This is a genomic window from Rhizobium sp. NFR12, assembly GCF_900108545.1.
Classification (GTDB): domain Bacteria; phylum Pseudomonadota; class Alphaproteobacteria; order Rhizobiales; family Rhizobiaceae; genus Neorhizobium; species Neorhizobium soli.
Window position 1 is genome coordinate 846266 of record NZ_FNWM01000001.1, and the last position, 56793, is coordinate 903058.

Sequence of the window (56793 nt, forward strand, 5' to 3'; positions counted from 1 at the left end):
CATGCGCTGCCGTCAGAAGACCGCCCATCAGGGTCAGCGCGAAGCCGACGATCTGCAGCCAGGAGACTTTCATGCGGAACAGCACGAAGTTTAACAGGAAGATCAGCACCGGAATGAGCGTCTGCTCGACGGTGACGTTGATCGCGCTCGTGTAATTGACGGCTGTGTAGAGCGCTGCGTTGAAGGTGACGTAGCCGACCAGTCCGAGAAAGGCGAGAAGCGGCAGGTTTTTCCGGATCACCGGCCAGTCGCGGCGAAGATGAGGAACCGAGATCGCGAAAATGATGGCGGTTGCGAAAACCCATCGCCAGAAGGTGAGAAGCATCGGGCTGATATGACCGATGGCAAGCTTGCCCGCCACCGCGTTGCCGCCCCAGCACAGCGTCGCGATGATCAGGAACAGATAGGCTTTGCGGTACACGATGATTTCCTCCGCGTGCCGTATCGACGGCCCGTCCATGTCTCATCTTCTATCGTCGTCGCCGGCCTCGGTCAGGGACGCTTGTCCTGGGCCTTAGCGTGGGAAATTGCAAATTGTCACGCAAAATCCATCAGACATTCACAAACAGGTCGCTTTCCTCGGGCCAAGGCATTATAGATGCGCGCGTTTGCAGGGGCGGGTCCGGCGCGGTTTCGGACGAGCGCCCTTGTGGGAGAGAACTCTATCTGGCGCTCGCAACGCCGCTGTCTCAGAGCAGCGGTGCTGTCGCGGCGCCGTGGCGTGCTTGAAGGGCAGGCCCGAAACGCAGGAAAGCAAAGATGACGAATGTAGTCGTGGTTGGTTCGCAGTGGGGTGACGAGGGCAAGGGCAAGATCGTCGACTGGCTCTCTGAACGGGCGGATATTGTCGTTCGGTTCCAGGGCGGCCACAATGCCGGCCATACGCTCGTCATCGACGGTGTCAGCTACAAGCTGTCGCTGCTGCCCTCCGGTATCGTCCGCGGCAAGCTTTCGGTTATCGGCAACGGCGTCGTCGTCGATCCGCACGCGCTGGTCGCTGAAATCGCAAAGCTCGACGGGCAGGGCGTCAAGGTCACCCCGGACGTGCTGCGCATCGCCGACAACGCGACGCTGATCCTGTCGCTGCACCGCGAGCTTGACGGCCTGCGCGAAGATGCGGCATCCAACACCGGCACCAAGATCGGCACCACCCGCCGCGGCATCGGCCCGGCCTATGAAGACAAGGTCGGCCGTCGTGCGATCCGCGTCATGGATCTTGCCGACCTCGATACGCTGTCGGCCAAGGTCGATCGCATCCTCACCCATCACAACGCGCTGCGCCGCGGTCTGGGCGAGCAGGAAGTCAGCCATGAGACGATCATGCAGGAACTGACGTCCGTCGCCGAACAGGTTCTGCCGTTCCGCGAAACCGTCTGGGAACTGCTGGACAAGGAGCGCCGCAAGGGTTCGCGCATCCTGTTTGAAGGCGCGCAGGGCTCGCTGCTCGACATCGACCACGGCACCTATCCGTTCGTGACGTCGTCGAACACGGTTGCCGGCCAGGCTGCTGCCGGTTCCGGCATGGGCCCGGGCTCGCTGGGCTACATCCTCGGCATCACCAAGGCCTACACGACGCGCGTCGGTGAAGGCCCGTTCCCGACCGAACTCCATGACGAAATTGGTCAGTTCCTCGGTGAAAAGGGCCATGAGTTCGGCACCGTCACGGGTCGCAAGCGTCGCTGTGGCTGGTTCGACGCGGCGCTGGTTCGCCAGTCGGTCGCGACCAACGGCATCACCGGGATCGCGCTGACGAAACTCGACGTTCTCGACGGTCTGGAAGAACTGAAGATCTGCGTCGGCTACATGCTCGACGGCCAGCGGATCGACCATCTTCCCGCAAGCCAGGCGGCGCAGGCTCGGGTCGAGCCGATCTACGTGACGCTGGAAGGCTGGAAGGAATCCACCGTTGGTGCAAGGTCCTGGGCGGACCTGCCGGCACAGGCGATCAAATACGTTCGTCAGGTTGAGGAATTGATTGGCGCGCCAGTTGCGCTACTTTCCACAAGTCCGGAACGCGACGACACCATACTTGTGACGGACCCGTTTGAAGATTAATGTCAACTATTGATTATCCATTCAGCCGGCTTGAGCCCGGCGACAATGAGAAGTGCTGATGGCAGATTTTGTAGCGGTGATCCGCCGCGCTGTTGATGGTCTGGCGACAAACTCGCCTGAAGCCCGCGCGAAAGTATATGAAAAAGCGCGTGGTGCCGTTCAACGGCAGCTCGAGAACATGAAGCCGCGGCCGCCGGAAGAAATGCTTCGGCGGCAGATGGACAAGCTCGAAACGGCGATCGTCGAAGTCGAGAGCGAGCACGCGGAGGCGCTGGCGCCGTTCGAGAACGAGGCTGGTTTTGCCGACGACGAATTTGCCGCTGGCCAGCCTGCGCCCGCTGAAGAGACGGTGTTGCCGGCTCCAGCGGAGCCCGAGCAGGAACCGGCACCCGCTCCGGGCGAAGAGCCCGAACAGGCAGCACCGCTCGCCGCTACCGAGCCGGCTGGCTATTCGTATGACGAGCCTCCGCTCTATGAGGAACGGCACGAGCCTTTTGCTCCTGTTGCAGCCGAAGAACGCGAACCTGACGTTGCCCATTACGAACCGGCTGTAGAGCCGGAGACGTATGAGGCACGCACGGCCTACGAAGAGCGTCCGCTTTACGAAGAGCCTGTGCCGTCCGAGGAGCAGGACACTGTTCATCAAGGTGGATGGCCGGTCGGTGATGTCGCTGCCGTCGGTGAACGCGATGAGCAGGTCCACAACGAACCTGTGGCCGATGACGGCCGGGCACATTCCGTCGAAGCGCCGATCGAGCAGTATCCCGGGACTGTCGACGAGCCTGTTGCAAACGAGCGGGATGATGATCTTCCCTACTCGGCTGCCCGTCAGGACGATGACGTCGCCCACGTCCAGTGGCCACCGCAGACCAGTGCGGAGCCAGCGCGCACGGAACATGCGCCGCTCTTCGAAGAGCCCACCTGGCATGAGCCGGCGCATTCCGAAAACACCGCCGCAGCCGCCTGGGACGACGTTCCGGAACTGGTGCCGGCCGGTCCCGTCGAGCCGGTCCATCAGCACCAGCCGCAGGCCGATCTTCACAGTGGTGATCGCGTCGATGCGCATTTCGACCAGGAAACCCATGTTTCTGCCGATGCAGTTCGCATGCCATCAGTCGCTGAGCTCCCAAGTTTCGGCCAGACCGGGACGGAGACCGGGCGCAAAGACGACAGCGACGATTTTTTCGCAGGCTACCAGCTTGACGCAAAAGCGGATGAGCAGGCACAAAAGGCTGCCGGCAAGGATCACGAGAAGGATCCCTGGAGCGATCTGGATGACCTGATCGGGTACAGCAAGGGCGCGGCAATTGCCGGCGCCGGCGCTGCCGCCTCGAACCCGAGACAGGCCCAGTCGGATGACAATCTCGAAGACCTGATGCCGACCCCGGCTAAGCCATACCGGGTGACGACGACGCGCAAGCGCAATTACGGTGGCCTCGCACTCGGACTGGTCGGCCTTCTGCTGCTGGGTGGCGCTGGTTATGCCGCCTGGATGAACCGCGACGCGCTGAGCGAGATGGTCGAAGGCTTCATGCCGTCTTCCTCGACGGACACGGCGGTCTCGACCGCTGAAACGCCCGCGACCTCGCAACCGGCCTCCGGGAACGCAACTACGGCTCCGGCAACAGCGCCGGCCAACCCGACGCCTTCGACGCAGGCAAATGGCCAGCCCGCCGGTCAGACGAGCCCGCCGCCAGCCGCGGACGGTTCGACCGCCAGCCCGAAATTCACCCAGCGTCTGATGCCGGATGGCACAGAGGTGGATGAAGGTCCGGGTTCGGCCGGAAGCCTTGCCCAGAACGCCGAAGGGCAGTCGGTGGCGCAGCTCAACGCCCCGCCGACCACGCCGCCTGCGGCGCCTGGTGCTGCCGCGACGGCTGCAACCGCGCCGGGCGCACCTGCAGCGCCTGCCCCCGACGCCAATCCGGCAGCGACCCCTGCTGTCTCCGGCGAAAAGATGTTCCTCTATGAAGAACGTCTTGGCCAGACCGCGCCGACCGCGATCGACGGGAGCGTTTCCTGGTCTCTGCAGCGCGAGCCGGGTTCCAACGGCGGTCCGCCTCAGGCTGAAGTCCAGGCCCGCATCACCATACCCGGTCGTGGTCTGACCGCGCTTGTGACGTTCAAGCGCAACTCGGATCCGTCGCTGCCCGCGAGCCATCTGATCGAGATCGTCTTTGCCGTCCCGCCAGACTTCGAGGGCGGTGCCATCGACAGCGTCCAGCGCATTGCGATGAAGACATCCGAGCAGGATCGCGGCAACGCCCTGATCGCGGTTCCGGCCAAGATCACCGACGACTTCCACATGATCGCGCTCAACGACTTCCCGGATGCCCGCAACACCAATATGGAGCTGCTGCGCACCCGCAACTGGATCGACATCCCGGTCGCCTATCGCAACGGACGCCGCGCGCTGTTCACGCTCCAGAAGGGGCCTGAAGGCGAGAAGGCGTTCAACGAGGCCATCCGCGAATGGGGCCAGGCCGGCGGCCAGACGGGCCAGTAATCGATCGGTCGCAGGACATAGGTCATACGAGAAGGGTCGCGAGAGCGGCCCTTTTCCATTTCCAGCCTCCCGTTGCGAACTCCCATGGCTCCGGCTAAAGAAAAAGGCCGCAAAATGCGGCCTTCGATCTGCGGATACTGGTGTGTCCCGTTACGCGTCGACGACGCGCAATGCCTGGGCCTGGGCGAGGGCCTCCTTGCGCACCGCATCCTGCACCTTTTCGAATGCGCGGACCTCGATCTGGCGGACGCGTTCGCGGCTGATATCGAACTCGGTGGACAGTTCTTCGAGCGTCACCGGGTCTTCCGACAGACGGCGGGCTTCGAAGATGCGGCGCTCGCGTTCGTTCAGCACGGCAAGTGCCTTGCCGAGCATGCGGCGGCGCGTGTCGAGCTCGTCCTGCTGGATCAGAACCGCTTCCTGGCTCTCATGATCGTCGACCAGCCAATCCTGCCACTGGCCGGCTTCGCCTTCAGCCGCCCGGATCGGGGCGTTGAGCGAAGCGTCGCCGGAGAGGCGGCGGTTCATCGAGATCACTTCTTCCTCGGATACGTTCAGCTTGGTGGCGATCTCGGTGACCTGGTGCGGCTTCAGATCGCCGTCCTCGATCGCCTGGATCTTGCCCTTGAGGCGGCGCAGGTTAAAGAACAGCCGCTTCTGGTTGGCGGTCGTGCCCATCTTGACCAGCGACCAGGAGCGCAGGATGTACTCCTGGATCGAGGCCTTGATCCACCACATTGCATAGGTCGCCAGACGGAAGCCGCGTTCCGGGTCGAATTTCTTGACGGCCTGCATCAGACCGACATTGCCTTCCGACACGACTTCGCCGATCGGCAGGCCGTAGCCGCGATAGCCCATGGCGATCTTTGCGACGAGACGCAGGTGGCTCGTCACCATCTTGTGTGCGGCAGCGCGGTCGCCATGCTCAGCGTAACGCTTCGCGAGCATGTATTCCTGCTGCGGCTCCAGCATCGGGAATTTGCGGATTTCATCGAGATAGCGATTGAGACCGGCTTCGCCGGCGGTAATCGAAGGCAGATTGTTACGGGCCATGAAGCACCCCTTTCCGATCGTTGTCGGTTCCCGGCAGATTTCATCTGCCCTTACGGCGAACCGATTATGGCGCGGATCGTTCCCGACCCCGCACCAATGCAAGTGTCAGATAAGTGTGGCGGAACAGCGATTCAAGCGTTCACACCAACGTTATGACATTACAATTGCGTAATGATCGGCCGGACTTCCGGCGACGGTCAGGCCGTCATTGCCGCAGGGCTTCGATCAACTGTTCCAGGTCGTCGGGGATCGGAGCCTCGAATTCCATCACCTCGCCGGTGCGGGGATGTTCGAACACAAGCAGATAGGCGTGCAGCGCCTGGCGCGGGAAGGCGCTGACGACGGTGCGGGCGGGCTCGGGGATCTTGTTGACCTTGGTCTTGAAGCCACCGGCATAATCGAGGTCGCCGATCAGCGGATGGCCGATATGAGCCATGTGGACTCGGATCTGGTGCGTGCGGCCGGTTTCCAGACGGCATTCGATCAGGGCCGCCAGCGAGGTTGCCTCGGGCGTCTCGTGAAAACGCTCGATCACCTCATAATGGGTCACCGCCTCGCGCGCGTCCACGGCATTCTCGCGGGTGACGGCGCGCTTGGTGCGGTCGCCACCGGCGCGGCCGAGCGGTGCGTCGATCGTGCCCTTCAAACCTTTCGGGCGGCCCCAGACGACGGCCATATAGGCGCGTTCCAGCGGACCGGAACGGCCATGGTCGGCAAACTGGTCGGCGAGGTGGCGATGCGCCAGATCGTTCTTGGCGGCAACCATCACGCCCGACGTATCCTTGTCGAGCCTGTGCACGATACCCGGCCGCTTGACGCCACCGATGCCGGAAAGAGTGTCGCCGCAATGGTGGATCAGCGCGTTGACGAGGGTCCCGGTCCAGTTGCCGGCGCCCGGATGCACGACGAGACCCGGTGGCTTGGCGATGACTATCAGGTCCTCGTCCTCATAGAGAACATCGAGCGGAATATCCTCGCCCTTGGGTTCGGGATCCTCCGGTTCCGGCAATGTGATCTCGATTTGATCGCCGGGGGACACTTTCTTCTTCGGCTCGGTGCAGGCCTTGCCGTTCAGCAGTACGACACCCTGTTCGATCAGCGCCTTGATGCGGTTTCTGGAGAATTCGCCGTCCAGAACCTGTGTCAGCCACGCATCCAACCGCCCTTCTGCTGCCTCATCGGCAGTCAGGACTTTCCTCGGGGCTTCGGCTTGTTTAAAGGGGTCGTTCATTCCGGTTTCCGTCAATTCGCAATCTTGCACGCATAAGGACAATTCATGCCCCAACCAGAAGTCGAGGAAAAGGAAGAGCCGCTTGATCCGGCGATGGAGAGAATCCGCCGGAAGATGGTGCTTCTGCAGCTCGTTTCGGGCGGGATCCTGTTTGTCTGCTTTATGGCGGTCCTCGCCGCGATTGTCTACAAGATCTCCCAGCGGCCCGCAGACGGCCCGGCAACGGTCGCCACGTCGGGAAGTTTCACCGTCCCGTCCGACCAGCCGCTGAAGGCCACCGCCGCACTGCCGACCGGTTTCCAAATCGACAATGTGTCGATGTCCGGCAGCCAGCTCGTCTTCCTCGGCCAGCTGAACGGCGCCCGCAAGGTGTTCGTGTTCGATATCGTGCTCGGCCGCATCGTCGCCGATGTGACGATCGCCACCGGTCCGTGATGGAGCCTATCCGCATCGAGGATGCGGACGACCCGCGGATCGCCGAATTTCAGGCGGTCCGCGATCGCGACCTGACGGGCAGGGGCGGGCGGTTTATCGCCGAGGGCACTGTCGTGCTGCGCATGCTGGCGCAGGCACACCGGGCCAAGTCCGGCTTCGTCGCGGAGAAGCTTCTGCTTCTGGAAAATCGGGTGTCCGGGCTGGAAGACATCCTTGGCCGTTTCCCTGACGATGTCCCGGTCTATGTCGCATCCTCTGCCGTTCTCGACCGGATTGTCGGCTTCCACCTCCACCGCGGCGTGCTGGCGATCGGTCGCAGGGCTGAGGAGCCGTCGATTGCGGACCTCCTGCAGAACCTGCCGGAAAAGGCATTGGTCGTTGCGGCCTTCGGCATTTCCAACCACGACAATATCGGCTCGATCTTCCGCAATGCGGCCGCGTTCGGCGCCGATGCGGTGCTGCTGGACGCCGCCTGCTGCGATCCGCTCTATCGAAAGTCGCTGCGGGTTTCTGTCGGCTCCGTGCTCTCGGTGCCCTATGCCCGCACCGGGACGATGACGGAGCTTCTGGACGCGCTGATGCTGCGCGACTTCGCGATCTGGGGCTTGTCGCCTGCCGGACACGTCGAAATTCGCGAAGTGTCGCCGCATCCGCAGATGGCGCTGATCACCGGGACCGAGGGCGAGGGGCTTCCAGCGCATATCCTCTCCGCAGTCAAGACCGCGCGCATTGCCCAGATGCCGGGACTGGACAGTCTCAACGCCGCAACCGCGACCGGCATCGCGCTCTACGAGATCGCCATGCGGCAGGGCCGGCTCTAGGGATTTCAGGTGTCGTTCAGGACGACGACTGCTCGTTCAGTTTCGCCATGGCCTTCTTGGCCTTGGCAGCCAGGCTTTCGCGATCGCTGTTGCCGGATTTTCCAGACAGGATCGTGTTGATCGGCGAGGCTTTGCCTTCGCGCGCGGCCGTGAGCGCCACAAGACTTGCAGCGATGGTTGCAAGCTCCTGCCGAAGTGCTGCATCGTTAGCGCCATCGCGACTCTTTAAAAGCCGTTCCGACACCGCGGTCGCCCGGTTGCGGGCATCGTCTGCGAGATCGATCATGGCCGGCGTCATCATCGCAGCTGTCATCATGGTGGGCTCTGGGTCCATGCCCGTCGGGCGGGCGACGGCTAACACACCCTCCTCGAGGAGATGCGCCGCCTGGATGTCTTCGGGACCGGGCGTGTTGATCTTGCCTGAATTCGACTTCGCTTTTGATCCGGCTGGCGCCCCGGTTTTGCGCAGGGCGCGGCTCGCGTCGCGGGCTTCCGCATTGGCCGTTTTCAGTTTTTCGCGCAGCCGTTCGATTTCCTGCTGACGGCGGTCCAGCGCCTCGGCCCTGTCGGCACCGTCGGCGATCTCCCGGTCCAGCCTTTCCTGCAACACTATCCGGCGTTGCTCTTCCAGCTTGACCTTGCTCTCGGCTTCCTTGGCGCGGGTGGTCATGTCGCGGATTTCCGTGCGCAGCGTCTCGCGTTCGTCGCGAAGATTGCCGATCCGGGCCTTGAGGCCTTCCATCTCGGCGGCATGAGACGAGAGGTCGATGCGGAAATTGTCCGTATCGGCAATCAGGCGGGCAACGTGCTGCTGGCGTTCGCCTATCTCGACATCGCGCATCCGCAGGTCGTCGTGGGACTGTTCCAGCGCCACCTTCAGCTCCTGGATATAGCTGTCTTCCTGGCGAAGACGCGAGCGGGTGGCGGCGGCCTCCACATCCAGCGTGTCGGCCTGCATCTTCAGGTCCTGCCGGTCGTCTTCAAGAGTACGGATGGTCGCGTTCAGCGCCTCGATATCGAGCATCAGGCGGGTGTTTTTCTCGCGCGCCTGGAGCAGTTCCTGAGAGGTCCGGGCGTTTTCCGCCGCATAGACGGCACGTGCCATATCACGCTGGGCACGCACTTCCTCAGGGCTGATCGGCAGTGTCGCGCGGATGCGGTTTTCCGTGTAGCGCACGATCCGCCTGTGGATCGCCGGCGAAATCAGGATGGCAAGCAGCGCCGCGCTGAGGAAACCCAGGCCAAACAGGAGTGCGTATTGGATCACGGAAAGCCGTTCTTTGTGTCTGGAGCGGACGGGCTCTTTTTAAGCACGGGCGCCTGCACCCGGCAAGTGGGCACGCCCGGTGGAGGCGTCTGCCTGCCGCTCAGAAGGGGTTCCAGGTGGCTTCGCGGGTCATCTTCAGATAGCCGACATTGATGCCGAGACGGGCGCCAAGGCCGGTGCGGATAGGCACCAGGATCACGTTGTTGTTGCGCAGCACCGTCATGCCGACGCCGGCGACAACGAAGGCCGAGCCGGAAACGCCGCCGAAGCGGGCATAGAGCGAATCGACCGTCGGCAGGTCATAGACCAGCATCATGGCGCGGGTGCCCTGGCCGCCGTAATCGATGCCGAGCGAGGGGCCCTGCCAGTAGGTCGGATGCTGTCCGGCGTTTTTCGTGTATAGCTGGCCTTCGCCATAGGTCAGGCCGGCGATGAAGGCGCCGGAGCCTTCCTGGCCGAGAATGTAACCGTTGGGCAGGCCGTATTTCGAGAAAGCGTTTTCCACCACCTTGGCGAGACCGCCGCTGGTGGAGCCGAAAAAGCCGTGGCCGGCATCGACAATTTCCTGCATCGAATACTGCGAAGCATTCTGCTGGGCGGATGCCCTTTCGATTGTGACACAGAAAGCGGTTGCCATGACCACGAAAGCGGTGGCAAAGCGAGCGAAGGCGGAAAGGTTCTGGCGGCGCATATTGAAGTCCGTTTGTTAAATCTTCCGTTATCAAGCGTCATGCTTAAGCCGCCTCTATCTTGGCGGCATGACGTTAACAATCGGTTTACCACAAATGGTGTCATTATGGCGGCACCTATACACATTGACTGTCGACAATCCCCGCGCAATGTTGCTGTGGCACATGCGCGAGGGAATATTTTCATCCAGCCGGAGACACGCATGCCTAAAAATCCCAATCTAACCCTCGGCGGTCCGGATCTGGCAGCTCTCCTCTGCAGCCGGGTCTGCCACGATATCATCTCGCCGGTCGGAGCCATCAACAATGGCCTGGAGCTTCTCGATGAGGGAGCCGCCGACGCGGATGCGCTCGACCTGATCCGTACATCGGCCATGAACGCCTCGGTGCGTCTGAAATTCGCGCGGCTTGCTTTCGGCGCCTCCGGCTCTGTTGGTGCCTCGATCGATACGGGCGAGGCCGAAAAGGCTGCCAAGGAGTTCGCGGTCGCCGAAAAGAAGACGGAAGTCTCCTGGAACGGCCCGCGCGCCATCATCCCGAAGAACCGGGTCAAGCTGCTCCTCAACCTCTTCACTGTCGCTTACGGCGGCATTCCGCGCGGCGGCTCTCTCGATGTGACACTCGAAAACCCGGAATTCGACGCGAAGTTCATCATCACCATCAAAGGCCGGATGATGCGCGTGCCGGCGAAATTCGTCGAAGTGCTGTCGGGTGCCATGGAAGAGGCGGTCGATGCCCACACGATCCAGCCCTATTACACGGTTCTGCTGGCCGACGAATGCGGCATGGATTTGAAATACGTGGTGTCTGAAGACAAGATCACCTTCATCGCGGAAACCGTCCCTGCCGAAGTGCCGGCCGTTTCCGAAGAGGTCTGAGACCCGATCAAGCGCTCTGACATGTGAAAAGCGCGGGTTGCCTTGAGGCGGCCCGCGCTTTTCGCGCTGCGCCTGACGCGTAACTCTTTCTTAGCTTCATTCGGGTCATGGTGGATGTTGCCCAGGGACGGGCACAGCATCAGGGGAAACACGATGCAGCGAATGATGATTGCAGACAGTTCGGACATCGTGCGCAAAGTGGGCAAGCGCATTCTCTCGGAGATCGGCTTTCTGGTTTCCGAAGCGGGCACTGCGCAGGAAGCACTGACCGGCTGCCGTGCAACCTTGCCGAACTTCCTGATCGTCGATGCAGGCCTCGACGACGCGCTCGGTCTGATCGCCTCTGTCCGGGCAATGGATCGCGGCAAGGACGTCAAGATCTTCTACTGCGTCATCGAGACGGACCTGAAGAAGATGATGGCCGGCAAACGCGCCGGCGCCAGCGATTTTCTCCTCAAACCTTTCGACCGCAAGATCCTGACATCGGTGTTCGGCGGCTTCGCTGTTGCGGCTTGATAGTTTCAGCGTTTGCGGCGTGCGCTGAGTGAAGCCGCGTCTCGGAGGTGTCCTGTGAGCGAAGACAACTTCTCGTTCTCTACCCCGTACCCAGTCTCATCGCGACGCTACTTCAAAGCGAGAGAGCGAAGGGGAGCCCTCTGACGGAAGACGAGGTCCTCGAAATCACCGACACGTGTGAGGTCCTCGCAGTTTCCCGTGATGTTGCTCAGAAAATGGACGAGCAGCGCGGCTATCTCGACATCGATCCTGAGAACTGCTGGGACGAGTGGCACCAAGCTCGAACCGTGTTTATGGAAACTTGATCCGGACACCGCACTGAATTCGTCAATCCTCAGCGCTTTCACCTCGGCAATCTCAAACGCAAAAACACCCGCTTGCGCGGGTGCTCTTCAATCCGGGATAGGGAAAAGTTTTCAGGCTCAGGCGGTTTCTGCGAGCTCGACATTGTCAGGTTCGCGCAGCACGTAGCCACGGCCCCAGACAGTCTCGATGTAGTTCGCGCCACCGGCCGCATTTGCGAGCTTCTTGCGCAGCTTGCAGATGAAGACGTCGATGATCTTCAGTTCCGGCTCGTCCATACCGCCATAAAGGTGGTTGAGGAACATTTCCTTGGTGAGCGTGGTCCCCTTGCGGAGCGAAAGAAGCTCCAGCATCTGGTATTCCTTGCCCGTCAGGTGCACACGCTGGCCGCCGACTTCGACGGTCTTGGCGTCGAGGTTCACGATCAGTTCGCCGGTGATGATGATCGACTGGGCATGGCCCTTCGAACGGCGAACGATGGCGTGGATACGTGCAACCAGTTCGTCCTTGTGGAACGGCTTGGTCATGTAGTCGTCTGCGCCGAAACCAAGGCCTCGTACCTTGTCTTCGATGCCCGCCATGCCCGACAGGATCAGGATTGGCGTCTTGACCTTTGACAATCTCAGAGTGCGAAGCACTTCATAACCCGACATGTCGGGGAGATTGAGGTCAAGAAGAATGATATCGTAGTCATACAACTTACCAAGGTCGACGCCTTCTTCGCCAAGGTCGGTCGTATAGCAATTGAAGCTTTCCGATTTCAGCATCAGCTCGATCGACTGGGCCGTCGCGCTGTCATCTTCGATGAGTAGAACCCGCATAATTTTCCCCTTTACCGCCGCGTAAGGTTACCGATGCCCCCTTACTCGATACGGATCCAGACTGAGCCTGATTTGGAAGCTGCCAGAAACTGGTTAACAAATTATGAGCGGTCCTGGCAAGGTGCATCATTTTGTTAAGCAAAATTAGTAGCAGCCTGTTTTACTTTAAGGATTGGCCATCGCCAGCTTGATTCAGCGGAGGAGGAAACCCCGCTAAGTGATTCAAACGACTCCGACATTGTCGTGACCGAAAACCGGCCTTGGCATTTACCGACCCTTAAATGATCAGGCTTATTGTTAATGATGCCTGTAAATGAAAGGTTAACGCGGCGCCAAATTTGTTAACGCCTCGGAAATTTTTTGAGCCTCGCACTGTATTGAACAGGGGTTTACCGGCCTGGGTCTCGCTATCCACGGAGTATTGCGTATGAAATCGCGTGACAATCTTGTTCGCCTGAAGAACTTTCAGGTTAACGAAAAGCGTCGTCAACTGCAGCAGTTGCAGACGATGATGGCCGAATTCGAAAGAATGGCGAAGGAACTGGAGCACCAGATCACCGTCGAGGAGAAGAAATCGGGAATTTCCGACCCGAATCACTTCGCCTATCCAACTTTTGCCAAGGCTGCCCGCCAGCGGGCCGACAATCTGCAAGTCTCGATCCGGGACCTTCGGGTCCAGCAGGAATCTGCCGAACTCGCACTGGAAGAAGCGGAAGCCGAATTCGCCAAGGCGTCGGCGCTCGAAGAGCGCGACACCGGTATGCGCGCCCGCGCCTGATGCCTCGCGGCTGGTCGACAGCCGAGCGCATCACACGATAGCGAGAGGACTTTGACGAGGGGACCGCGGACCGGTGCCCCCGTTTTTGCTTTTTCGACTTTTTCCACGGAGCGGCAGGGCAGACGTGTGGCCCAAGCTTTGCTATGGGTGCCCGATGAGAAGGCTCATCTGGTTTTCGCTTTATGCCGTCGCTTGTGTTTTTCTGGCCCTGGGTCTGACCCTGCCGATCATTCGCTTCGACCGCCTGTATTTTTTCCGCGAGACGCCGTCGCTGGTCGAACTGGTTTCGGCTCTTTGGGGGCAGGGCGATGTTGCGCTTTCGCTGATCGTCGGACTGTTCTCGATCGTCTTCCCGGTTGCAAAGCTTATGGCGCTCGGCGCGCAAGCCTTTCGCGGCAATCGTCAGCCGGGATTTTTCGCGCGCGTGATGCCGCATCTTGCGAAATGGTCGATGATGGATGTGATGCTGGTGGCACTCGTGGTGTTTGCGGCCAAGACGTCCGGCCTCGCGCAGGCAGTAACGCAACCCGGCCTGTGGTTCTATGCGGCCTCGGCGATCATCGCGGGCATATTGCCGCAACTGGCGCGGCGAGAACCGTCCTTGTCCCGATAAATTTCAAACCAGGGCAAATAAAAAGTGCCGCTGCGGTGAGGCAACGGCACTTCGATTTTACCGATGAACAGTGGTCTGCTGACTTCGCCTAATGGCGGTACTGCTGAATGCGGGTGGTCCGAAGACCGGCCAGGCCGTGGTCGTTGATAGACGCTTGCCAGGACAGGAATTCTTCGACGGTGAGCGTATAACGCTCGCAGGCTTCTTCCAAGCTCAACAGGCCGCCGCGAACCGCGGCGACAACCTCTGCCTTACGACGGATAACCCAGCGGCGCGTATTGGCCGGCGGAAGATCCGCAATCGTAAGCGGGCTGCCATCGGGACCGATGACATATTTAACTCGGGGACGTATCATTTCGGTCATTGGACTCTCTACACAACGCAAGACCACAAACGAGAGCCTACCGGGGCAGTTTTAACATTTGACTAAACGAGACGCGCCATTTGTGGCCAAACCCGCATTGGTCGCAATTCACTTGATTCGAGCCGACAAAAACCTTTTAAAACAAGGCATTGTTAGAGTTGTCTTAAGTGATGAATTTCTTGTTTTATTTCATGGCTGCTCCGGAAGAGGACACATTGTGGCCACCGCGCGGGTAAAATGGCCGATCTTTGCAACTGGAATTGCGATAATCGGCCACGTCGATTTTAGTCAGAGCAGGGTCAGCGAGAGCTCCGTCTTGCCGGCACCCAGTGTCACCTGTGCGGTGCCGGAGTGCTGAAGCGTCAGGCTATCGCCTGCGCTCAGCGAAAACACGCCGCTTGCGCCTTGCGACTGCGCGCCACCCGTTGTGCCGTTGAGTGTCATCAGTGTCTCCGTACCTTTGCGCAGCAGCACCGCCCCATGCCCAGACGATGTGGTGGCGACGAGATTGAGGGTGACGAGGTAGATGCCCGCGGCAGGAATCGTGATCGCGTTGCCGCCACCCGCGGCCGCAGCCCCAAGCACGAAACTGCCCTGGTTGAGGGCGTAGGTGGTAAAGCCGCTCTGCTGACCCGATGTCGGTGTGAACGTGGTGCCTGTGCGATAGGCGCGCGCTGCCGGCTGGTTGGGTCGGCTGACACGACCTGTCGGGCTGATGGCGAGACCCGTGCGCCAGGTGGTGCCGTCGCTGATCTTGATGGAGAATTCGGTGTTTCCGGCAAGCCCCATTTCTGCGAACCCGGTCCAGTTGGACTGGAACAGCAGCGATGCGGTGTCGGTTGCGGCCGCCTTGTTGACCTTGATCTGGTGGCCGTTGCCGGCGTGGTTGAAGAGGCTTGCAGGAGACGACAGCGACAATCGGTTGGTGGCATCGGCGACAGCGTTTATGCCGAGCAGGCTCAGGGTGCCCTGATCCGGCAGCGGAACATCCCGCCAGGTAGCGCCGTCGAAGACCCGCAGGCGAGAAGTTTCCGCAAACCATGCCCGCCATCCCGTCTTCACGGTCAGGAAGGTCCAGGCGCCGTCCTGCCAGGCGGCGACGCACCCGGTCTTGCCCGTCCATTCACCGGTTGCGCCAGCGCCGACCAGATGGCGATTGCCCTCGGCCGGCGTCGTCGGCGGAGCCGACAGTTCGGAGAGGATTGTCAGATGCACCAGCGCGTCCAGAACAAGCAGCGCCTCGTTGTGAGTGATGTGTTTTTGCGCCTGCGACGGCAGGATGAAGGGCATGTCGAGTTGGGTGGTCGTATCGGGCATGTCGCGCTCCCAAAGGTTGGCCAGTGTTGGTCGCGTGGATTTTACGGCCGTGCCCGCGCGTGAGGATGTAACTCGTGTTAAGTAACTGAAATATAATACGTGCCTGCGCCAAAATCGGCGCCCGCAACGTCCGGCGTGGCGGGACGGCAACGGTGTGGGGGCTTGTCTCGCCATGGCTTCAAACAGGCGTTCTGATGTCCCGATTGCCCTTGTTTCTTCGTCCGCATGTGCGAATGTGGGCGCAACGAGCACGGGAACACGGCATGCGATATTCCGCCTTATCGATCATCAAGCAGGCGCTTTCGGGCAATCGTCGCTGGACGCCGGCATGGCGCGAGCCGGAGCCGAAACCGCATTACGATGTGATCATCGTCGGCGGTGGCGGGCATGGTCTGGCGACGGCCTACTACCTTGCCAAGGAATTCGGCATCACCAATGTCGCTGTGATCGAGAAGGGCTATATCGGGTCGGGCAATGTCGGCCGCAACACCACGATCATCCGGTCCAACTACCTGCTGGAAGGCAATAATCCGTTCTACGAGATGTCCTTGAAGTTGTGGGAAGGGCTGGAGCGGGACTTCAACTACAATGCCATGGTGTCGCAGCGTGGCGTGCTGAATCTTTTCCATTCCGACGGCCAGCGCGATGAATACGCGCGTCGCGGCAATGCGATGCGGCTTCACGGCGTCGATGCGGATCTGCTCGACCGCGAACAGGTGCGAAGGCTCGCGCCCTATCTTAATTTCGACCACGGCCGCTTTCCCGTCATGGGCGGTCTCCTGCAAAAGCGCGGCGGCACGGTGCGTCACGATGCGGTCGCCTGGGGCTACGCACGGGGTGCCGATGCGAGAGGTGTCGATATCATCCAGCATTGCGAGGTGACGGGCATTCGCCGTGGACCGGGCGGCGAAGTCGAGGGCGTCGAGACGACCAAGGGCTTTATCGGCTGCAACCGGCTGGCGCTGGCCGCTGCCGGCAACACGACGACGGTCGGGCGGATGGCGGATCTGGCTTTGCCCATCGAGACGCATGTGCTGCAGGCTTTCGTGTCGGAGGGGCTGAAGCCTGTCATCGACAACGTCATCACCTATGGCGCGGGACATTTCTACATCTCGCAGTCGGGCAAGGGCGGTCTCGTGTTCGGTGCCAATATCGACTACTATTCCTCCTATGCTCAGCGCGGCAATCTTGCGACCGTCGAGGAGACGATGCAGGAGGGCGTGTCGCTGATCCCCGGACTTTCGCGCGCCAAGGCGCTGCGGGCCTGGGGTGGCGTGATGGACATGTCGATGGACGGATCACCGATCATCGACCGCACGCCGATCGACAATCTCTATCTCAACGCCGGCTGGTGCTACGGCGGCTTCAAGGCCACGCCGGCCTCAGGATTCTGCTTCGCGCATCTGATTGCCAAGAACGAAACCCATCACGTCTCGCGCTTCATGCGGCTCGACCGGTTCGAGCGAGGCTATGTGCTCGACGAGGGTGGCAAAGGCCCGCAACCGAACATGCACTGAGCCGTATCCGCACCGAGACGAAGACCCAAGACTGAGCCTGACACAAAGACCGAGATTAAGACATGGCAAGCCTGATTACCTGCCCCCATTGCGGAACGCGGCCGAAGGAAGAGTTTTCGGTGCGCGGCGCCGTGATTGCCCGCCCGTCGGCGTCCGAAAAGGACGAGGCCTGGCACCGCTATGTCTATGTCCGCGACAATCCAAAGGGCCGATATCAGGAATACTGGCATCACGCGGCCGGCTGCCGCCGCTGGCTGGTGGTCGATCGCGACAACCTCACGCATGAGGTCTTCGGTGTGACGGATGCGCAAGCATCTCAGGAGGGGAGCCGATGAGCGCCTATCGTCTTGATGCCGGCGGTCTCGTCAACCGGGCCAATCCCCTGACATTCACGTTCGACGGCAAAAGCTATACCGGGTTCGACGGCGATACGCTCGCCTCGGCGCTGATCGCCAACGACCAGATGCTGATGGGCCGCAGCTTTAAGTATCACCGCCCGCGTGGCCCGGTGACATCAGGTTCCGCCGAGCCCAACGCATTGATGACTGTTGGCAGCGGTGCCCGGTCTGAGCCGAACGTGCGCGCGACGGTGGCCGAGCTCTACAATGGCCTCACCGCCGTCAGCCAGAACCGCTGGCCGTCGCTTGCCTTCGATATGGGAGCGGTCAACGGCCTGCTGTCGCCGTTTCTGGGCGCCGGCTTCTACTACAAGACCTTCATGTGGCCGGCGATGCTCTGGGAAAAGCTCTACGAGCCTGTCATTCGCCGCGCTGCCGGTCTCGGCAAGCTCACCATGCAAGCGGATCCGGACCGCTACGAAAAAGCCTGGGCGCATTGCGATCTCCTCGTCGTCGGCTCAGGACCTGCGGGACTGATGGCAGCACTTTCTGCCGCCCGGGCCGGCGCGCGTGTGCTGATTGCGGATGAAAGCGCCCGCTTCGGGGGCTCGCTGCTATCCGAAAACGTCGTGATCGGCGGGCAGGTGGCGAGCGATTACGCGGCAAGTCTGGTCGAGGAACTCGCGTCATTTCCGAACGTGACGATGATGCCGCGCACCACCGTCTTCGGCTGGTATGACGACATGGTGTTCGGCGCCGTCGAGCGGGTACAGAAACACGTGCAGACACCGTCGCCGGATCTGCCGGTGGAGTGTGTCTGGCGCATCGTCGCCAAACGGGCGATCCTTGCCTCCGGTGCCGAAGAGCGGCCTCTCGTGTTCGGCGGCAACGACCGGCCGGGCGTGATGACCGCCAATGCGGCGCGCACCTATCTCAATCGGTATGGCGTGGCTGTCGGCTCCAAAGTGGCCGTCTTTACCAATGGCGGCTCCGGCTATCGCACGGCGGCGGATCTTTCCGCCCGTGGCGTCGAGGTTTCCGCGATCATCGATGCGCGTGCAGCGTCCACCGATCCGGCGCCTTATGGCGTTCGTGTCATCCATGGCGGTGCCGTCGTCGCAACCAAAGGCCGCAACCGTATCGATGCACTGGTCGCAGAGCGGGCGGGTTTCGAGGAGGAGATCGCCTGCGATGCGCTGGCCATGGCCGGCGGCTGGTCGCCGATCGTGCATCTGATGTGCCAGCGCGGTGCCAAGCCCGTGTGGTCGGACGCGGCGAAGGCGTTTGTGGCGCCGGATGTGGGCGCAAACTTTGTTGCTGCCGGCTCGGCTGCCGGTGCCGACACCATCGCCGCCTGCCTTCGCGACGGGGCATCGAAGGCAGCTGCGTTTTCGACCGAACTCGGCTTTGCCGCCTATGAAGCAAACATTCCCGAGGTGGAAGGCGAATACGATCCTGATTTCGCGCCGCTCTGGTATGTGCCGGGTGCCAAGGACAAGGCCTTCGTCGACTTCCAGAACGATGTCCATGTGGGCGATCTCGGCCTCGCCCAGCGCGAGGGTTTCCGGCATATCGAGCATACCAAGCGCTACACCACGTCCGGCATGGCGACCGACCAGGGCAAGCTCGGCAATGTCGCGACGATCGGGATTGTCGCTGCCATGCGCGGCGTGTCGCCGGCCGAAATCGGCACCACGACCTTCCGGCCGTTCTACACGCCGGTCTCGATGGGTGCGCTTGCCGGCACGTCGCGGGCCGAGCATGCAGCGCCCGTCAGGACCTCGCCGCTGCATGGCTGGGCGAAGAAGAACGGCGCGACCTTCGTGGAAAGCGGCCTCTGGTACCGCTCATCCTGGTTCGCGCGCGACGGAGAAAAGACCTGGCGCGACAGCGTTGACCGTGAAGTGCGCAATGTGCGCGAAAACGCCGGTCTCTGCGATGTCTCGACGCTCGGCAAGATCGAGATTTTTGGCACAGGTGCTGCTGAATTCCTGAACCGGGTCTATTCCAACGCCTTCCTGAAGCTGCCGGTCGGCAAGGCGCGTTACGGCCTGATGCTGCGCGAGGATGGGATGGTGTTCGACGACGGCACGACCAGCCGCCTGTCGGAAAACCACTATGTGATGACCACCACGACGGCTTACGCGACAGAGGTGATGGCGCATCTGGAATTTGCAAGCCAGACCTTCTGGCCTCATCTCGACGTGCGCTTCGTGTCCTCCTCCGACCAGTGGGCGCAGATGTCGCTGGCCGGACCGAAGGCGCGGATCATCCTTGCCCGGATCGTGGAAGACGACATTTCCGATGCGGCAATACCGTTTCTCGGTGCGAAGGTCGTCACGCTCAAGGGCGGGCGGAAGGCGCGCCTGTTCCGCATCTCGTTTTCGGGCGAACTCGCCTACGAACTGGCGGTACCCGCAGGCTATGGCGAAGCCGTGGCCGATGCGATCATGCAAGCGGGCCGCGAGGACGGGATCTGTGCCTACGGCGTCGAGGCGCTCAACGTCCTGCGGATCGAAAAAGGCTTTGTCACCCATGCCGAACTGGAAGGCCGCACGACACCCGACGATCTCGGTTACGGAAAGATGATGGCGATGACCAAGCCGGATTTCATCGGCAAGCGCCTCTCGACCCGTTTCGGCCTCACCGCCGCCGATCGCCTCCAACTCGTCGGCCTGAAGCCTGTGGAAACCGACAAGGAGTTCATGGCGGGCGCCCATCTGTTGAAAGATGGCGCGGCCGCGACGCTTGCGGGCGACCAGGGCTTCGTATCATCAGCCTGCTATTCGCCGACGCTCGGACACACGATCGGTCTCGGCCTTCTCAAATCCGGCCGCGAACGGATCGGCGAGAAGATCACTGTCTGGGACGGCCTTCGCGGCACCGAAGTCGCGGCGGAAGTCTGCCTGCCGGTCTTTGTCGATCCACAAAACACAAAACTGCATCTTTGAGGGCATGACGATGGCTCTGACACTTCTCCACCGCCATGCGCTCGAAGATCACATCCTGGGCTTCGAGACGAGCGCCAACCCCAACCACCTGTCCGTCGCGCGGCGGCCGGTGATCTTTTCGGTGCTTGCCCATGCGGGCCAGGAGCAGGCCGTGGGCCTAGCACTCGAGGCTGCCCCGGATATCGCGCCGCGCTTCTGCGGCCCGGCGGAATGGCTGGCGGTGTCGCTCACCGCAGGCTCAGAGACCGTTGCCGGTCACTTATCCGAAATATCCGGCGCCTCCGTCGTCGACCAGAGCGACGGCAAGGTGCTGATGGCGATTTCGGGACCCAGCGTGCGGAAGATCCTTGCAAAATGCGTCGGCGTCGATCTGCATCCGCAGGCGTTTGCGCCGGGGCATTCCGCAAACATGCTGTTCGGCCACGTCGCAGTGAATTTGGCGCGCACCGGCCCCGATGCCTTCGAGATCATCACGCCCCGGTCGTTCGCCGGCTCGGTCTACGAGGACCTGATGGAAATGGGCCGCGAATTCGCCCTGACGGCATCGTTTTCGGGCGGGTGACCGTGGTGGGCGGTTGCCCAAACTCCCCTCATCCTCGCCCTTGTGGCGGGGATCCAGCGACACGACGTCTGTCGGGTCAAAGACTCCTTCAGCTCAAGGACTTGAGCTGACTGGATCCCCGCCACAAGGGCGAGGATGAGAGAGGATAGGGTGTCGCTCTTGTCAAATGAGCTTCTTCAGGGTTGTCAGCGGTCTGAGCATCGAAGCGCCTCAGTGCTTCTCGCGAACGAAGCTCCAGAGACCCTTTTCCTGCGATGCTGCCATGACGAGGTCCGGCCGCTTTTCCAGCGCCGGGACGAGGCTGTGGAGGCCTTCGACGCGGTTCAGGAGGTCGACGAATTCGGGGGCGAGGTCCTCGGCGAAATCGCGGCAGAAGCCCTGGATCACGCCGAACTCGATTGTCTTGCGCGGTGTCGCATCGCGCATCGTGGTCAATACGCTGCCTACCAGTTCATCGAAGCTCAGCACGTTTGTCATGGCGCTATTCCCTGTTGCGTGGCGTTCATGACAAGGCATACGCGGCGATTGAAAAATTAGTTTCAGGCTCCGGTCGCAAGATGGCGCGAAACGAACAGCGACTATGTCGGAAACGACAAATCCGGGTTCGCAGAACAGCCTATTGGCAATTCTCGGGAGGTTCTAGGCTCACCCCAAACAGGCATCGAGTTAGGGGAACGGGATCCATGAAAAGCCATGCTCTAGTTGTCGTCATCGGTGGCGGTGTCGTCGGATGTTCGGTCCTCTACCATCTGACCAAGCTCGGCTGGAGCGATGTCGTGTTGCTCGAGCGTTCGGAACTCACCTCCGGCTCCACCTGGCATGCAGCGGGGGGCATGCATACGATCAACGGCGATCCGAACGTTGCCAAGCTGCAGAAATACACGGTCGAGCTCTACAAGGAAATCGAGGCCTATTCCGGTCAGGACATTGGCCTGCACATGACCTCCGGACTGATGCTGGCGGCGACGCCGGAGCGGTTCGACTGGTTCAAGTCGCTGCTCGCCAAGGGCAAATACGCGAATGGTGAGGCACGGCTCGTCTCGGTCGAGGAAGCGCATGCGATGATGCCGCTGCTCGACCCGACCCAGTTTGTGGGCGCCGTGTTCGATCCGCATGAGGGCCATCTCGACCCCTACGGCACAACCCATGCCTATGCGAAATCGGCCAAGAAGAACGGCGCCGAGATCTACCTGCACACGAAGGTCGAGGATCTGGTGCAGCTTCCCGACGGAACATGGCGGGTGATCACGGACAAGGGCGAGATCCGCTGCGAACATGTGGTGAATGCGGCCGGTCTCTGGGCCCGTGAAGTGGGGCGCATGGTCGGGCTGGAACTGCCGGTTCTCGCCATGGAGCACATGTATCTGATCACCGAGGACATGCCCGAGGTCATCGACTTCAACAAGACGTCCGGCCGCGAGCTGATGCACTGCGTCGATTTCGATGGCGAGATCTACATTCGCCAGGAACGCAACGGCATGCTGATGGGCACCTATGAAAAGGATTGCCGGCCCTGGTCGCCGATCGAGACGCCCTGGACGTTCGGCCATGAACTCTTGGGCGAGGACCTTGAGCGCATTACGAACGAGCTGGAGGTTGGCTTCCGGCATTTCCCGGCCTTCAACAATGCCGGCATCAAGACGATCATCAACGGGCCCTTCACCTTTTCGCCAGACGGCAACCCGCTTGTCGGGCCCGTGCGCGGCATGACGAATTTCTGGTCGGCCTGCGCTGTCATGGCCGGGTTCAGCCAAGGCGGCGGCGTCGGGCTGGCGCTTGCCAACTGGATCGTCGAGGGCGACCCCGGCTTCGACGTGTTTGCCATGGATGTAACCCGCTACGGCGATTATGCGTCGCTTGCCTATACCAATGCGAAGGTGCGCGAAAACTATTCCCGCCGCTTCTCGATCCGCTATCCTAACGAGGAACTGCCGGCGGCGCGGCCGCTGCTGACGACGCCGATCTACGACGCGCTGAAGGCGAGGGGTGCCGTGTTCGGCGCATCTTACGGGCTGGAAACGCCGCTGTGGTTTGCGCCTGAAGGCATCGAGGATGCGTTTTCCTGGCGCCGATCCACCGATTTCGAGCATGTCGGCCGCGAGGCAAAGGCGGTCCGCGACAGTGTCGGGTTGATGGAGACCTCGGGGTTCGCCAAATATTCGATCGGGGGCGAGGGGGCGCATGCCTGGCTCGACCATATTCTTGCGGGCAAGGTTCCGCCCGTCGGCCGCATGGCGCTTTCGCCGATGCTGAACGAGGCCGGCAAGCTGATCGGCGATTTCACGCTCGCCAATCTCGGCGACGATGCGTTCCTGCTGATCGGCTCCGGCATTGCCGAAGACTATCATATGCGCTGGTTCGAGACGCATCTGCCGGACGATGATTCGGTTTCGTTCGATTGCCTTAATCTCGGTCTGGTCGGCCTGTCGATTGCGGGGCCCCGGTCACGCGATGTGCTGCAGAAGCTCACCCATCTCGACCTTTCAGATGCGGCTCTGCCGTTCATGGGCATCGTCGAGATCGATCTCGGCATGGCGCCGGTCATCCTCGGCCGCGTCAGCTATACCGGCGATCTCGGCTTCGAGCTTTGGATGAAGCCGGAATATCAGCGCTATCTGTTCGATCTCATCATGGAGGCCGGTTCGGAGTTCGGGATCACCCTGTTCGGCCTCCGCGCCTTGAATGCGCTACGTGTCGAAAAATCCTTCGGCAGCTGGTCTCGCGAATACCGGCCGCTTTACGGTCCCGTGGAAGCGGGGCTCGGTCGCTTTATCGCCTATGGCAAGGAGGCCGATTTCATCGGCAAGGCCGCGGCGATCGAGGAAAAGGCGGAGGGCGGCGCGCTGCGTCTCGTCACCTTCGTCGTCGATGCAAAAGATGCGGACGTGCTCGGCGACGAGCCGATCTCGCTTGACGGCCAGGTCTGCGGCTGGGTGACATCGGGCGGTTACGCCCATGCCGCCGGCGTGTCGGTCGCCATGGGCTATGTGCCGAAAGAGGTCTCCCGAACCGAGGAGGGGTGGCAGATCGAGGTGCTAGGCGAGATGCTCATCGCCCGGCTTCAGCCGCATCCGATCTTTGACGCCAACGGCTCGCGCATGCGGTCCTGACCGTCGAAAGCTGAAGAAGCGGATAAGCCAAGACCGAAGCAGACCAGAGGTTATTTCTCTATAGTTTTTGCCATTCGTGTGGAAATCGTGCCGTTTTTTCAACAATGCCAAGCGGATTTGCGTCACGTGCTGCAAAAGCCACTGAAATTATGTCTGCCTCTTTCTTTTGCACTTCACATTTCGATCGAAACCGGTAGGAATCAAAAAAATTGAAGATCCTATCAGGGACATTCAAGCGAAAGATGCGGCCGCCAAGGATCGCATCCGCAGGGGAAAATATATGGAATATTTTATCCAGCAGCTCATAAACGGGCTGACTCTCGGATCCATCTATGGGCTCGTGGCAATCGGCTATACGATGGTTTACGGCATCATCGGCATGATCAACTTTGCCCATGGTGACATCTTCATGCTCGGCGGCTTTGCCGCCCTGATCGTGTTCCTGCTTGCCACATCCTTCTTCGCCGGCATTCCGGTGGCGCTGCTGCTTTTGCTGATGCTGCTCGTCGGCATGCTGATGACAGGCCTGTGGAACTGGACGATCGAGCGGATCGCCTACCGTCCGCTGCGCGGCTCGTTCCGCCTGGCGCCGCTGATCACCGCGATCGGCATGTCGATCTTCCTGTCGAACTTCATCCAGGTGACGCAGGGTCCGCGCAACAAGCCGATCCCGCCGCTGGTCACCGACACCTATCATTTCGGTGCGATCACGGTGTCGCTGAAGCAGATCCTGATCGTCGTGATCACCTCGATCCTGCTGTTTGCGTTCTGGTACATCGTCAACAAGACGCCGCTCGGCCGTGCCCAGCGCGCCACCGAACAGGATCGCAAGATGGCGGCTCTGCTCGGCGTCGACGTCGACAAGACGATCTCGATCACCTTCATCATGGGCGCGGCTCTCGCTGCCGTCGCCGGTGCCATGTACCTGATGTATTACGGTGTCGCCTCGTTCAACGACGGCTTCATTCCGGGTGTGAAGGCATTCACCGCAGCCGTTCTCGGCGGCATCGGCTCGCTGCCGGGCGCCGTGCTCGGCGGGTTGCTGATCGGCCTCATCGAAAGCCTGTGGTCGGCGTATTTCTCGATCGCCTACAAGGATGTCGCGACCTTTGCGATCCTCGCCTTCGTGCTGATCTTCAAGCCGACCGGCATCCTCGGTCGTCCTGAAGTGGAGAAGGTGTAACATGGCGACCGTATCGGAAACCGTTCCCAACAACGTCATGGCCAAGGCGATCAAGGAAGGCATATTTGCGGGCGTCATCGCCTTCCTGATGTTCCTCCTGTTCGTCGGCATCGAGACCTATCAGGACATCAACAACCAGCTCGTCTGGCGCACCCGCTGGGGCCTGCTTGCGGTGTTCGTGGCAGTCGCTGCCGTCGGTCGCTTCATGACCGTCGCCTTTATCAAGCCCCATCTCGACCGTCGCAAACTTGCCAAGGCCAAAGCCGGCATTCTCGAGATTTCGGAAGAGAAGAGCTTCTTCCATCGCCACTTCCTCAAGTTCGCGCTGGTCTTCCTGCTCATCTATCCATTCCTGTCGCTGCTGATCGTCGGCAAGCAGGGCTCGCTGAAATATGTCGACAACTTCGGCATCCAGATCCTCATCTATGTGATGCTCGCCTGGGGCCTCAACATCGTCGTCGGTCTCGCCGGTCTGCTCGATCTTGGCTATGTCGCCTTCTATGCGGTCGGCGCCTATTCCTACGCGCTTCTGTCATCCTATTTCGGCTTCTCGTTCTGGCTGCTGCTGCCGATGTCCGGCATTCTCGCCGCGCTCTGGGGCGTCATCCTCGGCTTCCCGGTGTTGAGATTGCGGGGTGACTACCTTGCCATCGTGACGCTCGCCTTCGGGGAAATCATCCGGCTTGTTCTGATCAACTGGACCGACGTCACCAAGGGCACGTTCGGCATCTCGGGCATCGCCAAGGCGTCGTTCTTCGGCATCTGGTCGTTCGATACGGGCTCCCCGAACAACTTCGTCAAGGCCTGGGGCCTCTCGGCTTCGTCGGTCTATTACAAGATCTTCCTGTTCTACATCATCCTCGCGCTCTGCATGCTGACGGCCTACGTCACCATTCGCCTGCGTCGCATGCCGATCGGTCGTGCATGGGAAGCGTTGCGCGAAGATGAAATCGCCTGCCGCTCGCTCGGCATCAACACCGTCACCACCAAGCTCACGGCATTTGCCACGGGCGCGATGTTCGGCGGTTTTGCGGGCTCCTTCTTCGCGACCCGCCAGGGCTTCGTCTCTCCGGAAAGCTTCGTCTTCCTGGAATCGGCTGTGATCCTCGCCATCGTGGTTCTCGGCGGCATGGGTTCTCTGACCGGTATCGCGATCGCGGCTGTCATCATGGTCGGCGGCACCGAAATCCTGCGCGAGATGTCGTTCCTGAAGATCATCTTCGGCCCCGACTTCACTCCGGAACTCTACCGCATGCTGCTGTTCGGGCTGGCGATGATCATCGTCATGCTGTTCAAGCCGCGTGGCTTCGTGGGCTCGCGTGAGCCGACAGCCTTCCTGAAGGAGCGAAAGGCCATCTCCGGCAGCTTCACCAAGGAAGGCCACGGCTGATGGCGACGGATATGACGACTATGACGAAAGACACGATCCTGAGGGTCGAGCATCTGTCGATGCGGTTTGGTGGCCTGATGGCGATCGACGACTTCTCGTTCGAAGCCAAGCGCGGCGAAATCACCGCGCTGATTGGCCCGAACGGCGCCGGCAAGACGACGGTGTTCAACTGCATCACCGGCTTTTACAAGCCGACGATGGGCATGCTGACCCTGCATCGCAGCAACGGCCGGGAGTTCCTTCTGGAACGCCTTCGCGATTTCGAGATCAACAAGGTCGCGGGTGTTGCCCGTACCTTCCAGAACATCCGGCTGTTTTCCGGCCTGACGGTTCTCGAAAACCTGCTGGTTGCGCAGCACAACGTGCTGATGAAGGCTTCGGGTTACACGATCCTCGGCCTCTTGGGTCTGCCGACCTACAAGAACGCTGCCAAGGCCGCAATCGAAAAGGCCGAATACTGGCTGGACAAGGCGGATCTGACGGACCGCGCCGACGACCCGGCCGGCGATCTTTCCTATGGTGCCCAGCGCCGGCTGGAAATTGCCCGCGCCATGTGCACCGGGCCGGAACTTCTGTGCCTGGACGAGCCCGCCGCCGGTCTCAACCCGAAGGAATCGCTGACGCTCAACGCGCTGTTGCGCGGCATCCGCGACGAAGGCACGTCGCTGCTCCTGATCGAGCACGACATGTCCGTCGTCATGGAGATTTCGGATCACGTCGTGGTTCTGGAATACGGCCAGAAGATTTCCGACGGAACGCCTGATCACGTGAAGAACGACCCGAGGGTGATCGCAGCCTATCTCGGTGTCGAGGATGATGAAGTTGAAGAAATCGAGGAAAAGCTCGACAAGGGCATTATCGAAGAGGGGTCCGTCTGATGGCCGGTGAACCCCTTCTGAAAGTCCAGGGCGTCGAAACCTACTACGGCAACATCCGGGCCCTCGACGGCGTCAATGTCGAAGTCAACAAGGGCGAGATCGTCAGTCTGATCGGCGCCAACGGTGCCGGCAAGTCGACGCTGATGATGACGATCTGCGGCAGCCCGCAGGCCCGCAAGGGTCAGGTCATCTTCGACGGCGAAGACATCACGCAGGTGCCGACGCATCTGATTGCGCGCCGCCGTATTGCCCAGTCGCCGGAAGGCCGCCGCATCTTTCCGCGCATGACCGTGCACGAAAACCTGCAGATGGGCGCCGGTCTCGACAACCTCAAGTATTTCAAAGAGGACGTCGAAAAGATCTTCACCCTGTTTCCGCGCCTCAAGGAACGCCAGGCCCAACGCGGCGGCACGCTGTCGGGCGGCGAGCAGCAGATGCTGTCGATCGGCCGTGCACTGATGGCGCGTCCGAAACTCCTTCTTCTGGACGAGCCGTCGCTCGGCCTCGCACCACTGATCGTCAAGGGCATTTTCGAGGCGATCAAGAAGCTGAACAAGGAAGAGGGGCTCACCGTGTTCCTCGTCGAGCAGAACGCGTTTGCGGCACTCAAACTGTCCGATCGCGCCTATGTGATGGTCAATGGCAAGGTGACGATGTCCGGCTCCGGCAAGGAACTGCTCGCAAATCCCGAAGTCCGCGCCGCCTATCTCGAGGGGGGCCGGCATTGAGCACCATGATCATCATTCCGGCGACCGGGGGACACTGAGATGCAGGGCCTGTTTTTCGAAACCGATACTGGCGTGCGTTATTTCCTGCGCGCACTCGTCATGGTCCTCGGCTTTTGGACGGCGTGGCGCGCCGGCAAGGCGGTCGCAGAAGGCTGGAACGGCTATGGCCATGTCATCGCCTACACGCTGCTGCTGGCCGTCGCAATGCAGTTCATGCACTACGCGCTGTTCCAGGGACCGTTCATCAGCCCGTTCCATTACATCATCGATGTAGTGCTGCTGATGGCGTTTTCCATCTCCGGATTCCGCATTCGCCGCACCCGTCAGATGGTTCAGAACTACTACTGGCTCTATCAGCCTGTCTCCGCTTTCTCATGGAAGAAGAAAGATTGACAGTCGCTCATTTCTGACTTCAGATTGGGTTGGGTCAAATAAGAATACACCAGAGGGTGGAACATTTCTCCGGCGCAATGATGGTGGGTATTGCGTCCGGGTCCCAAAAAACCGCTCACCTAAAAACTGGGAGTAAATCAATGAAGAAGTCTCTTCTTTCCGCCGTCGCGCTGACGGCGATGGTCGCATTCAGCGGCAACGCCTGGGCCGATATCATTATCGGCGTTGGCGGCCCGCTGACCGGCCCGAATGCTGCATTCGGCGCGCAGCTGCAGAAGGGTGCTGAACAGGCTATCGCCGATATCAATGCCGCCGGCGGCATCAACGGCGAAAAGCTGGTCATCGCGCTCGGCGACGACGTTTCCGATCCGAAGCAGGGCATTTCCGTTGCCAACAAGTTCGCGTCCGATGGCGTGAAGTATGTGGTCGGTCACTTCAACTCGGGCGTTTCGATCCCGGCTTCGCAGGAAGTCTATGCCGAAAACGGCATGCTCGAAGTCACCCCTGCAGCAACCAACCCTGTCTTCACCGAGCGCGGTCTGTGGAACACGTTCCGCACCTGCGGCCGTGACGACCAGCAGGGCGGCGTCGCCGGCAAGTATCTCGCCGAGAAGTTCGCCGATGCAAAAATCGCGATCATCGACGACAAGACACCTTACGGCCAGGGTCTCGCTGAAGAAACCATGAAAGCCTACAACGCGGCCGGCAAGAAGCAGGTCATCCGCGAAGGCGTCAACGTCGGCGACAAGGATTTCTCGGCGCTGATTTCCAAGATGAAGGAAGCCGGCGTTTCGATCATCTACTGGGGTGGTCTCCACACGGAAGCCGGCCTGATCATCCGTCAGGCGAAGGATGCTGGCCTCAAGGCAACGCTCGTATCGGGTGACGGTATCGTCTCCAACGAACTGGCCTCGATCGCTGGCGATGCAGTCGAAGGCACGCTGAACACGTTCGGTCCCGATCCGACACTGCGTCCGGAGAACAAGGAACTGGTTGCCAAGTTCAAGGCTGCCGGCTTCAACCCTGAAGCCTACACGCTCTATTCCTACGCAGCCGTTCAGGTCATCGCCGAAGGCATCAAGCTTGCTGGCAGCCCTGACGACGCAGAAGTCGTTGCCAAGGCTCTCAAGGAAAAGGGTCCGTTCAAGACCGTTCTCGGCGACATGGCTTTCGACGCCAAGGGCGACCCAAAGCTCCCAGGCTACGTCATGTACGAGTGGAAGAAGGGTCCGGACGGCAAGTACAGCTACTTCCCGCAGGGCTGAGCCTTCAAGGCTTGAACCATCATTCGACAGGAAGCCCGGCCATTGGCCGGGCTTTTTGCATTGATGCCTGCAGGGTTCAGATATCGAGCTGGAAGTTTCCCGAGCTCGCACCCTGAAAATCCCATCAGAAACTTTCGGGGGTGAAACTGGCAAAGCGCGCCGCGGGAAGAGGGCCGGCGGTCATCAGTGTGAAATCGAAATTCGACTTTGCTTCCGATCCCAGAACGTATTGACGGTGCACGCGCAGGAAATCGCGCTTGATCCTGTTGTAGCGCTCGGGCGCCATCATCCGCTTGACCCTGATGAAGGCAAGCGTCGCCTGGGGTGCATCTTCATGTCCTGCCAGCGCCACGACGCGGCTCTTGTAGAAATGAATGCTGTCGGTTAGGCACTGAACCTCCAGCCAGAAGATCTGTGGTGCTCGGGCAATGCGGCCGACACATTCGCGCAATGTCGTAGCGGGCCGCAGCAGCGAGCATTGCAGGATCGCGCCACCGAGCGTCACGAAGCTCACCTTGCGTTCGCTCCGAGCGGGGCCCCGCCTGAACGCATCAGGACTTTCCGCAAGCAGCATGCCGATCACGTGGGTCGCGACAGCCGATCCCATGCTGTGCGACGTGATGAGATATTCGTCCGCATCCTCAGTCAGTGCCTCGCGGACACCCTCCATGCAGCTCGCCAGCCAGGCGTTGACATCGGGCCTGTCGAGATTGCCCATCGCGTCGGCCATCTCCCAGTCGGCAAACAGGTGCAGCGTGTGAAACCGTGCCATGAAGGGCAGGAAGGCGTAGCGGAACAGCGCAAGACCAAGCGGTATGCTCCACAACAGATGCAACATATTGAGCCCGAGCAGTGCGGGCAGGGCAGCGATCACGGCGGTGAGCCCAAGCGCTACCGCCACCAGCAGGAATGGAAACAGGAAAAACAGGCCGAACCGCCATGCATGCCTGAGATAGCCGGCCATGCCGCCCTGGGTGACGATGCGCAAGGCGCTTCCATAACCGTTGAGAATACGGCGCAGCAGCGGCTTGCCGTTCAGGCTGTCCACCAGCGCGCAATGGTCGAAGATGTAGAACCGGCTTTGCGTGCCGCCGTCGGCTGGATCCGGGGCGCTACAGGCGATGTCGAAATACGCAGTCTTTGCGGTCCGCTGCAGATCGCCCGCCTGGAGATCCAGGTTCCATGTCTTAGCGCTCTGGGCCGCCGCGCGCACATAGCGGGCATGGTGCATGCCGGCATCGAGCGGCTCGAAGCCCGGGAAATGCAGGACGACGCGTTTCCTCACCCGTTCCGCCGTCGGGGAGTTATCTGCGTCGTGGGGCGTCTGTGCCGTCAAAGGCGATTGAGTAGTCATGACTGCGGAGTTCCGGATGCGGCTTGTCTAAGCCGTTGAGGGTGCGCGCGGATCTATCCCTTGGCATCGCCGACTGCAAGTGTCTGGCCCCGGTCGGTCCGTTTGCGTCTAGTCCGGCCGGTCGCCTGTGTGCAGGACGTTCGCCGCCATAACCGCTGCCGAGGCGCGGTTTTCGACGCCGAGCTTGATGTAGATCTGCTCGAGATGCTTGTTCACGGTGCGGGCCGATAGGCCGAGGATATCGCCGATATCTTTGTTCGCCTTGCCCTTGGCGATCCATAGAAGCACTTCCGACTCCCGTTGCGTCAGCGGAAAGTGCTGGCGCAGGATTTCGTCGTCCGGCCGCTTGATGACAGCGGCCGACAGCCGGAACAGGAATTCGTCGGCGCCGATCGCGCCGAGAAACGCAAACTGCAGGCTGGTCTGCAGGTTTTCGGACAGCGAGAAGGCGGCGTTGCGGGCAAAGCCTGCCGTATCGCGCTCCGCCATCCAGCCGCCGATGCGGCCCGCGACGATCGCGATTCCGTCATCGCTTTCCGTTGCGGCATTCATCAGCCGCGTTGCTTGCGGCGTCGACCAGCGGATCGAACCGTCGTTTCGCACAGCAAGCAGATGCCGGCCGGCGGCATCGAGCGCGACGCGGGCGCTCTGGGCGGAGCGGGCGTTGGAAAGATGCACCCGTATTCTCGCCCGCAGCTCGTCGATATTGATCGGCTTGCTCAGATAGTCGACGCCGCCGCTATCCAGCGCGTTGACGACGTGTTCGGTTTCGGTCAGGCCCGTCATGAAGATCACTGGCACTTGAGCTGCCGCATGCGCCTTCAGTCTGCGGCAGGTCTCGAACCCGTCCATGCCGGGCATCACGGCGTCGAGCAGGATCAGATCGGGCGTGATGCGCTCGACGATCGAAAGCGCTGCCTGACCCGACGTGGCGATCAGCACCGAAAAGCCGGATTGCTCCAGCGCTTCGGTCAGGAAGCCGAGCGTGTCGGGACTGTCGTCCACCAGGAGGACGATATCGCGCGGTGTCGTCGCGTCAGCCATCGCTGTTTTCCCGTTCTTCCAGTTCCGCTGTCTCCATGCGTTCCAGGTATTTCATGTAACCGGCCATGTCGAAGGCCTTTACATAGGTTCCGAGCTCTTCCGCGAACGGGCGGTGGGATTGATCCGTCGCAAGATCCGCGAGCTTGGCTTCGATGCCGCGCACGTAACCGATTTCACCGAGCCGCAGGAGATCCTGAAGATGGCCCGTCCCGGGGCTGATGACCGGCTGCTTGACCAATGCCGAAAGCGCCAGTGCCGGCGCTTCGTCCTCGTAGACCCATTTAAGGGAGAGATGCGAGGCAAGCTTGTCGGCAAGGCGGCGCAGGTTGACGGGCTTTGAAAGCGTATCGTCATGCCCTTCGCCACCGGCATCCGCGGTCGTGCCATCGCCGATATTGGCCGAGAGCATGATCATGGGCGCCGTCTGGCCCTCCTCGCGCAACCGCGAAACAAGCTGCCAGCCGCTCATGCCGGGCATGGAGATATCGACCAGAAAAAGATCCGGCCGCACACCCTCGATCAGCGTCAGGCATTCCGGTCCGTCGACGGCGGTCAGGATGACGAAATCCATCGGCGCCAGCACTTCGCGCATCAGGTCGCGGTGATCCTGGTTGTCGTCCACCACGACGATGGTGCGGCGCGGCCCGGTATAGGAGACGATCTTGCGCTCGGCCTCCGGCGTCGTATTCGGCCGCTCGATGGCCGAGAGCATGAGGCGCACCTTGAAGGTGGAGCCTTCACCCTTCGTACTGGCAACCGAGATTTCGCCGCCGAGCGTGTTGGTCAGAAGCTGCGTGATCGTCAGGCCGAGCCCAAGTCCCGGCATCGGCCGTATGCTTTCCGCCTCGCCGCGCTGGAACGGCTCGTAGATGCGGCCGAGATCCTTCTCCGCAATGCCACGGCCGGTATCGGTCACGGTGAAGGTGGCCACCTGACTGCGATAGGCGATCTCGAAACGAACAGTTCCCTCGTCGGTGAATTTGACCGCGTTGGAAAGGATGTTGACGAGGATCTGGCGAAGCCGCTTTTCGTCGGTGCGGACATATTGCGGAAGCGTGCGGGCGCGCACGTGTTCGAAGGCAAGGCCCTTGGCCTGCGCCTGGAGGCTGAACATCTCGACGATCTGGTCGAGGAAATCCTGGATGTTGATCTCGTTGGAATAGACCTGCAGCCGCCCGGCCTCGATCTTGGAAATGTCCAGCAGCCCGTCGATCAGGCCGGAAAGATGATCCGCGCTGCGCTTGATGACCTTGATTGCCGACTGCCGCGGGGCAGGGATGGTGTCGTCGCGCTCCAGGATCTGGGCATAGCCCAACACGGCGTTGAGGGGCGTGCGCAGCTCGTGGCTGAGGCCGACGACATACCGGCTCTTGGCGCGGTTGGCAGCTTCTGCGGTTTCCTTGGCATCCTGCAGCGCCGCATCGGTCTTCTTGTGTGCCGAGATTTCCTTGAGCAGAAGCGTGTTCTGCCGCGAGGATTCCTCCTCGGCCACCATCCGGCTGTCATGGGCCAGCACGTAGAACCAGGAAAAAATGCCGGTGATGATGGCAAAGACGAAGAAGACGATCAGGATCGTGCCGTAGATGACATCGGCATTGGCGGGTGCCGCCTCGCCCACCTGATAGGCGATCAATGACAGGATGGCGCCAATCGCCGAGATCGAGATCACAGCCGTCATCCCGTAGCGGCCGAGCCGGGTCGTGAGCTTTGCAATGACGCTTTCGGTGAGGAATGTGCGCGCCACCGTGCCGATCTGCGTGTTCAGACGCGCATGCGGCTTGCACATGTCGTGGCAGCGGCTGTCCAGCGAACAGCAGAGCGAGCATATCGGCGCCGCATAGGCCGGGCACCAGGCCATGTCCTCGTGCTCGAACGGGTGTTCGCAGATCGAGCAGGTGATCGAACCGAGCGTCTTCCAGCTCTGGCGCGGCTTTCTGGCGAGATAGTATTTGCCCTTCGTGGCAAAGGCGATCGCCGGCGACACCAGGAAGGCCGTCAGTGTCAGATAGGTAGCGAGCGACGCCATCAGCGGGCCGAACAGGCCGAGATGGGCGGTCAGTGCGATGCCGGTCGCGGTGAACATGGCGCCGAGCCCGACCGGGTTGACGTCATAGAGATGGGCGCGCTTGAACTCGATGCCGGGCGGCGACAGACCGAGCGGCTTGTTGATGAAGAGATCTGCCGAGATCGTGCAGAGCCAGCTCATCGCGACGATCGAGAAGATGCCGAGCGTTTCCTCGAGGAGCCGGTAGATGCCGAGTTCCATCAGAAGCAGCGCGATGATGACGTTGAACACCAGCCAGACGACGCGGCCCGGATGGCTGTGGGTCAGCCGCGAGAAAAAGTTCGACCAGGCAAGCGACCCCGCATAGGCGTTCATCACGTTGATCTTCAGCTGCGACACGACCACGAAAGCCGCCATCAGCATCAGCGCCGCGGTTTCGTTGGGGATCATGTAGCCGAACGCGGCGAGGTACATGTGGGCGGGATCGGCCGCGTCCTCGACCGGCACGGCGCTCGAAAGCGTCAGCACGGCGAGGAAGGAGCCTGCGAGAAGCTTTGGCACGCCGACCAGAACCCAGCCGGGTCCGGCCAGAAACACGGCGAACCGGTGGCGCCATTTGCGCTGCCCTTCCGGCGGCAGAAAGCGCAGGAAGTCGACCTGCTCGCCGATTTGGGGCATCAGCGCCAGGATGACGGCCGACGCTGCCCCGAACTCCACCAGATCGAACGGCGCGGCCCCGCCGACTTCGCCGTTCGAATGGCCGATGCCGGCAAAGGCGCGCCAGAGGTCGAATTTCTGCCAGTCCATAAAGGCGATGAAGACAAAGGGCAGAATGTTGAGGATGATCCAGAACGGTTGGGTCAGAAGCTGGAAGCGCGAGATCAACTGCACGCCGTAGATGACCAGCGGGATCACCACCGCGGCCGAGATGATATAGCCGATCCAGGGCGGAATGCCGAAGGCGAGATCAAGCGCGCCGGTCATGATCGAGGCCTCGATCGCAAACAGCATGAAGGTGAAGCTCGCATAGATCAGCGAGGTGATGGTGGAGCCGATATAACCGAACGAGGCGCCGCGGGTGAGGAGATCGATATCGACCCCGTGGCGGATCGCATAGCGGCTGATCGGCAATCCCACGACCAGCATGACGAGAGCGGCCCCCAGAATGGCGAAAAACGCGTTGGTCGTGCCGTAGGAGAGCGTAATCGCCCCGCCGATCGCCTCCAGCGCCAGAAACGAGATCGCACCGATCGCCGTCTGCGAAATCCGGCTCGACGAAAACCGCCTAGCGCTCTTTGCGGTAAACCGCAGCGCATAGTCTTCCAGCGTCTGGTTTGCGACCCAGCGATTGTACTCACGGCGAACCGGTATGATGCGTTGGCGTGCTGCCATGCCTAAAAACGATCGCCTTTATCGGGGAGACTGATATTTAGGCAGTTTCGACTTTGGTGCAGCGTTTTGCAAGGGCGGTTTTACCGCCGCTCACACCTCGCTGCGCTTCAGCAGGTAATCCAGCCCACCGGCGCGATACCAGCGATAGCCATAGGGCTCGATCACGATGTGATGCTTGCCTTTGTCGTCCGCTGTGCTGTCCGAGTCGTCGGCGATATCGATCAGGTTGCGCCCCGCATCCTCGAGGCCCACGTCGAAGGTGATCTCCACCGGCCGGTCGTGGAAATTGTGGAGGATCACCAGCGCATTGTCGCGCCAGTCGTATCGCATGGCGAGCACACCGTCATCGCCGGTATCGAGGCATTCGAACGTGCCCCAGCCGATCTCAGGCGCTTCCTTGCGCATGCGGATCATCCGCTCCGTCCAGTTGAGCATGGAATCGGGATCGCGACGCTGGATGGCGACGTTGACGTGGTCGAAGCCGTAAGGGCCCTCGTGGATGACAGGCAGGATCGGTTTGTCGCTCTTGGTGAAGCCGCCCTGAGGCTCGTTCGACCACTGCATCGGCGTGCGGGCGCAGTTGCGCTCCGGCAGCGACAGGTCGTCGCCCATGCCGATTTCGTCGCCGTAGCGCAGAACCGGCGTGCCGGGTAGGGAATACATCAGGCTGTAGGCGAGTTTCAGCCGGCGCGGATCGCCACCCAGCATCGGCGCCAGACGGCGGCGAATACCGCGGTCGTAGAGCTGCATGTCCTTGTCCGGACCCATCTTGTCGAACACCGTCTGGCGCTGCTTGTCGGTCAGGCGGCCGAGGTCGAGTTCGTCGTGGTTGCGCAGGAAAATGCCCCACTGGCCGGTCGCCGGGCGTTCCTTGGTGTCGTTCATCGCCTTTGCCAGTGGCCGCACGTCGGCGCTGGCCATCGCGTAAAACAGCGACTGGTTGACGTGGAAGTTGAACATCATCTGCATCCGGTCGCCGTCGTCGCCGAAATATTGCAAGTTCTCCTTGGGAACGACATTCGCTTCGGCGAGAATGATGCTGTCACCCTGGCGCCATTGCAGGAACTCGCGGAAGGACCGCAGCATGTCGAACTGCTCCTTCGGCTTTTTGATGTCGGCGCCCTTTTCGGCAATCACGAAGGGCACGGCATCCATGCGGAAGCCTGAGACACCAAGCTGCAGCCAGAAGCCCATGATCTTCAGGATCTCGGCCTGCACATGCGGGTTGGCGGTGTTGAGATCCGGCTGGAATTCGTAGAAGCGGTGGAAATAGTACTCGCCGGAGGCCTTGTCGCGCGTCCAGGTCGTCTTCTGGATGCCCGGAAACACCATGCCCTCATCGGCATTGGCCGGTTTCGTCTTCGACCAGACATACCAGTCGCGGTAGCGCGAATTCTTGTCGGCACGGGCTTCCTTGAACCAGGGATGTTCGTCCGATGTGTGGTTGACGACGAGATCGATCAGGACACGGATGCCGCGTTGCTTGGCACTGTGGGTGAACTCGACGAAATCGCCGAGCGTGCCGTAGCGGGGATCGACGTTGTAATAGTCTGAGACATCATATCCGTCGTCGCGGCCGGGAGACGCCTGGAACGGCATCAGCCAGATCGCGGTCACGCCGAGGCCGGCGAGGTAGTCCAGGCGCCGCTGCACCCCTTGAAAATCACCGACCCCGTCGCCGTTGGAATCCATGAAGGTTTCGACATTGAGGCAATAGAAGACGGCATTTTTGTACCAGAGGTCGTTGATCACGGGATGCTCCACGGCTTCGATCGATCCGGGGCAATTGCATCAGACGGTGAATTGTTCCCGTCCGAGTGTGAGTTTGCGATCAAGCGTCGGAAAATGCCCTATCAAACCGGTGTAATAACGCTTGCTATTTTACCCGGATCAGAGGCTATGCTTCACCATCAACATGAGGAGATAGGTCATGGCCAAGGGTCAGGTACGCGGCAACAAGGAAACGCGCAAACCCAAGAAGGACAAGGCCGCTCCAGCGGCTGCGCCGACTTTGGGTTCGCAGGTCAAGTCGGCCGAAAGCAACACCAAAAAGAAGTAATCCGCTCCGTCGTCATGCCGCGATCTCCTTGGTCGCCGGCAGACACAGGACGGCTTCAAGACCTCCCATATGCGACCGGGAGAGGCTCAGCTTCCCGCCGTAAGCATTTGCGATGTCGCCGGAAATCGCCAGGCCAAGGCCTGTTCCGGCGCCATCGTTGTCTTCCTCCTGCTGGCCGCGGACACCGCGCTTCAGCATGGAGGCGTAACGCTCCGGCGTGACGCCCGGGCCATCGTCCGCGATACGCAGAAACACCATCCCGCCATCGCCCCTCGATGCCGTCAGCGCGATGCGGTGTCTTGCAAAACGGACAGCGTTGTCGAGAATGTTGCCGATCGCTTCGGCTGCGTCGGCCGGGTCCGCCTGGACCGTGAGCGCCGGATCGATATCGAGCTCCCAGTCGATCCCGCGGTTTTCGGTGACGGGCGACAGCACGCTCACAAGCTTTCCCGAAATACCGAGAAGCGATGTCGTCGCCATCTGTTCGACGCCCATTCGTGCGGCCTGCAGCTGCCGGTCGGCGCGCTGGCGCACCAGCTCGATCTGCTGCAGGGCTGTTTCGCGACGGGCGCCCGGCAGATCCTCGACGAGATGGGACAGGACGGTCAGTGGCGTTTTCAGGCCGTGTGCAAGATCGCTTGCCCGGGCGCGCGCCCTCTCGACGGCATTTTCCCGCTCCGACAGAAGAAGGTTGATCTCGTTGACGAGCGGCGTGACTTCGCTTGGCCCCTGCGCACCGATGCTCGGCAGGCGACCCGCCCGGATATCGGCTACATCCTGGCGCAGGCGAGAAAGCGGCCTCAGACCGACGAGGCTCTGGAGGAGTGCGGCAAGGAAAAGCAGGGCACCGATGGCAACCAGCATCATGACCAGCGGCCGGTGATAGGTGGCGAGCGCTTCCTCCATGTCGTTCTTGGAGAAGGCGGTGTAGAGGGTGAAGCGCTGCAGGGCTTCGCCTTCGCCGATCGACATGTCCCTGACCGTGATCAGGATCGTGCCACCATCGGGTCCCTCGGTCTGGTAGAAGCCGCAATAGAGATCGGGAGAAAACAACTGCCGCGAAAGTTCCTGGTCCCAAAGCGAGCGGGAGCGCAGCGGAGGTTTCCCGTCTGCGGGCGATATCTGCCAGTAGAGGCCGCCGGCGGGGATCTGGAAGCGTGCATCGGACGGCTCGCTGGCCAGGGAGAGACCGTTCTGCTGAATGGTCAGCCGGGCGCCGAGCGCGTCCGAGACGGCCGTCATCTCCGCGGAATACTGGTCGGCGACATAGTCCTCGAACAGGTGACCGAGCACGAACCAGGCGAGCCACAGGGCCACGCCGATCGATATCAGGGCACCGATTGCCAGACGGAAACGTAAGGAGCGGATCACGGGCGTTTCTCCGGCAGAACGTATCCAAAGCCACGGCGGGTCTCGATCGCGTCGCTGTCGGTTTTCTTGCGCAAGCGGGCAACCATCGCCTCGACGGCGTTCTTGGCGGCGTCGTCGTCGCGGCCCTGAACCTGGCTTGCAAGCTCCGCCGGCGTCAGGACGGCACCCGGACGGTCAATGAACAGGGAAATCATCCGGTATTCCAGAGGGCTCAGATCCAGCTCGCGTCCGTCGAACGTCACGCGGCGGGCCTGCTCGTCCAGCGTGAACCGGTCGGCCGATTTGACGCGGGCCTGAACCTTGCCGGTTCGGCGAAGCAGCGCCTTCAGCCGGGCGAGCAGCTCCTCGCTGCGAAACGGTTTCGGCAGGTAGTCGTCGGCGCCCGCGTCGAAGCCATCGACGCGTTCCATCCACGAACCGCGCGCCGTCAGCACGAGGACGGGCGTTTCGACGCCGCTTGCCCGCCAGCGCTTGAGAATTGAAAGCCCGTCCATCCCCGGCAGGCCGAGATCTAGGATGATGGCTGCATGGTCGCCTGTCTCGCCCCGTTCCCAAATGTCTGGTCCGTTCGACAGAGTTTCGACGAAATAGCCCTCGCGACTGAGCTTCTCGACGACGAGCGCTGCGATCTGGGGGTCGTCTTCGGCAAGCAGGATCTTCATGATATCAACCGCCTCCCAGCAGCGAGCCGCTTCTCGCATCGACTCGCAGGGTGCGGATGGCACCGGTGTTGTCACGCAGTTTCAATTGATAGACGTCGCGCGACGGCGAGCGGCTGAGACGGATGTCGATGATGCGACCATACCTGGTGGCGTCGATCTTTCTCAGCATCGTCTTTAGCGGCATGATCTGACCGCTGCGAACCGCATCGCGGGCCCGATCGGAATCGTTTGGGCCATAGCCGCCCCCCGAAGCGTCATGGCCTCCCGCACCGTCCTTGCCGTGGTCATCACCGCCATCGTCATCACCGCCGTGGTTATCGCCATCATCGCCACCGCCGTCATTGCCCGAGCCGCTACCGCCCGAACCGGAAGATCCGCCGCCATCGCTGCCGCCATCGCCGTCCTTGGCGAATGCGGGCGCAACGGGTGCGACAATCGCCGACCCGAGTGTGGCCGCGAGCAGCGCAGCAAGACAGATACGACGGGTCACGCCCATTGATACTCCGGATAGGACTGTGTGGCAGCGCTTTTGAGCCGCGAAACACTACTCTGCCATGATGGCGATGTTGCTGCAAACGGCCGCACCCCCGCCGGCATCCGGCGGGGGTGCGGACAGTGGTCGGACAAAGCCTATTTGTGGCCGCCGCGCGTGCCGCCCTTGTGGTCGTTCTTGTTGTGGTTTGCAGAGTCATCGCTGCTCTTGCCGCCGCGCTTTCCGCCCTTGTCGTCGTTCTTGTCATGGGTTGCAGCGTCGTCGCGGCTCTTGCCGCCGCGCTTGCCACCCTTGTCGTCATTGGCATCATGGTTCGGACCATCGTCCGCACCCTGGCGGGCAAAGGCTGCGGATGTGCCGGCAAAGGGAACGGCTGCCTGGACCAGTGGCAGCGATGCGGTGAGGGCGAGTGCGGCGGCGAAGGTCGTCAGAGCAAGTTTCGTTTTCATGGCATGTTTCCTCTCGTATTTGGTTGACGAGTGCAGAATGCCATGGGGGCCCTGACAGGCCACTGAGTGCCGCTGTCAGCAAACTGTCAGACTGGAGAGGACTTGCCCTCCAACGGGCCGGTTCACCCCTCCCGATACGTCATTCGACGTATACGGTTTTGCGGTGCAGCAGCCGATAGTCCGGTTAAGCAACGGTTAAATCTCCGGTTGCTTGAACGAACAAGAAGAGGGGTTCGACCAATGACATTCAGGGTGAAACTTACCGGCGCGCTGCTTGCCGCTGCCATGTCCGCCACGGCGCTTTCGGGCGCATACGCTGCCGACGATACGATCAAGATCGGCGTCCTGCATTCGCTGTCCGGTACGATGGCGATTTCCGAGACGACGCTGAAAGACGCCATGCTGATGATGGTGGAAGAGCAGAACAAGAAGGGCGGCGTTCTCGGCAAGAAGCTCGAGGCCGTCGTCGTCGATCCGGCCTCCGACTGGCCGCTGTTTGCCGAAAAGGCCCGCCAGCTGATCAGCCAGGACAAGGTTGCAGCCGTGTTCGGTTGCTGGACCTCGTCGTCGCGCAAGTCGGTTCTTCCTGTCTTCGAAGAACTGAACTCGATCCTGTTCTACCCGGTCCAGTACGAGGGTGAAGAATCCTCGCGCAACATCTTCTACACGGGCGCTGCGCCGAACCAGCAGGCCATTCCTGCGGTCGATTATCTCGCCAAGGAAGAAGGCGTCCAGCGCTGGGTTCTCGCCGGCACCGACTATGTCTATCCGCAGACGACCAACAAGATCCTCAAGGCCTATCTGATGTCGAAGGGCGTCGCCGAGGCCGATATCATGGTCAACTACACGCCGTTCGGTCATTCCGACTGGCAGACCATCGTTTCCGACATCAAGAAGTTCGGCTCTGCCGGCAAGAAGACCGCCGTTGTTTCCACCATCAACGGTGACGCAAACGTGCCGTTCTACAAGGAACTCGGCAACCAGGGCATCAAGGCCGAAGACATTCCGGTCGTGGCATTCTCGGTCGGCGAAGAAGAGCTTGCCGGTCTCGACACCAAGCCGCTGGTCGGCCATCTCGCCGCCTGGAACTATTTCCAGTCCGTCGATGCCGAGGTCAATGCGTCCTTCATCAAGGAATGGCACGCCTTTACCAAGAACGACAAGCGCGTGACCAACGATCCGATGGAAGCCGCCTATATCGGTTTCCAGGCCTGGGTTAAGGCCGTCGAATCCGCCGGCACGACCGACACGAACGCGGTTCTCGACTCCATCATCGGCGTTTCGGTGCCGAACCTGTCGGGCGGTTACTCCACCGTCATGCCGAACCACCACATCACCAAGCCGGTGCTGATCGGTGAAATCCAGGCCGATGGCCAGTTCGAAATCGTCCAGGAAACCCCTGCCGTCGTCGGTGACGAATGGTCGGATTACCTGCCGGACTCCAAGAACCTGATCTCCGATTGGCGCAAGCCGATGTCCTGCGGCAACTTCAACGTTGCAACCGGCAAGTGCGGCGGCAAGGGCGGCAGCTGATCCAGTCTCGGCCATAGTTAAGGTTGCCCCTCACCCTAACCCTCTCCCCGCAAGCGGGGCGAGGGGACTTGGGCACGCGAGAGCGTGACCGGGGGGCGGTGAGGGCGTGACGATCATCCTTTTCCCCGCTGGCGGGGAGAAGGTGCCGGCAGGCGGATGAGGGGCGATCGAGCCCTCCGCCCCACGCGGCCATCCGGGGGACAAAGATATGCCTATCCGTTTTTTCACGCTGATTTTTCTGATCTTTTCGTTTGCAGCGCCAGCATTTTCGCAAGGGGCTGATCCGAAGCCGCTTTTTAACCAGCTCGCCGATGCCGATTTCGGCCAGGCTGAATCGATCGTCGCTCAGATCGCCACCAGTGGCGATATCCGCGTTGTGCCGGCGCTTGAGGCTTTTGCCGAGGGTGATCTCTATTTCCGCAAGGCGGACAAGGCCGTGTTCGTGGCAAAACCCGCCGGCGCGCAGCTCGATCTCATCGATCCGGTGACGGCGGAAAGTGCCGGCCAGGTCGCCAAGGGGGCAGTCACCAAGATCCGCGTCAACAATACGCTGCGGCGCGCCATTCGTGCAGCGCTTGGCGGTCTGACGCTGATGAGCCCGGATCGCGGTGTCCGTCTTGCCGCAGCCGATGCGATCCTTTTGTCGCCGAGTGCGGAGGCGCTGGATCTGGTCGAGGCTGCGATTGCCAAGGAAACCGACCGCGACGTCAAATTCCGCATGGAAGAGGCGCGCGCCGTCTCGGTGCTCTCCTCCGACCGCTCGCTCGACGAAAAGCGCGCCGCCATCCAGACCATGGGCAATCTTGGCGGGCGCAGTGCGCTCGGCATTCTCAGTTCGGTCTCGTCAACCATCGATCCGAGCCTGAAGGCCGATCTCGATGCGGCGATCAAAGCCATCCAGAACGAGCAGCAGCTGTGGGATATGGCCCAGAACGTCTGGTACGGCGTGTCGCTCGGTTCCGTGCTGCTCTTGGCCGCGATCGGTCTTGCCATCACCTTCGGCGTGATGGGCATCATCAACATGGCGCATGGCGAAATGGTCATGCTCGGCGCCTATTCCACCTATATGGTGCAGGAAGTGATCCGCGGCCACGCGCCCGGCCTGTTCGACTGGTCGCTGACGATTGCGCTGCCGGTGGCCTTTCTCGTGACCGGCGCCGTCGGCTTCGTCGTGGAGCGCGGTATCATCCGCTTTCTCTATGGTCGGCCGTTGGAAACCCTGCTCGCCACCTGGGGCGTGTCGCTGATCCTGCAGCAGACGATCCGCTCCATCTTCGGCCCCACCAACAAGGAAGTCGGCAACCCGTCCTGGATGTCCGGTTCGTTTCCGCTCGGCGGCATGACGATCACCTGGAACCGCATGTGGATCGTCATCTTCTCGCTGTCGATCTTCTTCGCGCTGCTGGTGGTGATGAAGAAATCCGCCTTCGGCCTCAACATGCGCGCCGTCACCCAGAACCGTCGCATGGCATCCTCCATGGGCATCCGCACGCCATGGGTCGACGCGCTGACCTTCGCGCTCGGCTCCGGCATCGCCGGCATTGCGGGCGTCGCGCTCAGCCAAATCGACAACGTCTCGCCCAATCTCGGCCAGAGCTACATTATCGACAGTTTCATGGTCGTGGTGTTCGGCGGCGTCGGCAATCTCTGGGGCACGCTGGTCGGGGCACTTTCGCTCGGGGTGCTCAACAAGTTCCTCGAACCCTCGGTCGGTGCCGTTCTCGGCAAGATCCTGGTTCTGGTTCTCATCATCCTCTTCATCCAGAAACGTCCGCGCGGTCTTTTCGCGCTCAAGGGAAGGGCGATCGAAGCATGATTACCGGCTTCATTCTGCGTGCACTCGAAGGCAAGATCGTCGTGGCCATCGCCATCCTGCTCGGCGTCGCCATTCTCGTCCCGGCGCTCAATCTCCTGACGTCGCCCGACAGCGCGCTCCACATCCCGACCTATGCGATGGCGCTGATGGGCAAGTATCTCTGCTATGCGCTGTTGGCGCTGGCGCTGGATCTGGTCTGGGGCTATTGCGGCATCCTCTCGCTCGGCCACGGCGCGTTCTTTGCGCTCGGCGGCTATGCGATGGGTATGTATCTGATGCGCCAGATCGGCTCGCGCGGCACCTACGGCAATCCGCTGCTGCCCGATTTCATGGTCTTCCTCAACTGGAAGGAACTGCCCTGGTTCTGGTACGGGTTCGATCACTTCGCCTTTGCGATGCTGATGGTTCTGGTCGTGCCGGGCCTGCTTGCCTTCGTGTTCGGCTGGTTCGCCTTCCGCAGCCGCGTCAACGGCGTCTACCTGTCGATCATCACCCAGGCGATGACCTATGCGCTTCTGCTTGCCTTCTTCCGCAACGACATGGGGTTCGGCGGCAATAACGGCCTGACAGATTTCAAGGAAATCCTCGGCTTCAACGTGCAGGCCGGCGGCACCCGTGCGGCGCTGTTTGCGATTTCGGCCATCATGCTGGCGCTCTGCCTGCTGGTCGCCTCGGCCATCACCCGCTCGAAATTCGGCAAGGTGCTGGTTGGCGTCCGCGATGCGGAAAGCCGCGTCCGCTTCCTCGGCTTCCGGGTGGAGAATATCAAGCTCTTCACATTCGTCGTTTCGGCCATGTTTGCCGGCATTGCCGGTGCGCTGTTCGTGCCGCAGGTCGGCATCATCAATCCGGGCGAATTTGCCCCCGCCAACTCGATCGAAGTCGTCGTCTGGACGGCGGTCGGCGGCCGCGGCACGCTGATCGGCCCGATCATCGGCGCCATCCTCGTCAATGCCGGCAAAAGCTATTTCACCGGCGCCTTTCCGGAGATCTGGCTGTTTGCGCTGGGCGGCCTGTTCATTGCCGTCACGCTGTTCCTGCCGCGGGGCATCGTCGGCACCATCCAGCACGGCTTTGCCGGCCGCAAGGCGCTGAAGGCAGCGGTCGAGGCGGAAAAGGGCAGGGATGCCGGGGCGGTCCCGGTCGCCCGACAGGTTCAGGCAGCGGAGTGAGACGATGAACACGATTGCCGAAACACGCACGAAAAGCCTGCTCTATCTCGAAGACGTCTCCGTCTCCTTCGACGGGTTCAAGGCGATCAACTCGCTGTCGCTTGTGGTCGAACCGGGAGAGCTTCGCGCCATCATCGGCCCGAACGGTGCCGGCAAGACGACGATGATGGATATCATCACCGGCAAGACGCGTCCCGATACCGGCCGGGTGATCTTCGAAGACACGATCGACCTCACCAAGAAGGACGAGGCCGATATCGCCCAGCTCGGCATCGGCCGCAAATTCCAGAAGCCGACCGTGTTCGAAAGCCACACCGTGTGGGACAATCTCGAACTGGCGCTCAACCGGTCGCGCACCGTGTTCGGCACGCTGTTCTATACGCTGTCTGCCGACGACGAGGCGCGCATCGAGGAGATCCTCGAGACGATCCGCATGACGCATCGCAAAAACGAATATGCCGCCAATCTTTCGCACGGCCAGAAACAGTGGCTCGAGATCGGCATGCTTCTGGCGCAGGAGCCGAAGCTGCTTCTGGTCGACGAGCCGGTCGCCGGCATGACGGATGCCGAGACATCCGAGACCGCATTGCTGCTGAAGGAAATCGCCAAGACCCGCTCGGTCGTGGTGGTGGAACACGACATGGGCTTCATCCGTGATCTCGGCGTCAAGGTGACGTGTCTCGCGGAAGGGTCGGTGCTGGCCGAAGGCTCGATCGATTTCGTGTCGAACGATCCGAAGGTGATCGAGAATTATCTGGGGCGGTGAGGGATTACCCTCCCCTTGAGGGGGAGGGTCGGCGCAAAGCGCCGGGGTGGGGTGATCTTTGGGATCCCGGCGGTCACCCCCACCCGCAGCTTCGCTGCGACCTCCCCCCTCAAGGGGGAGGTGAAGGGGTGCGGCAAGCTTGTCGATCCTCGAACGGCCGACACAAAGAGAAAAGAGACCGACCATGCTGACAGTCGAAAACGTCAATCTCCATTACGGTGCAGCCCAGGCCCTGCGCGGCGTGTCGATCAAAGCCGATATGGGCAAGATCACCTGCGTGCTTGGTCGCAACGGCGTCGGCAAGTCGTCGCTGCTGCGCGCCGTCACCGGGCAGCATCCGGTGTCAGCGGGGACGATCAGCTTTCAGGGCGAGACGTTGAACGGGCTTGCACCCTATCACCGCGCCAGGCACGGCATCGGCTATGTGCCGCAGGGGCGCGAAATCTTCCCGCTGCTCACCGTTCAGGAAAACCTGCAAAGCGGTTACGCACCGCTGGAGCGCAAGGACAAGTTCATCCCGGACGACATCTTCGCGCTGTTCCCGGTGCTCAAATCCATGCTCGGGCGCCGCGGCGGCGATCTGTCCGGCGGCCAGCAGCAGCAGCTGGCGATCGGACGCGCCATGGTCACGCGGCCGAAAATCCTGGTGCTGGACGAGCCGACCGAAGGCATCCAGCCGTCGATCATCAAGGATATCGGCCGGGCTATCCGTTACCTGCGCGACAGTACCGGCATGGCGATTATGCTGGTCGAACAGTATCTCGACTTCTGCCGGGAGCTGGCAGATCATGTCTATATTATGGATCGTGGCGAGATCGTGCACGAAGGCGCCGCTGAGACACTGGATACGGCAGAAGCAAGGCGACACCTAACTGTTTAGGGGTCAATGTTTGCATGGCTTCTATTCGTTAACGCGGTTTCAAAGCCTGGGCCTGTGTGCTAGATGAACAGCAGATGAACGCATCTTCCGAACATCGTAGATAACCCCCGCACCCCATGATGAGGCGCTGATGGTCTTTGAACGCATTGTTGGTTCTCGTTCCCGCTCCGCCCTTCGCGCCACCGCGACCGGAGCGTTTTTCTTGGCCGCAGGTGCCGCTTTTGCCGGCTGTGGCCAGCCTATGACGCCGGGTCTCCACCCGGTCACCATCGAGACCGACGGTATCGAACGCCAGGCCGTCTACTTCGTGCCGTCGTCCTATACAGGCAAGGACAAACTGCCCGTCGTGTTCGATTTTCACGGCAGCAACTCCAATCCGGTCGGCCAGTTGAAGCGCTCTTCCTGGGACAAGGTTGCCGAAAAGAACGGGTTTATCGCCGTGGCGCTGCAAGGCAGCCTGTCCGGCAAGGCGCCGGGCACCTATGGCTGGAACGTTCCGCATGTGCAGGTGAGCCAGGCTATTCTTCCTAATGGCGCCCAGGGCGGCCAGGACGAGATCGCCTTTATCGAGGATGCCGTCGAAGAGGTGAAGGAAGACCTTTGCGTCGATCCGAACCGCATCTTCGCGTCCGGCTATTCCGGCGGCGGCCGCATGCTGTCGGCTTATGTCTGCTCCGGTCAGGACGATTTCGTCGCGGCAGGTTTCGTCAATTCGCTGCGCGCCGGTCGTCCCGTCGAGACCGATGGCAAGTGGGGGCCCGATGCCGCCAACTGCAATCCGGCCAAGCCGATCTCGATCGTGGCGTTTGCGGGCGAAAAGGATGCGCAGAACCCCTATGCCGGCGGCGGCAGCGCCTATTGGCAGTATGGTTTCAAGACGGCGATCAAGCGCTGGACCGATCTCGACGGCTGCAAGGGTAACGGTAACGCAAAGACTGTCGAAGGCGTGACCTACACGATGTACGGCACCTGCACCAACGGCGCCCGTATCGCGACCTACGTCTTCGAAAAGGGCACGCATGACTGGCCGAGGCCCTCCGAAGCCCGGGAAGCGGTGATGGCTGCTGCCAAGGATGGCGTTGCCGGTGTCACCAAGGTTTCGAGCGTCGTGCCGGCCAAGCCTGCCTTCGACGCCAATGTCGATCCGGCTTTCCGCATGTGGGATTTCTTCTCGAAAGCCGACACGACGGATATGGTCGCCACCGCGGCACCGGCGAAATCCTCTAGCGGATCGAAGTCTGGCACGACTGTTGCGTCTGACTGCTCGACACAGATCAACATGCAGGACACGACGTGCAGCAGCATTCAGCCGACGACACCCCGCCGCAGCGGGCAAGGGGTTCGGGACGCCTTGTAACGAAGGCGTTTGCCGGGCGCACACGGCTTGACCAGTTCTTCCAGGAGGGCTGCGCAAAAATACGCCTTCCGGAAACCTTTTCGCCTGAAATGGAGGCGATTCTCATCAACACGTCAGGGGGACTGACGGGCGGCGACGTGATCGATTGGTCCGTCGCCGCATCCGCTTCCACCCGCCTCTCGGTCACCACGCAGGCCAACGAGAAAATCTACAAGGCGGCCGCAGACACCGCTTCCGTCTCCACTCATATCACCGTCGGCGAAAACGCTTCCGTCCACTGGTTGCCGCAGGAAACCATACTGTTCGACCGCGCCTCGCTGACGCGAAGGCTTGATGTGGATCTGGCCGAAACCGCCGAGTTCCTGGCCGTCGAAGCCGTCATTCTTGGCCGCAAGATGATGGGCGAAGCGGTCAATCTCGGTTTCTTCCGGGATCGCTGGCGTGTCCGGCGCGCTGGCTCGCTCATTCACGCAGAAGAAATGCGTTTCGACGGCGAGATCGCGCGGCTGGCGGAAGCGGCCGCCGTCCTCTCCGGCCAGGTCGCGTTCGCGACATTGTTCTATTCGGGACCGCTGGCAGAAGCTCTGTTTCCGAAGCTGCGGGACTGTCTCGGGCCCACATCCGGCGGGGCCAGCTTCTTCAACGGCAAGATCGTTGCGCGTCTCACGGCGCCGACCGGGTTCGAGCTTAGAAAAATCCTGGTACCGGCAATTTCCGTATTGCGTAACGGCGCGCCAGTGCCGAAAGTCTGGAACATCTGATTTGTCATTGATGACGCCGATTGCGGGACGCCCATGAACCTCACCCCACGCGAAAAAGACAAGCTTCTGATCTCCATGGCCGCGGTCGTTGCCCGCCGTCGGCTGGAGCGGGGCGTCAAGCTGAACTATCCGGAAGCGATCGCGCTGATCACCGACTACGTGGTGGAAGGCGCCCGCGATGGGCGCTCCGTGGCCGCTTTGATGGAAGAGGGCGCGCATGTCATCACCCGCGACCAGGTGATGGATGGCATCCCTGAAATGATCCACGACGTGCAGGTGGAAGCGACGTTCCCGGACGGGACCAAGCTCGTCACCGTGCACGAACCGATCCGCTGAGAGGTTCGCCATGGCTCTCGAACTGCGCCCCAACTGCGAATGCTGCGACAAGGATCTCGCGCCCGACAGCCGCGAGGCGATGATCTGCACGTTCGAATGCACCTATTGCGTCGATTGCGCTACGAGCGTGCTTGCCGGTATCTGCCCGAATTGCAATGGTGAACTGGTGCGTCGTCCGGTGCGCCCGGCCGCAGCACTCGTCAACAATCCGGCCTCGACGGTGCGTGTTCTGAAGGCCGAAGGCTGCCAGCCGAAACTAGTATTGAGCGCCTGAGGAGGTGGACCATGATACCCGGTGAAGTCTTTACCGTTGCAGGCGAGATCGAACTCAATGTCGGCGCCCCGACGATTTCGATCGAGGTCTCCAATACCGGCGACCGGCCGGTGCAGGTGGGCAGCCACTACCATTTCTGCGAGACCAATAACGGACTTGCGTTCGATCGCGACAAGGCGCGGGGCATGCGGCTCGATATTCCCGCCGGCACTGCCGTTCGCTTCGAACCGGGTCAGACCCGGTCGGTAACGCTGATCCCGCTGTCTGGCGCCCGCAAGGTCTACGGGTTCCATCAGAAGATCATGGGTGCCCTATGAAATCGCTGGCGCTTCTCGCCGCATGTGGCTGCGTGCTGCTGATCGATGCCCCGGCGTCGGGCGAGGACAGGCCTGATGTGGACTGCGACAACGCCCAGGTTCAGATGGAACTGACCTACTGCGCCGAGCAGGACTTCATCGCCGCCGACAAGCTTCTCAACACGCAATACAAGAAGACCCGCGACCTGACGCGGGCGCATGATGCGGATGCCGATCCCTCCACGACAGGTGCGGAGAAGGCGCTGGTCGCCGCACAACGCGCCTGGGTCACCTATCGTGACGCCCAGTGCGCCTCCTACGGCTTCCAGGCCCGCGGCGGCTCGATGGAGCCGATGCTGATCTACGGCTGCCAGGCGGATCTGACTGCGAAGCGGACGGAGGAGCTGAAGGGCCTGATGGAGGAGGGGAACTGAGGCGGGTGCGCCGCCGGGAGCGGAATTGGTTGCGCTGGAATTTTGCGGTAAACTAGGGGCTATCGATAGCGCCGGAGCACGGTAATGGGCAGGTTCGAAGCCAAAACATCGACGGATGGCGAAGCAACGATCCCGGTCGAGGTGCGTCAGGCGCTCGGCCTGAAGCCTGGGGGCTCGGTGCAGTTCATCGTTGATGACGAGGGCAAGGTCACCGTCGAGGCGAAGAAAAGCGATCTTTCGCATCTGCGCGGCATCTTCGGCAAGCACGACGGCCCGCCAATGGATATCGAGGAGGCGATCACAGAGACGGTCGCCCGCCGGACGTCTCCCGGTCGCTCGGAGGATGATCCTTGATCGGTCTCGATACCAATATTCTTGCTCGATATTTTCTGGACGATGACCCTCTTTGGTCGCCACAGGTGGCGCAGTTTTTCGACGAAAGACTTTCCACGAGCCGGCAGGGGTTCATCAATCCCATCACGCTGGTGGAGCTCGTCTGGGTACTTCGTCGCAAATCCGGTTACGATCGCGAGCGATTGGCCACCCTTATCGAAGGACTTATCTCGTCCGACCGTCTCGTCATCGGCGAAGCTGATGCGGTTGCCAGAGCGCTTGCGTCGTTCAGGACGGGAACTGCCGGCTTTGCGGATTACTTTATTGCCGACCTCAACACGGCTGCCGGCGCGTCACCGACCGTGACACTCGACCACGCCGCCGCCACGAACATGCCTTTCATTCTGCTTTCTCAGGAAGTCTGATCCATGCCCTACAAAATGTCCCGCGCGTCCTATGCTTCCATGTTCGGCCCGACCACCGGTGACAAGGTGCGGCTTGCCGATACCGAACTCATCATCGAGGTAGAGAAGGATTTCACCGTCTATGGCGAAGAAGTCAAGTTTGGGGGCGGCAAGGTCATTCGTGACGGCATGGGGCAGAGCCAGGCAACGCGGGCCGAGGGCGCTGTCGATACTGTCATCACCAATGCGCTGATCGTCGATCACTCGGGCATCTACAAGGCCGATGTCGGTCTGAAGGACGGCCGGATCCATGCGATCGGCAAGGCCGGCAATCCGGATACGCAACCGGGTGTGACGATCATCGTCGGACCATCCACCGAGGCGATTGCCGGCGAAGGCAAGATCCTCACCGCCGGCGGCATGGATGCGCATATCCATTTCATCTGCCCGCAGCAGATCGAGGAAGCGCTGATGTCCGGCATCACGACGATGCTCGGCGGCGGCTCGGGCCCGGCGCACGGTACGCTGGCCACCACCTGCACCGGCGCCTGGCATATCGAGCGCATGATCGAAAGTTTTGACGCGTTTCCGATGAACCTCGCGCTCGCCGGCAAGGGCAATGCCTCGCTGCCGGCGCCGCTCGAGGAGATGATCCTCGCCGGCGCGTCATCGCTGAAGCTGCATGAGGATTGGGGCACGACGCCCGCTGCCATCGACAACTGCCTGACAGTCGCCGACGCCTTTGACGTGCAGGTGATGATCCACACCGATACGCTCAACGAAAGCGGCTTCGTGGAAGACACGATCGGTGCTATCAAGGGCCGCACCATCCATGCCTTCCACACGGAAGGGGCCGGCGGCGGTCACGCGCCTGACATCATCAAGATCTGCGGCAATCCCAACGTCATTCCGTCCTCGACCAATCCGACGCGGCCCTACACGATCAACACGCTGGCCGAACATCTCGATATGCTGATGGTCTGCCACCACCTGTCGCCGTCGATACCGGAAGACATCGCCTTTGCCGAAAGCCGCATCCGCAAGGAGACGATCGCTGCCGAAGACATCCTGCACGATATCGGCGCCTTCTCGATCATCTCGTCGGACAGCCAGGCGATGGGCCGCGTCGGCGAAGTTGCCATCCGCACCTGGCAGACGGCCGACAAGATGAAGCGCCAGCGCGGCCATCTGGCCGACGAAACCGGCGACAACGACAATTTCCGCGTCAAACGCTATATCGCCAAATACACGATCAACCCCGCGATCGCGCACGGCATCAGCCATGAAATCGGCTCGGTCGAAGTCGGCAAGCGCGCCGATCTGGTGCTCTGGAGCCCTGCCTTTTTCGGCGTGAAGCCGGAAATGGTGCTGCTCGGCGGCTCGATTGCGGCAGCACCGATGGGTGATCCCAACGCGTCTATCCCGACGCCGCAGCCGATGCATTATCGCCCGATGTTTGCAGCCTATGGCAAGCTGCGCACCAATTCCTCCGTCACCTTCGTCTCCCAGGCATCGCTCGATGGCGGCATCGTCGGCAGACTGGGGGTTGCTAAAAAGCTCTTGGCCGTCCGCAACACCCGTGGCGGCATCTCGAAAGCGTCGATGATCCACAATTCGCTGACGCCGCATGTGGAGGTCGATCCGGAGACCTACGAAGTGCGTGCTGATGGAGAGCTCCTGACCTGCAAGCCGGCAACGGTTCTGCCGATGGCACAGCGGTACTTCCTCTTCTGATGCAATACCTTACCGGAAACGGCGCATGAAGAGGTTTGCACGGCGGTTGCTGCTGGCGATCCCTGTCATTGGCCTGCTAATCGTGCTGGCGGCCGCCATCGGCACATTCGTGCCGCGGCCATTGTTTGCGCCGGATCGCCCCCACGCTGCCGAAAACACGCGCCGGATTCTGGTTCTTTCGAACCCGATCCATACGGATCTCGTCATCCCGCTCGATGCGGAAACGCGGGCGTCCTATTCGTTTCTGGAAGCATCAGGCATTCCCGTCGCCGATCCCGCGGCAGAATGGCTGGTGATCGGCTGGGGAGGGCGGTCCTTCTATCTGGAAACGCCGACCTGGGCCGATCTCAAACCCATGCCGGCCTTCCGCGCGCTGACCATCGATTCCTCGGTCATGCATGTCGATGTCGCCGGCGGCATAGACGACACGCATCCGGCCGTGCAGGCGTTCGATCTCGATGCAGATCAATTCCAAGCCATGTCCGACTTCATTCGTGCCAGTTTTGTGGAGGTGGATAACAAGGTCGTGCCCATCCCCGGCGCAGGCTACGGCGTCTATGACCGCTTCTTTGAAGCGCATGGATCGTTCAACGCGCTTGTCGGCTGCAACACCTGGACCGCGCGGGCGCTGAGGGCCGCGGGACTGCGCACGGGGCTGTGGAATCCACTGCCGCAGTTGCTGGCGCTGTCGCTCCGGATTTTCAATTGACGGCCCATGCTTTTCCCGGCCACGGATTTTGCAGCCGGGAGCGTAACTAGGCCTTGTGCCGAGCATCGCGCTTGGTGATTATGCCGCCTTCAAGGAGACTTTCATGCAGCATATCCATTCCTATCGTCCCGCCGGTGAAATCAGCGATCCGCCGGTGGATGTCGTCACCTTGCCGCATGATCTGCGGCACCTGCGCCGCAAGCTGCTGCATCTGTCGAACGGCGACATGGTGATGCTCGATCTCAAGGAAGCGGTGCTGTTTCACCATGGTGACCGGCTGGTGCTTGAGAACGGGGATACGGTGGAAGTGCAGGCGGCGCCGGAAAAGCTGTTCGAGGTCAAGGCGCGCGATACGCTGCACCTGATCGAGCTTGCCTGGCATCTCGGCAACCGGCACCTGTCGGCGCAGATCGAGGACGGCCGTATCCTCATCCTGCGCGATCACGTCATCCGTTCCATGCTGCAGGGCCTCGGCGCAACCGTCACCGACATTGACGAACCCTTCCAGCCGGCCCGCGGCGCCTATCACGCGCATGGCGGCCATGATCACGGCAGTCACGGTCATCATGCCCATGACTGAACCGGTATGATGCAAGACGTGGGTCTGCAGGGTAAGCTTGGGCAGGGGCTAGATACGCACGCCTTGCTCCGTCTGATGGCATGGCTGTCTCCGGCTTTTCCGATCGGCGGCTTTGCCTGGTCGGGCGGGCTGGAGCGCGCGGTGGCGGATCGGCTGGTGACATCGGCCTCGGATCTCGCATCCTGGCTCGAAACCATCCTGCTTCACGGTTCGCTCTGGAACGATGCGGTTCTGTTTTCGAGCGCTTTCGAGGCTGTCGATCAACCCGACGCGTTGAAGGACCTCTCCGAACTCGGTCTGGCGCTGGCAGGCTCGGCGGAGCGCCATGCGGAAACGTTATCGCTCGGCCAGGCCTTCGTCACGGCTGCCATCGCCTGGCCGCACGCTGTGCTGCAGCTTTTGCCGAAACAGGTGCCGTTTCCGGTCGCGGTCGGCGCCATCTCGGCGGCCCATGGCGTGCCGAAGACGAGCGCAATCGCCGCCTATCTGCATGCGGCTGTCTCGCAATCGGTCTCGGCCGGCATCCGCCTTGGTGTGTGCGGTCAGGCCCACGGCGTCGGCATTCTGGCCGGTCTTGAATCTCTGGTTGGCGATGTCGCGGAGAAGGCGCACGGCGCGACGCTCGATGATCTCGGCGGTGCCGCCGTGCAGGCGGAGATCGCCTCGCTTCGCCACGAAACACAGCATTCGCGGCTGTTCCGGTCCTAGCGACCGGGATAAGCTGCTCCAGCAATCGAAAGGATAGTCCCCATGAAATCGGCAAACGGACCGCTTCGCGTCGGGATCGGCGGGCCGGTCGGCTCCGGCAAGACGGCGCTTACCGAAAAGCTCTGCAAGGCCATGCGCGACAAATATTCGGTCGCCGTCGTCACCAACGATATCTACACGAAAGAGGATGCCGAAGCGCTGGTGCGGATGCAAGCGCTGTCGTCTGACCGGATCGTCGGTGTCGAGACGGGCGGATGTCCGCATACGGCGATCCGCGAGGATGCGACGATCAATCTTCAGGCGATCGCCGGTCTCAACGAGCGCATTCCGGATCTCGACATCGTGTTCATCGAATCCGGCGGCGATAATCTGGCGGCCACGTTTTCGCCTGATCTTGCCGACATCACCATCTACGTGATCTCCACCTGCCAGGGCGAGGAAATCCCGCGCAAGGGCGGGCCGGGCATTACCCGCTCCGATCTCCTGATCATCAACAAGAAGGATCTGGCGCCTTACGTCGATGTCGATATCGACGTGATGGACAGGGATGCCTCGCGGATGCGCGAAATGAAGCCGCATGTCTTCACCGACCTCAAGCGCGGCGAGGGCGTCGAGCATGTGGTGCGGTTTCTGGAGACGCAGGGCGGGCTGTGAGATCGCAATGACGAGGTCTGCGGTTTCCTGACCCTTTGAGGCAAGCCATGCTGACGCGAGTGGCCGGCCTGCTCGGGCCGGCCTCCCGGGTTACTTGCTTCGACGGTTCAGATCTCCCGCAGCGCCTGTACGTCCACCACTTGGATGATGCGGCCGCGAACCGTGACGCCTGTCTTGCGCAGGGACGAAAAGGCGCGCGACAGGGCTTCCGGGGCAAGTCCCAGCATGCCGGCGAGCAGGCTTTTCTGGAACGGCAGGCGGATGGCTGCCGGTCCACCGTCAACCGGGCAGCGGCTGAGGATGTAGTTTGCCACCCGTTGCGGCGCCGTGAACAGCCGGTCGTTGGCAACACAGTCCATCGTGCTGATCAGATGACGCGACAGGGTCGTCATCACGGCGCGGGAAATACCGGGATCCTCTTCGGCCAGATCCTTGACCGTCTGCAGGTCGAAACGCACCAGCGTGCAGGTCTCTGCGGCCTGCGCGAAAAAGGGATACTTCCTGTCCGCATAGAGCATGCACTCGCCGAACGTATCTCCCGGTGCGGAAATGCGGATATCCGCATCGCGCCCGTCTCGGCTCAGCCGGTAGAGGCGGACATAGCCGTTCAGCACACAGTAAAACGCTTCGGCACGTTGGCCCTCTCGCACGATGAGGTCACGGGCGGACACTGTCTCGACACTCATCGCCGACAGCATCTTGACCAGCGAGTTACCGGTCAGGCCGTGCATGAAAGGCGTTTTCATGAGAACCGCGCGGTCGCGATTGTTGAGTTTGATGTCGCCGTTGCCCATGTCCGTTCTTCTTTTCTGGCGGGGAGCTTCCTAGAATGTAATTATTCTAAATTAACACGTGCTCCGAAGCGCGTTTTGACGTCGATCAAATCGTCCAAGATTCTTTGCGATCGGGATGCGCTTTTGCATTTCCGCACCCTTCGACGTCTTCTGCCCCACCGGGAATCGCTTGCTCGGAACGGTGTTTTTACTCCGCAGCCATGGGCGGAAGCCGCAGGACCTTGGCGCCACCAGAGGCGCTGAGCATATCGTGGTCGATGCCGTTTTCGCGTTCCAGCCGGCGAAGCCGCTCGCCAAGGTCACGGTTCTCCTGGGTCAGTTCCTCATTGGAAAGGCCGAAATCCTCCTCTTCTTTCTTGCCGACCAGGCGACCGAAGATCCGCCCGAGCAGGCCGGAAAGATCGTCCATGATGAGGAAGAAGGCGGGGACAACGAGGAGCGACAGGACGGTGGAAACGATG

Annotated in this window: 57 protein-coding genes (2 of these 57 only partly in view); 38 read left to right on the plus strand and 19 right to left on the minus strand. The window is 61.4% G+C overall.

Annotated elements, in window-relative coordinates; genetic code table 11:
• Positions 1–421: the beginning of a DMT family transporter gene (locus BLW69_RS04095; protein ID WP_092661034.1), read on the minus strand. Its footprint begins 467 nt before the window's first position; the window shows 421 of its 888 coding nt (coding positions 1–421); it begins with the start codon at positions 419–421; its stop codon lies beyond the left edge, outside the window.
• 338 nt (positions 422–759) lie between these two features.
• Here BLW69_RS04095 and BLW69_RS04100 point away from each other — a divergent pair, with 338 nt between their 5' ends.
• Positions 760–2055 (plus strand): adenylosuccinate synthase, encoded by a 1296-nt coding sequence (locus tag BLW69_RS04100; RefSeq protein ID WP_092660079.1) that lies wholly within the window; start codon positions 760–762, stop codon positions 2053–2055.
• A gap of 58 nt (positions 2056–2113) precedes the next feature.
• The gene (locus tag BLW69_RS04105) at positions 2114–4561 is read left to right on the plus strand and encodes a hypothetical protein (protein WP_092660088.1); all 2448 of its coding nucleotides are present in this window, start codon (positions 2114–2116) and stop codon (positions 4559–4561) included.
• A 150-nt stretch (positions 4562–4711) separates the two neighbouring features.
• Here the strand turns inward: BLW69_RS04105 and rpoH are convergent, their stop codons facing one another.
• Entirely contained in the window at positions 4712–5614 is a 903-nt protein-coding gene (gene rpoH, locus BLW69_RS04110) for an RNA polymerase sigma factor RpoH (protein ID WP_092660090.1), read from the minus strand.
• A 205-nt stretch (positions 5615–5819) separates the two neighbouring features.
• Positions 5820–6845 carry an RluA family pseudouridine synthase gene (locus BLW69_RS04115; protein ID WP_092660092.1) on the minus strand — a complete coding sequence of 342 codons (1026 nt, stop codon included), beginning with the start codon at positions 6843–6845 and terminating at the stop codon, positions 5820–5822.
• Between the two features lie 45 nt (positions 6846–6890).
• On the opposite strand from BLW69_RS04115, the gene BLW69_RS04120 reads away from it, so the two are divergent.
• Positions 6891–7280, plus strand: coding sequence for a hypothetical protein (locus tag BLW69_RS04120; RefSeq protein WP_092660094.1), 390 nt, complete (start codon positions 6891–6893; stop codon positions 7278–7280).
• Positions 7280–8101 carry a TrmH family RNA methyltransferase gene (locus tag BLW69_RS04125; RefSeq protein ID WP_092660096.1) on the plus strand — a complete coding sequence of 274 codons (822 nt, stop codon included), beginning with the start codon at positions 7280–7282 and terminating at the stop codon, positions 8099–8101. Before BLW69_RS04120 ends, BLW69_RS04125 begins: the two co-directional genes overlap by 1 nt.
• 16 nt (positions 8102–8117) lie before the next feature.
• Here the strand turns inward: BLW69_RS04125 and BLW69_RS04130 are convergent, their stop codons facing one another.
• Both BLW69_RS04130 and BLW69_RS04135 read right to left on the minus strand, forming a co-directional pair.
• Positions 8118–9368 carry a coiled-coil domain-containing protein gene (locus BLW69_RS04130; protein WP_092660098.1) on the minus strand — a complete coding sequence of 417 codons (1251 nt, stop codon included), beginning with the start codon at positions 9366–9368 and terminating at the stop codon, positions 8118–8120.
• A gap of 100 nt (positions 9369–9468) precedes the next feature.
• A complete protein-coding gene (locus BLW69_RS04135) occupies positions 9469–10005 on the minus strand; it encodes a DUF1134 domain-containing protein (RefSeq protein ID WP_062457827.1) in 537 nt (178 codons plus the stop codon).
• 255 nt (positions 10006–10260) lie between these two features.
• Between BLW69_RS04135 and BLW69_RS04140 the strand changes: the two genes are divergently transcribed.
• Both BLW69_RS04140 and BLW69_RS04145 read left to right on the plus strand, forming a co-directional pair.
• Positions 10261–10935, plus strand: a complete 675-nt coding sequence (locus tag BLW69_RS04140) for a histidine phosphotransferase ChpT (protein ID WP_062455179.1) — start codon at positions 10261–10263, stop codon at positions 10933–10935.
• 153 nt (positions 10936–11088) lie between these two features.
• The gene (locus BLW69_RS04145; RefSeq protein ID WP_062455181.1) at positions 11089–11451 is read left to right on the plus strand and encodes a response regulator; all 363 of its coding nucleotides are present in this window, start codon (positions 11089–11091) and stop codon (positions 11449–11451) included.
• A 422-nt stretch (positions 11452–11873) separates the two neighbouring features.
• On the opposite strand, the gene ctrA is transcribed toward BLW69_RS04145, so the two are convergent.
• Positions 11874–12575, minus strand: coding sequence for a response regulator transcription factor CtrA (gene ctrA / locus BLW69_RS04155; protein ID WP_062455185.1), 702 nt, complete (start codon positions 12573–12575; stop codon positions 11874–11876).
• Positions 12576–13002: 427 nt separating this feature from the next.
• Here ctrA and BLW69_RS04160 point away from each other — a divergent pair, with 427 nt between their 5' ends.
• Positions 13003–13353: a flagellar export protein FliJ gene (locus BLW69_RS04160; protein WP_092660102.1), complete on the plus strand. Its 351-nt coding sequence runs from the start codon at positions 13003–13005 to the stop codon at positions 13351–13353.
• 154 nt (positions 13354–13507) lie between these two features.
• Complete coding sequence (locus tag BLW69_RS04165; RefSeq protein ID WP_092660104.1) at positions 13508–13966, plus strand: paraquat-inducible protein A; 459 nt, start codon at positions 13508–13510, stop codon at positions 13964–13966.
• Between the two features lie 88 nt (positions 13967–14054).
• On the opposite strand, the gene BLW69_RS04170 is transcribed toward BLW69_RS04165, so the two are convergent.
• Both BLW69_RS04170 and BLW69_RS04175 read right to left on the minus strand, forming a co-directional pair.
• Positions 14055–14330, minus strand: coding sequence for a CtrA inhibitor SciP (locus BLW69_RS04170; protein ID WP_062455190.1), 276 nt, complete (start codon positions 14328–14330; stop codon positions 14055–14057).
• 288 nt (positions 14331–14618) lie between these two features.
• On the minus strand, positions 14619–15647 hold the full coding sequence (locus tag BLW69_RS04175; RefSeq protein ID WP_092660106.1) for a DUF2793 domain-containing protein: 1029 nt from the start codon (positions 15645–15647) through the stop codon (positions 14619–14621).
• Positions 15648–15910: 263 nt separating this feature from the next.
• Here BLW69_RS04175 and BLW69_RS04180 point away from each other — a divergent pair, with 263 nt between their 5' ends.
• The 4 genes from BLW69_RS04180 (at position 15911) to BLW69_RS04195 (ending at position 21015) form a co-directional block, all read left to right on the plus strand.
• Positions 15911–17164: a sarcosine oxidase subunit beta family protein gene (locus BLW69_RS04180; RefSeq protein WP_092660108.1), complete on the plus strand. Its 1254-nt coding sequence runs from the start codon at positions 15911–15913 to the stop codon at positions 17162–17164.
• A gap of 62 nt (positions 17165–17226) precedes the next feature.
• Positions 17227–17499 (plus strand): sarcosine oxidase subunit delta, encoded by a 273-nt coding sequence (locus BLW69_RS04185; protein ID WP_062582640.1) that lies wholly within the window; start codon positions 17227–17229, stop codon positions 17497–17499.
• Entirely contained in the window at positions 17496–20453 is a 2958-nt protein-coding gene (locus tag BLW69_RS04190; RefSeq protein ID WP_092660110.1) for a sarcosine oxidase subunit alpha family protein, read from the plus strand. Before BLW69_RS04185 ends, BLW69_RS04190 begins: the two co-directional genes overlap by 4 nt.
• 10 nt (positions 20454–20463) lie before the next feature.
• Entirely contained in the window at positions 20464–21015 is a 552-nt protein-coding gene (locus tag BLW69_RS04195) for a sarcosine oxidase subunit gamma (protein WP_092661036.1), read from the plus strand.
• A 210-nt stretch (positions 21016–21225) separates the two neighbouring features.
• Here the strand turns inward: BLW69_RS04195 and BLW69_RS04200 are convergent, their stop codons facing one another.
• On the minus strand, positions 21226–21492 hold the full coding sequence (locus tag BLW69_RS04200) for a hypothetical protein (RefSeq protein ID WP_092660112.1): 267 nt from the start codon (positions 21490–21492) through the stop codon (positions 21226–21228).
• A gap of 206 nt (positions 21493–21698) precedes the next feature.
• On the opposite strand from BLW69_RS04200, the gene BLW69_RS04205 reads away from it, so the two are divergent.
• The 7 genes from BLW69_RS04205 (at position 21699) to BLW69_RS04235 (ending at position 29962) form a co-directional block, all read left to right on the plus strand.
• Positions 21699–24125 carry a GcvT family protein gene (locus tag BLW69_RS04205; RefSeq protein WP_092660114.1) on the plus strand — a complete coding sequence of 809 codons (2427 nt, stop codon included), beginning with the start codon at positions 21699–21701 and terminating at the stop codon, positions 24123–24125.
• A gap of 280 nt (positions 24126–24405) precedes the next feature.
• Complete coding sequence (locus tag BLW69_RS04210) at positions 24406–25308, plus strand: branched-chain amino acid ABC transporter permease (protein WP_062455207.1); 903 nt, start codon at positions 24406–24408, stop codon at positions 25306–25308.
• Position 25309: 1 nt separating this feature from the next.
• Positions 25310–26698: a high-affinity branched-chain amino acid ABC transporter permease LivM gene (livM, locus tag BLW69_RS04215; RefSeq protein WP_092660116.1), complete on the plus strand. Its 1389-nt coding sequence runs from the start codon at positions 25310–25312 to the stop codon at positions 26696–26698.
• On the plus strand, positions 26698–27576 hold the full coding sequence (locus tag BLW69_RS04220; RefSeq protein WP_062455210.1) for an ABC transporter ATP-binding protein: 879 nt from the start codon (positions 26698–26700) through the stop codon (positions 27574–27576). The genes livM and BLW69_RS04220 overlap by 1 nt, the downstream gene beginning before the upstream one ends.
• On the plus strand, positions 27576–28304 hold the full coding sequence (locus tag BLW69_RS04225) for an ABC transporter ATP-binding protein (RefSeq protein WP_062455212.1): 729 nt from the start codon (positions 27576–27578) through the stop codon (positions 28302–28304). Before BLW69_RS04220 ends, BLW69_RS04225 begins: the two co-directional genes overlap by 1 nt.
• Positions 28305–28343: 39 nt before the next feature.
• Positions 28344–28697 carry a DUF6867 family protein gene (locus tag BLW69_RS04230; protein WP_062455213.1) on the plus strand — a complete coding sequence of 118 codons (354 nt, stop codon included), beginning with the start codon at positions 28344–28346 and terminating at the stop codon, positions 28695–28697.
• Between the two features lie 140 nt (positions 28698–28837).
• Positions 28838–29962: a branched-chain amino acid ABC transporter substrate-binding protein gene (locus BLW69_RS04235; protein WP_062455215.1), complete on the plus strand. Its 1125-nt coding sequence runs from the start codon at positions 28838–28840 to the stop codon at positions 29960–29962.
• A 124-nt stretch (positions 29963–30086) separates the two neighbouring features.
• Here the strand turns inward: BLW69_RS04235 and BLW69_RS04240 are convergent, their stop codons facing one another.
• The 4 genes from BLW69_RS04240 to BLW69_RS04255 form a co-directional block, all read right to left on the minus strand.
• Complete coding sequence (locus BLW69_RS04240) at positions 30087–31316, minus strand: hypothetical protein (RefSeq protein WP_244508736.1); 1230 nt, start codon at positions 31314–31316, stop codon at positions 30087–30089.
• A 108-nt stretch (positions 31317–31424) separates the two neighbouring features.
• Entirely contained in the window at positions 31425–32360 is a 936-nt protein-coding gene (locus tag BLW69_RS04245; RefSeq protein WP_092660120.1) for a response regulator transcription factor, read from the minus strand.
• Positions 32353–35757: a hybrid sensor histidine kinase/response regulator gene (locus BLW69_RS04250; RefSeq protein ID WP_092660122.1), complete on the minus strand. Its 3405-nt coding sequence runs from the start codon at positions 35755–35757 to the stop codon at positions 32353–32355. The genes BLW69_RS04245 and BLW69_RS04250 overlap by 8 nt, the downstream gene beginning before the upstream one ends.
• A gap of 90 nt (positions 35758–35847) precedes the next feature.
• A complete protein-coding gene (locus BLW69_RS04255; protein WP_092660124.1) occupies positions 35848–37509 on the minus strand; it encodes an alpha-amylase family protein in 1662 nt (553 codons plus the stop codon).
• Positions 37510–37687: 178 nt separating this feature from the next.
• On the opposite strand from BLW69_RS04255, the gene BLW69_RS23080 reads away from it, so the two are divergent.
• Positions 37688–37816: a hypothetical protein gene (locus BLW69_RS23080; protein ID WP_256413792.1), complete on the plus strand. Its 129-nt coding sequence runs from the start codon at positions 37688–37690 to the stop codon at positions 37814–37816.
• 12 nt (positions 37817–37828) lie between these two features.
• Here BLW69_RS23080 and BLW69_RS04260 read toward each other — a convergent pair whose 3' ends face one another.
• The 4 genes from BLW69_RS04260 to BLW69_RS04275 all read right to left on the minus strand — a co-directional run bounded on the left by BLW69_RS04260 (position 37829) and on the right by BLW69_RS04275 (position 40791).
• Entirely contained in the window at positions 37829–39187 is a 1359-nt protein-coding gene (locus BLW69_RS04260; RefSeq protein ID WP_092660125.1) for a sensor histidine kinase, read from the minus strand.
• Positions 39184–39849, minus strand: a complete 666-nt coding sequence (locus BLW69_RS04265) for a response regulator transcription factor (protein ID WP_062582661.1) — start codon at positions 39847–39849, stop codon at positions 39184–39186. The genes BLW69_RS04260 and BLW69_RS04265 overlap by 4 nt, the downstream gene beginning before the upstream one ends.
• 4 nt (positions 39850–39853) lie before the next feature.
• Positions 39854–40345 (minus strand): PepSY domain-containing protein, encoded by a 492-nt coding sequence (locus BLW69_RS04270; RefSeq protein ID WP_092660127.1) that lies wholly within the window; start codon positions 40343–40345, stop codon positions 39854–39856.
• 134 nt (positions 40346–40479) lie between these two features.
• Entirely contained in the window at positions 40480–40791 is a 312-nt protein-coding gene (locus tag BLW69_RS04275; RefSeq protein WP_092660129.1) for a hypothetical protein, read from the minus strand.
• 240 nt (positions 40792–41031) lie between these two features.
• Here BLW69_RS04275 and urtA point away from each other — a divergent pair, with 240 nt between their 5' ends.
• The 18 genes from urtA (at position 41032) to ureG (ending at position 55538) form a co-directional block, all read left to right on the plus strand.
• Positions 41032–42324, plus strand: coding sequence for an urea ABC transporter substrate-binding protein (gene urtA / locus BLW69_RS04280; protein ID WP_092660131.1), 1293 nt, complete (start codon positions 41032–41034; stop codon positions 42322–42324).
• Positions 42325–42532: 208 nt separating this feature from the next.
• Positions 42533–44140 (plus strand): urea ABC transporter permease subunit UrtB, encoded by a 1608-nt coding sequence (gene urtB / locus BLW69_RS04285; RefSeq protein WP_092660133.1) that lies wholly within the window; start codon positions 42533–42535, stop codon positions 44138–44140.
• Complete coding sequence (gene urtC / locus BLW69_RS04290; protein ID WP_092660135.1) at positions 44137–45312, plus strand: urea ABC transporter permease subunit UrtC; 1176 nt, start codon at positions 44137–44139, stop codon at positions 45310–45312. Before urtB ends, urtC begins: the two co-directional genes overlap by 4 nt.
• A gap of 4 nt (positions 45313–45316) precedes the next feature.
• Entirely contained in the window at positions 45317–46078 is a 762-nt protein-coding gene (gene urtD / locus BLW69_RS04295; protein WP_092660137.1) for an urea ABC transporter ATP-binding protein UrtD, read from the plus strand.
• Positions 46079–46262: 184 nt separating this feature from the next.
• Positions 46263–46958, plus strand: a complete 696-nt coding sequence (gene urtE / locus BLW69_RS04300) for an urea ABC transporter ATP-binding subunit UrtE (protein ID WP_092660139.1) — start codon at positions 46263–46265, stop codon at positions 46956–46958.
• 202 nt (positions 46959–47160) lie between these two features.
• Positions 47161–48315, plus strand: coding sequence for a CE1 family esterase (locus BLW69_RS04305; protein WP_139283788.1), 1155 nt, complete (start codon positions 47161–47163; stop codon positions 48313–48315).
• Positions 48252–49076 (plus strand): urease accessory protein UreD, encoded by an 825-nt coding sequence (locus BLW69_RS04310; RefSeq protein ID WP_062455240.1) that lies wholly within the window; start codon positions 48252–48254, stop codon positions 49074–49076. Before BLW69_RS04305 ends, BLW69_RS04310 begins: the two co-directional genes overlap by 64 nt.
• A 33-nt stretch (positions 49077–49109) precedes the next feature.
• Positions 49110–49412, plus strand: a complete 303-nt coding sequence (locus tag BLW69_RS04315; RefSeq protein ID WP_062455242.1) for an urease subunit gamma — start codon at positions 49110–49112, stop codon at positions 49410–49412.
• Between the two features lie 10 nt (positions 49413–49422).
• Entirely contained in the window at positions 49423–49686 is a 264-nt protein-coding gene (locus BLW69_RS04320) for a DUF1272 domain-containing protein (protein WP_092660143.1), read from the plus strand.
• Positions 49687–49697: 11 nt separating this feature from the next.
• Positions 49698–50003 carry an urease subunit beta gene (locus tag BLW69_RS04325; RefSeq protein ID WP_092660145.1) on the plus strand — a complete coding sequence of 102 codons (306 nt, stop codon included), beginning with the start codon at positions 49698–49700 and terminating at the stop codon, positions 50001–50003.
• Positions 50000–50416, plus strand: a complete 417-nt coding sequence (locus tag BLW69_RS04330; protein WP_092660147.1) for a lysozyme inhibitor LprI family protein — start codon at positions 50000–50002, stop codon at positions 50414–50416. The genes BLW69_RS04325 and BLW69_RS04330 overlap by 4 nt, the downstream gene beginning before the upstream one ends.
• Before the next feature lie 84 nt (positions 50417–50500).
• Positions 50501–50770 (plus strand): AbrB/MazE/SpoVT family DNA-binding domain-containing protein, encoded by a 270-nt coding sequence (locus BLW69_RS04335; protein WP_092660149.1) that lies wholly within the window; start codon positions 50501–50503, stop codon positions 50768–50770.
• On the plus strand, positions 50767–51174 hold the full coding sequence (locus tag BLW69_RS04340) for a PIN domain-containing protein (protein ID WP_092660151.1): 408 nt from the start codon (positions 50767–50769) through the stop codon (positions 51172–51174). Before BLW69_RS04335 ends, BLW69_RS04340 begins: the two co-directional genes overlap by 4 nt.
• A gap of 3 nt (positions 51175–51177) precedes the next feature.
• A complete protein-coding gene (gene ureC, locus BLW69_RS04345) occupies positions 51178–52887 on the plus strand; it encodes an urease subunit alpha (RefSeq protein WP_092660153.1) in 1710 nt (569 codons plus the stop codon).
• Between the two features lie 25 nt (positions 52888–52912).
• Positions 52913–53596 carry a TIGR02117 family protein gene (locus BLW69_RS04350; protein ID WP_092660155.1) on the plus strand — a complete coding sequence of 228 codons (684 nt, stop codon included), beginning with the start codon at positions 52913–52915 and terminating at the stop codon, positions 53594–53596.
• 103 nt (positions 53597–53699) lie between these two features.
• Positions 53700–54176 carry an urease accessory protein UreE gene (ureE, locus tag BLW69_RS04355; protein WP_062457838.1) on the plus strand — a complete coding sequence of 159 codons (477 nt, stop codon included), beginning with the start codon at positions 53700–53702 and terminating at the stop codon, positions 54174–54176.
• A 6-nt stretch (positions 54177–54182) separates the two neighbouring features.
• On the plus strand, positions 54183–54884 hold the full coding sequence (locus BLW69_RS04360) for an urease accessory protein UreF (protein WP_244508737.1): 702 nt from the start codon (positions 54183–54185) through the stop codon (positions 54882–54884).
• Between the two features lie 42 nt (positions 54885–54926).
• Entirely contained in the window at positions 54927–55538 is a 612-nt protein-coding gene (gene ureG, locus BLW69_RS04365; protein WP_062582696.1) for an urease accessory protein UreG, read from the plus strand.
• Positions 55539–55645: 107 nt separating this feature from the next.
• On the opposite strand, the gene BLW69_RS04370 is transcribed toward ureG, so the two are convergent.
• Both BLW69_RS04370 and BLW69_RS04375 read right to left on the minus strand, forming a co-directional pair.
• Positions 55646–56332, minus strand: coding sequence for a Crp/Fnr family transcriptional regulator (locus BLW69_RS04370; protein WP_062455259.1), 687 nt, complete (start codon positions 56330–56332; stop codon positions 55646–55648).
• Positions 56333–56519: 187 nt separating this feature from the next.
• Positions 56520–56793: the 3' portion of an efflux RND transporter permease subunit gene (locus BLW69_RS04375; RefSeq protein ID WP_092660157.1), read on the minus strand. 3038 nt of this gene lie beyond the right edge of the window; the window shows 274 of its 3312 coding nt (coding positions 3039–3312); its start codon lies beyond the right edge, outside the window; it ends in the stop codon at positions 56520–56522.

Coding starts and splice junctions, on each gene's coding strand:
- BLW69_RS04350 (WP_092660155.1), top strand. CDS start 52,913: ATGAAGAGGTTTGCACGGCGGTTGCTGCTGGCGATCCCTGTCATTGGC.
- urtC (WP_092660135.1), top strand. CDS start 44,137: ATGATTACCGGCTTCATTCTGCGTGCACTCGAAGGCAAGATCGTCGTG.
- BLW69_RS04330 (WP_092660147.1), top strand. CDS start 50,000: ATGAAATCGCTGGCGCTTCTCGCCGCATGTGGCTGCGTGCTGCTGATC.
- BLW69_RS04235 (WP_062455215.1), top strand. CDS start 28,838: ATGAAGAAGTCTCTTCTTTCCGCCGTCGCGCTGACGGCGATGGTCGCA.
- urtE (WP_092660139.1), top strand. CDS start 46,263: ATGCTGACAGTCGAAAACGTCAATCTCCATTACGGTGCAGCCCAGGCC.
- BLW69_RS04105 (WP_092660088.1), top strand. CDS start 2,114: ATGGCAGATTTTGTAGCGGTGATCCGCCGCGCTGTTGATGGTCTGGCG.
- BLW69_RS04125 (WP_092660096.1), top strand. CDS start 7,280: ATGGAGCCTATCCGCATCGAGGATGCGGACGACCCGCGGATCGCCGAA.
- BLW69_RS04315 (WP_062455242.1), top strand. CDS start 49,110: ATGAACCTCACCCCACGCGAAAAAGACAAGCTTCTGATCTCCATGGCC.
- BLW69_RS04265 (WP_062582661.1), bottom strand. CDS start 39,849: ATGAAGATCCTGCTTGCCGAAGACGACCCCCAGATCGCAGCGCTCGTC.
- BLW69_RS04275 (WP_092660129.1), bottom strand. CDS start 40,791: ATGAAAACGAAACTTGCTCTGACGACCTTCGCCGCCGCACTCGCCCTC.
- BLW69_RS04335 (WP_092660149.1), top strand. CDS start 50,501: ATGGGCAGGTTCGAAGCCAAAACATCGACGGATGGCGAAGCAACGATC.
- BLW69_RS23080 (WP_256413792.1), top strand. CDS start 37,688: ATGGCCAAGGGTCAGGTACGCGGCAACAAGGAAACGCGCAAACCCAAG.
- BLW69_RS04240 (WP_244508736.1), bottom strand. CDS start 31,316: ATGACTACTCAATCGCCTTTGACGGCACAGACGCCCCACGACGCAGAT.
- BLW69_RS04165 (WP_092660104.1), top strand. CDS start 13,508: ATGAGAAGGCTCATCTGGTTTTCGCTTTATGCCGTCGCTTGTGTTTTT.
- BLW69_RS04100 (WP_092660079.1), top strand. CDS start 760: ATGACGAATGTAGTCGTGGTTGGTTCGCAGTGGGGTGACGAGGGCAAG.
- BLW69_RS04245 (WP_092660120.1), bottom strand. CDS start 32,360: ATGGCTGACGCGACGACACCGCGCGATATCGTCCTCCTGGTGGACGAC.
- BLW69_RS04205 (WP_092660114.1), top strand. CDS start 21,699: ATGAAAAGCCATGCTCTAGTTGTCGTCATCGGTGGCGGTGTCGTCGGA.
- BLW69_RS04220 (WP_062455210.1), top strand. CDS start 26,698: ATGGCGACGGATATGACGACTATGACGAAAGACACGATCCTGAGGGTC.
- BLW69_RS04115 (WP_092660092.1), bottom strand. CDS start 6,845: ATGAACGACCCCTTTAAACAAGCCGAAGCCCCGAGGAAAGTCCTGACT.
- rpoH (WP_092660090.1), bottom strand. CDS start 5,614: ATGGCCCGTAACAATCTGCCTTCGATTACCGCCGGCGAAGCCGGTCTC.
- BLW69_RS04170 (WP_062455190.1), bottom strand. CDS start 14,330: ATGACCGAAATGATACGTCCCCGAGTTAAATATGTCATCGGTCCCGAT.
- BLW69_RS04230 (WP_062455213.1), top strand. CDS start 28,344: ATGCAGGGCCTGTTTTTCGAAACCGATACTGGCGTGCGTTATTTCCTG.
- BLW69_RS04175 (WP_092660106.1), bottom strand. CDS start 15,647: ATGCCCGATACGACCACCCAACTCGACATGCCCTTCATCCTGCCGTCG.
- urtD (WP_092660137.1), top strand. CDS start 45,317: ATGAACACGATTGCCGAAACACGCACGAAAAGCCTGCTCTATCTCGAA.
- BLW69_RS04370 (WP_062455259.1), bottom strand. CDS start 56,332: ATGGGCAACGGCGACATCAAACTCAACAATCGCGACCGCGCGGTTCTC.
- ctrA (WP_062455185.1), bottom strand. CDS start 12,575: ATGCGGGTTCTACTCATCGAAGATGACAGCGCGACGGCCCAGTCGATC.
- BLW69_RS04270 (WP_092660127.1), bottom strand. CDS start 40,345: ATGGGCGTGACCCGTCGTATCTGTCTTGCTGCGCTGCTCGCGGCCACA.
- BLW69_RS04360 (WP_244508737.1), top strand. CDS start 54,183: ATGATGCAAGACGTGGGTCTGCAGGGTAAGCTTGGGCAGGGGCTAGAT.
- BLW69_RS04120 (WP_092660094.1), top strand. CDS start 6,891: ATGCCCCAACCAGAAGTCGAGGAAAAGGAAGAGCCGCTTGATCCGGCG.
- ureG (WP_062582696.1), top strand. CDS start 54,927: ATGAAATCGGCAAACGGACCGCTTCGCGTCGGGATCGGCGGGCCGGTC.
- BLW69_RS04135 (WP_062457827.1), bottom strand. CDS start 10,005: ATGGCAACCGCTTTCTGTGTCACAATCGAAAGGGCATCCGCCCAGCAG.
- ureE (WP_062457838.1), top strand. CDS start 53,700: ATGCAGCATATCCATTCCTATCGTCCCGCCGGTGAAATCAGCGATCCG.
- ureC (WP_092660153.1), top strand. CDS start 51,178: ATGCCCTACAAAATGTCCCGCGCGTCCTATGCTTCCATGTTCGGCCCG.
- BLW69_RS04140 (WP_062455179.1), top strand. CDS start 10,261: ATGCCTAAAAATCCCAATCTAACCCTCGGCGGTCCGGATCTGGCAGCT.
- BLW69_RS04180 (WP_092660108.1), top strand. CDS start 15,911: ATGCGATATTCCGCCTTATCGATCATCAAGCAGGCGCTTTCGGGCAAT.
- BLW69_RS04145 (WP_062455181.1), top strand. CDS start 11,089: ATGCAGCGAATGATGATTGCAGACAGTTCGGACATCGTGCGCAAAGTG.
- BLW69_RS04190 (WP_092660110.1), top strand. CDS start 17,496: ATGAGCGCCTATCGTCTTGATGCCGGCGGTCTCGTCAACCGGGCCAAT.
- BLW69_RS04210 (WP_062455207.1), top strand. CDS start 24,406: ATGGAATATTTTATCCAGCAGCTCATAAACGGGCTGACTCTCGGATCC.
- BLW69_RS04195 (WP_092661036.1), top strand. CDS start 20,464: ATGGCTCTGACACTTCTCCACCGCCATGCGCTCGAAGATCACATCCTG.
- urtA (WP_092660131.1), top strand. CDS start 41,032: ATGACATTCAGGGTGAAACTTACCGGCGCGCTGCTTGCCGCTGCCATG.
- urtB (WP_092660133.1), top strand. CDS start 42,533: ATGCCTATCCGTTTTTTCACGCTGATTTTTCTGATCTTTTCGTTTGCA.
- BLW69_RS04320 (WP_092660143.1), top strand. CDS start 49,423: ATGGCTCTCGAACTGCGCCCCAACTGCGAATGCTGCGACAAGGATCTC.
- BLW69_RS04325 (WP_092660145.1), top strand. CDS start 49,698: ATGATACCCGGTGAAGTCTTTACCGTTGCAGGCGAGATCGAACTCAAT.
- BLW69_RS04185 (WP_062582640.1), top strand. CDS start 17,227: ATGGCAAGCCTGATTACCTGCCCCCATTGCGGAACGCGGCCGAAGGAA.
- BLW69_RS04200 (WP_092660112.1), bottom strand. CDS start 21,492: ATGACAAACGTGCTGAGCTTCGATGAACTGGTAGGCAGCGTATTGACC.
- livM (WP_092660116.1), top strand. CDS start 25,310: ATGGCGACCGTATCGGAAACCGTTCCCAACAACGTCATGGCCAAGGCG.
- BLW69_RS04160 (WP_092660102.1), top strand. CDS start 13,003: ATGAAATCGCGTGACAATCTTGTTCGCCTGAAGAACTTTCAGGTTAAC.
- BLW69_RS04225 (WP_062455212.1), top strand. CDS start 27,576: ATGGCCGGTGAACCCCTTCTGAAAGTCCAGGGCGTCGAAACCTACTAC.
- BLW69_RS04250 (WP_092660122.1), bottom strand. CDS start 35,757: ATGGCAGCACGCCAACGCATCATACCGGTTCGCCGTGAGTACAATCGC.